The organism is Pseudoalteromonas sp. NCCP-2140, from assembly GCF_023708065.1.
In the GTDB taxonomy this organism is placed as follows: domain Bacteria; phylum Pseudomonadota; class Gammaproteobacteria; order Enterobacterales; family Alteromonadaceae; genus Pseudoalteromonas.
The window spans coordinates 346,030-403,700 of the sequence record NZ_BRCZ01000003.1 but is presented as its reverse complement, the minus strand read 5'-3'; the positions used below and the strand labels follow the sequence as shown (position 1 = coordinate 403,700).

The following is a 57,671-nucleotide window of genomic DNA, read 5'->3' as shown; positions in this document are numbered from 1 at the left end:
GATGTTGAGGCCAATAGTTTAGTGGTCAATCAACTACGTCTTGATAGCCGAGATGTAAAAGCTGGCGATGTGTTTGTCGCCATAAAAGGTCATCAGCTTGATGGCGGACAGTTTATTGAAAAAGCCATTGAAAATGGTGCGGTGGCAGTTATTGCTGACCGTTTATGTGAGTTCGAAAGTGAGTTTGAACCACTTTATTTAGTTACCGATTTAGCGAAAAAGCTGCCTGCACTTGCAGCTGCTTTTTACCAGCAACCATCAAAGCAGTTGGATTTAGTGGGTGTGACAGGCACCAATGGCAAGTCAACGACCACAGCGATGATCGCGCATTTAGCACAGCACTGTCATAAACGTGCGGCTGTGATTGGTACGCTCGGTTATGGGCACCCTGATAACCTGACTGAGCTTGCAAACACCACACCATCGAGCGTTGATTTACAGCGTATTTTATCAGAACTTGTAACAGAACAGCATGATGTTGTGGCTATGGAAGTCTCATCTCATGGCTTAGTTCAGCAACGTGTTGATCAGTGTAAATTTAAAGCCGCTGTGTTTACTAACCTTTCGCGTGACCACTTAGATTATCATGGCACGATGGATGCCTATGGTGATGCGAAGTTGATGTTAATGCGTGACCATATGCCTGAGCTTGTGGTGCTTAATCAAGATGATGCGCAAGTTGAAGCATGGTTAGAAAAATACGACTTCAATAACCTAATTTGTTACGGCCATAAAAACCTAACGCCTAAAAATGCGCGTTTTGTTTATTTCAGCGATGTAACATATGATAATGCCGGTATATCGGCGAAGTTCGATACCAGTTGGGGACAGGCTGAAGTTAATTGCACCCTGTTTGGCGAGTTCAACTTATATAATTTAGCCGCTGCAATGGCTACTTTATTAGGTATGGGTTACCCACTTGATTTACTCGTTGAAGGGTGTAAATCATTGCAGCCTGTTGCTGGGCGCATGCAGGCATTTAGTGCGCCAGGTCAACCGACTTGTATTGTTGACTATGCCCATACTCCTGATGCGTTAGCACTAGCATTACAAGCATTGCAAAAGCATGTTCCAGGTGGCGTCAGCTGTGTGTTTGGCTGTGGTGGTGACCGTGATAAAGGCAAACGTCCGATGATGGCAAAAGCTGCTGAAGCTAATGCAGACCGTATTATTGTCACCAGTGATAACCCAAGAAGTGAAGACCCAGACGCAATTATTGCTGATGTGATTGCAGGGCTTGAGCAGCCTGAACGCGCACATTGTGAAGCAGACCGCGCGCAGGCTATTAGTTATGCCATTGCGCAAGCAGGTGCTGATGATGTCATTCTAATTGCGGGCAAAGGCCACGAAGACTATCAAATTATTGGCGACCAACGAATCGACTTCTGCGATCGTCAATATGTACAACAACAATTAAAAGAAAAATCGCAAGGGGCGCAGTTATGATCCCTATGGATTTTGATTGGCTAGCTAAAGTTCTAGCAACCGATTACCAAGGTGGTAATCAAACGGTAAAAAATATTAACACTGACACCCGTACTTTGTGCGACGGTGAAGTGTTTTTAGCGCTACAAGGGCCTAATTTTGATGGTCATAAATTTGTTGCACAAGCTAAAGAAAAAGGCGCGATAGCTGCCATCGTAGCGCGTCCTGTTAACGTCGATATTGTGCAGTTTGTGGTCAGTGACACACGTATTGCGCTTGGCCAAATTGGCGCAGCTGTGATGGCACAGGTTGCACCAAAAACAATTGCTATCACAGGTAGCGTGGGTAAAACGACCGTTAAAGAAATGTGTGCGGCGATTTTATCTGGTCATGGTGAAGTACTGGCAACAAAAGGCAACTTTAATAATGACATTGGTGTACCACTGACGTTATTACGCCTAGAACCACAACACCAATATGCGGTGATTGAGTTAGGTGCAAACCACATTGGTGAAATTGCATACACAGTAGCAATGACGAAACCTGATGTTGCTGTGGTATGTAATGTTGCAGCTTCTCACTTAGAAGGCTTTGGCTCACTACAAGGTGTAGCAACGGCCAAAGGCGAAATCTATGACGGCTTAAAGCCTAATGGTGTTGCCGTAGTCAATTGCGACAGTGATTATGCCGATTTTTGGCTTGATAAATTAACTGATCGCAACGTAAAACGTTTTTCTACTAACCAACAATTAGATTATTGGGCAGAAGATGTGGTGCTTGATGAGCAAGCCCGTGCTTCTTTTGTGCTTTGTAATAAAGATAAAAAAGTACCTGTCACACTGGCACTACCGGGCAAACATAATATTGCAAATGCATTAATAGCCACCGCGTTAACCACTGAGCTCGGTGTAAGCCTCGAAAGTGTTGCATCGGCGCTGGCAACCATGGGTGAAGTTAAAGGTCGTGTAAACGTCCTTAAAGTGTCAGACACATTGACGGTTATTGATGATACCTACAACGCGAATGTGCAATCCGTTAAAGCGGCAATTGATTTATTAAGTGATATGCCGGGGCGTCGTATTTTTGCGTTAGGTGATATGGGCGAACTTGGTGAAGAAGCGCGTTTTTATCATCAACAAGTCGGTGAATATGCACAGCAAAAAGGCATTGATGAACTTTATAGCTTAGGCGTACTAAGTAAATCAGCCAGCGATGTATTTGAAAAGCCAAACCGCCACTTCTCAAGCCGTGAACAATTATTACAACAATTACAAAGTGAACTTGCTCAATCGACGCAAAAAACCACAGTTGTTGTAAAAGGTTCGCGCAGTTCTCGTATGGAGCTTGTGGTCACAGATTTAGTAAATAGCCAGCAAAATGGCAACAATGGAGTATCGTCATGTTAGTTTGGCTGGCCGAGTATTTAACACAGTATTACAGTGGTTTTAATGTTTTTTCTTACCTAACGCTGCGCGCGATTTTAGGTATTTTAACAGCACTACTTATTTCACTTTATTTTGGCCCTAAGCTAATTCGTGCATTACAAAAAATGCAGATTGGTCAGGTGGTTCGTCACGATGGTCCAGAGTCACACCTATCTAAAAAAGGCACGCCAACTATGGGCGGTATTTTGATTTTAGGAGCGATTTTTACCAGCACATTACTGTGGGCAGACCTTTCAAATAAATATGTTTGGGCAACCTTATTTGTTGTGGGCTCGTTAGGTGTAGTTGGTTTTATTGATGACTACCGTAAAGTGATCCGCAAAGACCCTAAAGGCTTAATTGCGAAGTGGAAATACTTTTGGCAATCAGCAATTGCGTTAGTGGTTGCCAGTGCGCTTTATTTTACCTCGCAGCAAGGCAGCGAAACCTCATTAGTTGTGCCGTTTTTCAAAGACGTGTTACCACAGCTAGGGTTGTTTTATATTGTGATGACTTACTTTGTAATTGTAGGTACCTCGAACGCGGTAAACCTAACAGATGGCCTTGATGGTTTAGCGATTGTGCCAACCATTTTAGTGGCGGCAGCACTTGCTATTATTGCTTATTTAACAGGTAACGTTAATTTCTCAAGCTACCTACATATTCCGCATTTGCCACTCGCCAGTGAGCTTGTGGTTGTGTGTACAGCAATTGTGGGAGCTGGACTTGGTTTCTTATGGTTTAACACCTACCCAGCACAGGTATTTATGGGTGATGTAGGCTCATTAGCACTCGGTGGTGCTTTGGGTATTATTGCGGTGCTGGTTCGCCAAGAACTGGTACTTATCATCATGGGTGGTGTGTTCGTAATGGAAGCATTGTCGGTGATTTTACAAGTGGGCTCTTACAAATTACGTGGTCAACGTATTTTTAGAATGGCGCCTATTCACCATCATTATGAATTAAAGGGTTGGCCTGAGCCGCGCGTAATTGTGCGCTTTTGGATTATTTCAATCGTGCTAGTACTTGCTGGCCTTGCGACATTAAAGATCAGGTAAATGACAGTTATTAACGAGATTAAAAACAAACAAATTTCAGTGCTCGGACTCGGTGTAACCGGTCTGGGCATTGTGCGTTTTTTATTATCTCAGAATATTAAGCCAATTGTTGTTGATAGCCGCACAGCGCCGCCGGGTGCTGATTGGCTAAATGAGCATGCCAGTGAGTTAACGACTCACTTTGGTGATTTAGAGCAGGCAGACTTAGCCAGCAATGACATTATTATCATCAGCCCAGGTCTAAGCCTCGCGACACCTGCAGTAGCAAAAGCGATTGATGCTGGTGTTGAAGTGATTGGTGACGTTGAGCTTTTTGCCCGATTAACCGATAAACCAATTGTTGCGGTGACAGGTTCAAATGGTAAGTCGACAGTAGTTACATTGGCGTTTGAAGTACTTAAAGCGGCTGGTTATAAAGTTGGCCTCGGTGGCAACATTGGTACTGCGGTACTTGATTTACTATCGCAAGACTATGATGTGTATGTACTTGAACTGTCGAGCTTTCAGCTTGATACAACATATAGCTTAAAAGCTAAAAGCGCCTGTGTATTGAATGTGAGTGAAGATCACCTCGATCGTTATCCAAGCTACCAAGCATACATTGACTCTAAGCAAAGTATTTATAACGGCTCTGAGCTTGCGGTAGTTAATGCCATTGATGTGGCAACGCATACTGCAAAGCAGCCCCAAGTGAGCTTTGCGCTCGCTAATGCAGATTTTGCCTTGGTTAAACATCAAGGTGAGCAATACTTTGCAGCACACGGTAAGCCGGTGTTACCAGCAAGCTGCTTAAATGTTGTTGGTTCACACAATCAACAAAACGCCTTAGCGGTGATGGCATTGCTGAGCCCGTTTGATATTGCTAAAGAGCATTACCAGCAAGCGTTTAGTGCTTTTACTGGGCTTGCACACCGTTGTCAGTTTGTTGCTGAAATTAATGAAGTAAAATACTTTAACGATTCAAAAGCGACCAATGTAGGTGCAACTATCGCTGCGATTGAAAGCTTAGCAGGTCAAGCAAAGCAATTAGTTGTGATTGCCGGTGGTGATGCAAAAGGGGCTGATTTAGATGCCTTAAAGCCATACTTAAACAACAAAGTAAAAGCGCTTGTTTGTTTTGGTAAAGATGCTAAAGCGTTAGTGGCTCTGACTGAAAAAGGTCACCTAACCACCAACATGCATGAAGCTGTGCAACTAGCAAAACAGTTAAGCAGCAGTGGCGATATCGTTTTATTAGCACCTGCATGCGCCAGCATTGATATGTATAACAATTATATGCAACGTGGTGATGACTTTGCGCAGTGTGTATTGGCGGAGGCAGTATGATTGCATTTGCTGACATCCGTGAAGCATTAACACCAAAACAATCGCCGCAACTTTATGATGTGCCGTTATTGTATTGCATGTTGATGTTGATTGGCGTTGGCTTTGTGATGGTAACCAGTGCCTCTATGCCAACAGCAGAGCGATTATTTGATAATCCGTATCACATTATCATTCGCCATGGCATGTTCTTAATTATGGGCTTTTTCTTATTTTGGATTGCCACTAACGTGCCTATGGATTGGTGGAAGCGCAGTAACGCCTATTTATTGTTGCTGGGTTTAGGTTTGCTGGTTTTGGTGCTGATTGTTGGCCGTGAAGTGAACGGTGCAAAGCGTTGGATACCTATTGGCCCAGTGGGCTTTCAGGTCGCTGAAGCCGCCAAGCTGTATTTCTTTAGCTACATTGCTGGTTACTTAGTGCGTAAACGTGAAGAAGTACAAGAGAACTTAAAAGGTTTCTTTAAGCCATTAGCTGTATTTGGTGTGTATGCGTTTTTGATTTTGATGCAGCCAGACTTAGGTACAGTGGTTGTATTGTTTGTGACGACAGTTGGTTTGTTATTTTTAGCGGGTGCTAAGTTATGGCAGTTTTTTGGCCTTATCTTAACGGGTATTGCTGCAGTGGTAGTGCTAATTATCGCTGAACCATATCGTATGGCTCGTGTAACAGGCTTTTTAGAACCGTGGGAAGATCCATTCGGTAAAGGTTATCAGTTAGTACAATCGCTAATGGCGTACAGCCAAGGTGGTTGGTTTGGTCAAGGCTTAGGTAATAGTGTACAAAAACTACAATACCTGCCCGAAGCACATAATGACTTTATCTTTGCAGTGATTGGTGAAGAGCTCGGCTTTTTTGGCGTATTTAGTATTTTGATTGTGCTTGCTGTATTTGTATTTAGAGCCCTGTTAATTGGTCAAAAAGCACTGCAATGTGGCAAAGAGTACGAAGGCTATTTTGCCTTTGCTATTGGTATCTGGTTTGCGTTTCAAACCATGGTAAATGTTGGTGCAAGTGCCGGTATTTTGCCAACCAAAGGCTTAACACTACCGTTTATTTCGTACGGTGGCTCTAGCTTATTAATTATGACCATAGCAACAGGTGTACTTTTGCGAATAGATTTTGAAACAAAGATGGCGACTAAGCAGGCAACCTCACGTGGAGGTAAACGATGAGTAAAAAATTACTTGTTGTTGCAGGTGGTACCGGTGGCCATATTTTTCCAGGTATTGCCGTGGCTGACTTTTTAAAACAGCAAGGCTGGCAAGTTAGCTGGATTGGCACGCCTGATAGAATGGAAGCAACGGTAGTACCTAAGCACAACATTGAGATTGATTTTATCAATGTAAAAGGTGTGCGCGGAAATGGAATTAAACGCCTGATTAAAGCACCTTTTATGGTGATGAATGCGATTTTTCAAGCACGTAAAATTTTAAAAGCTCAAAAGCCTGATGTTGTTCTTGCTATGGGTGGCTATGTGACCGGACCTACTGGCATTGCAGCAAAGAGCTTAGGAATTCCTTTGGTTATTCATGAGCAAAATGCTGTTGCAGGCATGAGTAACCGCTGGCTAGCGAAGTTTGCCAACAAAGTGCTGGCAGCTTTTCCATCGGCTTTTGCAAAAGAACAATGTGAAGTAGTCGGTAACCCAGTCAGAGCAAGTGTCGCTAATGTCACTGCTAAGCAAACAACGACACCAATTAATGTGCTGGTGGTAGGCGGTTCACTTGGTGCACAGGTACTAAATGAGACTTTACCTGCTGTATTCAGTGAACTTTCAGCGCTAACAACGCTTAATATATGGCACCAAACGGGTAAAAATAATGAACCGAATGTGACTGCCAGCTATCAACAGTTAGGATTAACTGAAAATAGTAAAGTTGCTGAATTTATTGATGATATGGATAGTGCATATCAATGGGCCGATTTGGTAATTTGCCGTGCTGGTGCATTAACGGTGAGTGAGATTGCGGCAGCAGGAAGAATGGCCTTATTTGTGCCTTTTCCGCATGCTGTCGACGACCATCAAACTGCCAATGCAAAGTATTTAGTGACTGAGCAAGCTGCGTTGATTATGCAGCAAAGTGAGTTTAACCAAGCGGCGGTTGTTGAGTTATTAACGCCTTACGTAAATGCACCAGAAAAAATTTCAACAATGGCAAGTAAAGCAAAACAGCTTGCTATTTTAGATGCCACAGCCAATGTTGCAAAACGCTGTGAGCAACTAGCAGATAGAAGAGATTAGTAGTGAAAGAAAGCACGATAAAAGAAAACAGCACTCGTCCTGCAATGCGTCGTATCGACACTATCCACTTTGTGGGTATTGGTGGCGCAGGCATGGGTGGTATTGCCGAAGTACTTGCTTTTGAAGGCTACCGCATCACAGGTTCAGACATTGCGCACAGTGCGATGACTGAGCGCTTAATTAAAGTGGGTGCAGAAGTATTTATTGGTCATGATGAGAACAATGTAAAAGATGCCAGCGTGGTGGTGGTATCAAGTGCGATTAACGAGCAAAACCCTGAGATTAAAGCAGCAAAAGCGGCGCGTATTCCAATTGTTCGCCGCGCAGAAATGTTGGCTGAATTAATGCGTTTTCGCCACGGTATTGCAGTGGCAGGCACTCATGGTAAAACAACAACCACGAGTTTAATCGCGAGCATTTATGCACAAGCAGGCCTTGATCCAACCTTTATTATTGGTGGCTTGCTAAACAGCGCTGGGAGTAATGCCAAGGTTGGTAAAAGTGACTTTTTAATTGCAGAAGCTGATGAGAGCGATGCGTCATTCTTACATTTACAGCCTATGGTATCTGTGATCACAAATATTGAAGAAGATCACATGGATACTTACGGCGGTAGCTTAGAAAAAATGAAAGACACCTATGTTGATTTCATTCATAACTTACCGTTTTATGGTTTAGCTGTGGTGTGTATTGACTCTGAGGTTGCGGCAGAGCTGATCCCTCGTTTTGGGCGTCCTGTTATTACCTATGGTGAGTCGGCAGAAGCTGATTACCGCATGGTTGATTTTAGCCAAACAGCAAATACTTGTTCATTTAATGTTGTGAATAAGCAAGGTGAAAGCCTAGCAGTTACGCTTAATATGCCGGGTAAGCACAATGCGCTTAACGCGACTGCTGCGATTGCGGTCGCTAAAGATCAAAACATCGCTAATCATGCAATTTTAGAAGCGTTAACAAAATTTGAAGGGGTAGGCCGTCGTTTTCAGCATTACGGAAGCTTTGAAAATGAGCGCGGCAATGTCATGTTAGTTGATGATTATGGTCATCACCCATCAGAAGTTGCGGCGACGATTGCGGCGGTTCGTGAAGGGTGGCCAGATAAACGTTTAGTGATGATTTATCAGCCGCATCGTTATAGTCGAACCCGTGATTTATACGAAGACTTTGTCAAAGTACTGGCTGATGTTGATCAGTTATTACTGCTAGATGTGTATTCAGCGGGCGAAGAGCCAATCGTGGGGGCCGACAGCAAGAGTTTATGTCGTAGTTTACGCCAGCGTGGTAAAGAGCCATTACATGTTGCTAGTAACTCTGAGCTTGCCGGTGTCCTAGCAAATACACTGCAAGATAATGATTTAGTTTTAACACAAGGCGCTGGTAACATAGGCCAGTTAGTGAAAAAGTTAGCAGCAACCGAGTTGTCTATTGAACAACTAAAGCAGGTAAACGTATGAGCCAGTTAAGTGATAAATTTGGCAAAGTAGCGGTACTTTTCGGCGGCACATCTGCCGAAAGAGAAGTATCTCTTAAATCAGGCCAAGCTGTATTGAATGCTTTGCAAAGTGCTGGCGTTGATGCCATTGCTTTTGATCCGAAAGATCAGCCGTTATGGCAATTAAAAGAATTAAACATTGAACGTGTATTCATTGCCCTTCATGGTCGTGGTGGTGAAGATGGCACTATTCAAGGTGCACTTGAGTTTATGGGTATTCCATATACAGGCAGTGATGTTTTAGGTTCTGCGCTTGCGATGGATAAAGTACGTTGTAAGCATTTATTTAAAGCAATGGGGCTGAGCACAGCACCTTACACAGTGGTTGATAGCCGCCATGAGTTTGATAGCCAAGCGATTATTAATGAATTTGGTAAAGTGATGGTAAAACCGTCACATGAAGGTTCAAGCATTGGAATGGCAGAAGCAAACAGCGCAGAGCAACTTGATGCTGCGCTTAATGCTGCATTTAAGTTTGATAGCCAAGTGCTTGTTGAGCAATGGATCACTGGCCGTGAATTTACTGTTGCTGTACTAGGGCAAGATGTTCAGCCTGTCATTGAGATGACGACGCCAAATGGTTTTTATGACTACCAAGCTAAGTATCAATCGAATACAACTCAGTATCATTGCCCTGCAGATATATCTGTGCAAGAAACTGAATTGTTGCAAGATATGGCATTAAAAGCGTTTGATTTAGTGGGTGCAAGTGGTTGGGGTCGTGTTGATGCAATGCGTGATCAACAAGGTAACTTTTACTTATTAGAAGTAAATACGGTACCAGGCATGACAGAAAAGTCTTTAGTACCAATGGCAGCAAAAGCTAATGGTGCAAGCTTTGAGCAATTAGTTGTTCGCATTTTGGAGCAAACCCTTTAATATGCATCCTTTTTTAGAAAAAGCACAACAATTAAAACAGCAGCTAAATTGGTCGTTGATTTTTGGTGTGAGCTTTTTTCTAGTAGTGATTTTTGCATTAGTAAAAATCACTACAGGCGTCTCAGATTGGTTGGTAGAGAACAAAGACGCACAAATAAAGCACTTATCAGTACTTGGGCAACCCCAATATACTGATGAGAAAGCAATTATTGGTGCAATAAAAAAAGCCGACTTATCGAGTTTTTTTGAATTAGACGTAAAACATGTGCAACGCTTAGTACAAGGCTTGCCGTGGGTGGCAACGGCATCGGTCAGAAAGCAATGGCCAGATACCTTGCAAGTATACGTTGTTGAGCATCAAGCTGTAGCGCATTGGAACAGTGACTTACTGTTAAACCAAGCTGGCGAAGTGTTCCAAGCAAGTAGTGATAAATTACCTACAAGCTTGCCACAGCTATATGGCCCAGAAGGCAGTGAAATCGAGGCGTGGACTGCTTTTAGTCAATTTCAAGAAATGCTCAAAGTGAATAACTTAGAGCTGACCAGTTTAGCGCTTTCTGAGCGCTTTTCGTGGCAGTTATGGCTTGATAACGGCATTCGCCTGAACTTAGGCCGCAAAGAAAAAGCAAAGCGTGTACAGCGTTTTATTGACGTGTATCCGCGCATGGAACAACGTGCAGATGCACAAATCGATGTTGTTGATTTACGGTATGATACCGGTCTTGCAGTGAGCTGGAAGCCAGTGCAAGAAGAACAATTAGAAAATAAGAGTAAGGCATGACCAAGTCAGCAGAAAGAAACCTAGTGATTGGATTAGACGTTGGCACATCGAAAGTTGTGGCCACCGTTGGTGAAATCACCGCAGATAACAAACTAAGCATTGTGGGTGTTGGCAGCCAAGTATCGCATGGTATGGATAAAGGCGGCGTTAACGACCTTAACCTTGTTTCTGAATCGATTCGTCGAGCTATAGATGAAGCTGAGTTGATGGCTGATTGTCGTATTAGCTCTGTTTATTTAGGTATTTCTGGAAAACATATCCAGTGCCAAAATGAAAGCGGTGTCGTGGCAATTAACAACACGGAAGTGACTGACGAAGATATTGAAAATGTCATTCACATTGCTCGTTCAGTGCCTATTTCGGCAGAACGAAAAATGCTCCATGCATTGCCACAAGAATACAGCATCGATATGCAAGAAGGGATTAAAAACCCACTTGGCATGAGCGGTGTGCGTATGGAAGCTCGCGCGCACATCATTACTTGCTCAAACGATATGGCAAAGAATATCGAGAAATGTGTTGAGCGTTGTGGCCTTGAAGTGGATCAGTTGATCTTTACTGCACTGGCATCATGTTATTCAGTACTCACAGATGACGAAAAAGAGCTCGGTGTAGCCGTGTTAGATATCGGTGGAGGCACCATGGATATCACCATTTATATTAATGGTGCGCTTCGTCATTCAGCGGTTATTCCAGTGGCGGGTAACCAAGTGACTGGTGATATTGCAAAAATATTTAGAACACCTATATCACATGCTGAGTCACTCAAAGTACAATATGCGTGTGCGAGTAGCCAAATGGCAAGCAACGAAGACACAATTGAAGTACCGAGTGTTGGTGGCCGACCTGCGCGTATTATGTCGCGCCATACTTTAGCTGAGGTTGTTGAGCCACGTTTTAGAGAATTATTCGAGTTGGCGATGGAAGAAATACGCCGCTCAGGTTTTGAAGACCAAATTGCTGCAGGTCTCGTCATTACTGGCGGAACAGCAAAAATGACGGGTGCAATGGAAGTGGCTGAAGACATTTTCCAAATGCCAGTCAGAATTGGCAAACCAATCGGGATTGTTGGTTTGACAGATTATGTAGATGATCCTTCGTACGCGACCGCGGTTGGTTTGTTACAATACGGCCGTACAATGCAATCGATGAATGCACAAAAGTCGAAAGCTGAAGGTGATAATAATTGGTGGAACCGTATTACTAAGTGGTTCCAAGGTGAGTTTTAAGACTCAAGTCGGAGAGTAAACATGTTTGATATGATGGAACAGCACAGCGAAGAAGCTGTCATTAAAGTAATTGGCGTGGGCGGTGGCGGCGGTAACGCTGTTGAGCACATGGTAAAACAACAAATTGAAGGCGTACGTTTCATTGCTGCGAATACGGATGCACAAGCATTACGTAATTCATCAGCAGATGTAACTGTACAGCTAGGTACACAAATCACCTCTGGTCTAGGTGCAGGTGCAAACCCTGAAGTGGGTCGTAACTCTGCTGAAGAAGACGCTGAGACTATCCGTGCCAGCCTTGAAGGCGCTGACATGGTGTTCATCGCAGCTGGTATGGGCGGTGGTACTGGTACAGGTGCTGCGCCAGTGGTTGCTAAAATTGCTAAAGAGTTAGGCATTTTAACGGTTGCTGTTGTAACGCGCCCGTTTGACTTTGAAGGTAAAAAGCGTGCTGCAGCTGCTGAACAAGGCATTAATGAATTGTCAGAAACTGTAGACTCACTTATTACAATTCCGAACAATAAATTGCTTAAAGTTTTAGGCAAAGGCACTACACTATTAGATGCCTTCGCAAAAGCGAATGACGTGTTATTTGGTGCGGTACAAGGTATTGCAGAGCTAATCACACGTTCAGGTCTAATCAACGTGGATTTCGCCGACGTACGTACTGTTATGTCAGCGATGGGTACTGCGATGATGGGTACAGCATCAGCATCTGGTCCTGACCGTGCACAAGAAGCTGCAGAAGCGGCTATCTCAAGCCCACTACTTGAAGATGTCGATTTAACAGGTGCTAAAGGTATCCTAGTTAATATCACTGCTGGTATGGATATTGCGATTGAAGAATTTGAAATTGTTGGTAACCACGTTAAAGCACTTGCGTCAGAAAACGCAACAGTGGTTGTGGGTGCGGTAATTGACCCTGAAATGAGCGACGAGTTACGTGTAACGGTTGTTGCAACAGGTTTAGGTGGCGATCGTCGTCCACAGTTTGGTATTGTTGATAATGGCTTTAAGAAAGCATCAGGCTCTGATGTACAAAGCTCAATGAACCAAACAACTAGCAGCATGTATGTACCAAGCTTTGCAAGTCAAGGTAGCAGCGATGATGTAAGCATGTCATCTGCGTCTGAAAAGCAAGAGCCAGTACAACAAAGTACATCGAGCAGCTCAGTATCATCAAGCAGCACTGAGAGCAGCAAAAAATCTGATAAGTCAGAAGGGGGAGATTATTTCGATATCCCTGCTTTTCTTAGAAAGCAAGCTGACTAAAAAGACTTTTACTGGCTATTTTGTTCGATAAATAAACAAATTGGCAGCTGAATGTATTTATGGTACAATTCTCCGTCTAACTGTAACTATAAGTGAGCGAACCTATGATTAAACAGCGTACGATTGCAGAAGTAGTCAAAGCCATAGGAATTGGACTTCATAAAGGTGAGAAGGTCACTATTACTCTCCGACCTGCGAGCGCAAATACTGGGATAGTATTTCGTCGCGTAGACCTTGATCCGGTTGTTGATTTTGAAACAACACCAGAAGCCGTTGGTGATACGCAACTGTGTACCTGTTTGACGAACAAAGATGGCGTTCGCTTATCAACGACTGAGCACCTTATTGCTGCGGTAGCGGCAATGGGTATTGATAATCTAATTGTTGAATTAGATAGCTCAGAAGTACCAATTATGGATGGTAGTGCATTACCATTTATCTATTTGTTACAAAAAGGCGGCATTAAAGAAGTAAATGCAGCTAAGCGCTTTATTCGTATTAAAGAAAAAGTACGTATTGAAGAAGGCGATAAATGGGCTGAGATCGAACCATATGATGGTTTCCACATCGATTTTGAAATTGCGTTTGATCACCCAGCAATCAATGAAAGCCGCCAACGTATCGGTTTAGATATCACGGCACAAAGCTTCACTGAAGAAATCAGCCGCGCACGTACTTTCGGCTTTATGAAAGATATCGAGTATATGCACGCTAACAACCTAGCATTAGGTGGTAGCATGGATAACGCAGTTGTATTGGATGAGTTTAAAGTACTAAATCCAAACGGCTTACGTTACAGCGATGAGTTTGTTAAACACAAGATCTTAGACTGTGTGGGTGATATGTTTATGACAGGCCACAACATTCTAGGTAAAATCACGGCTTATAAATCAGGCCATGATTTAAACAATAAACTACTTCGTAAAATTATGGCGACTGAGTCAGCATGGGAATGGGCAACATTCGATACCCCAGTGACTATGCCAGCACCAGGCCTAGAAGTAGCGACAGCTTAATCGCAAGCATATTACAGTTATAAAAAATGACGCTTTAAGCGTCATTTTTTTGCCAAACTATTATCAAGAATTATAAGCCTAAAATAGCTTCAAGCTCGACCAACTGATTGATTTGATAAGTTGGTTTAATATCCTCTGGTAGCTCAACTCCCGGGTGTTGTAACCAACACGTGTCGATACCCACATTGTGACCACCTAAAATATCGCTGGCAGCGGTATCACCTACCATTAAAATCTGCTCTTTTGGCGGATTCCCCATCAATTGAAATGTATGTTGAAAAATCTCTGGGGCAGGCTTTGCTTTACCGACTAACTCTGAAATAACTAGCCAATCGAACATATCCTGTAAACCGGTGTGCTCTAGGCGTTTTTGTTGTAACTTAGCAAACCCATTGGTAATAATGCCTAGCTTGGCGTGTGGTTTTAACTTTGTAAGCAAGTCAACTGCACCAGGTAATGGCACACAAATAGATGCCATAGCATCCAAGAAGCCATCGTTAAGCTCTTTTGCTGGCACATCGAGTCTATTAGCCCATTCTGTAAAGCGAGTTATCTGTAGCTCACTGGCGGTAATTTCATGCTTTTGATAAGCAACCCAAAGCGGCTTATTGGTTGCTTGGTAATGATGATAATCTGACTCAGTAAATTCTACGCCGTAATGTGCAAACATCACTTTTAAACCTTCGAATGCATTAAAACTAAATAGCGTTTCATCTGCATCGAATAATACGTGGCTATACTTCATGGTTATCCTAATTACTGGTTGAATAGGGTAGGGTGTGAAAATGGCGCCATGGCCAATGTCAGCGCTTGTACATAAGTACTTTCGCGCGTGGCAAGGTGATTGGTTAATAAGCCAATAGCACCACCTTGTTGTTTGATATTAACGGTATTGAACGCCTCATCCATGACATCACCTAGTTCTTTACCAGCTAGCAAAGCATCGTAAAAAGGTTGCGGTAACGGTAGGTTGCTACTGCGACCAACGCTAAATTGCTGCTTGTTTGCAATCACTACAAAGGCAAAGGTTGCAGCGCCATAACTAAATTGTTCTGCGCCGCCTTCCATTGCTGCATAAAAGTCGGCGTCAAAGTGATCTTGGCAATACTTAACACGATTTTCAGCGCCGATACGGGTTTCATCTTCGCCTAGCGGCTGATCAGGCACACCAGAAGGTGCATCTTCACCTTTGCATTCAATGGTATGATTTGGGAAATAAAGACTAAAGACATGTTTAGCCGCGTTAATTTTAACGGGGTTCTTTGAACCAACAATAACACGTAAAGTTTGTTTCAAGCCGACGACTCCATTGTTTTCACCAGAGTCAGCAGTGTACCCGAGTGAGTTAAATCGGCAAGTCAACCGGGGCTAAATTTTCAAGGGCGCGTTTTTTCAAAATAATATCTTTGATCAACGGCGTTAACACAAGCTCCATAGCTAAGCCCATTTTACCTCCAGGTACCACAAGGGTGTTGATACGAGACATAAAGCTGCCTTCAATCATGCTCAAATAGTACGGAAAGTCGACGTCATCTATGCCACGAAAGCGAATAACAACAAAGCTTTCGTCTAAAGAAGGAATATCTTTTGCGCTGAATGGGTTTGAGGTATCAACCGTTGGCACTCGCTGGAAGTTAATATGAGTACGCGAAAACTGCGGAGTAATATGATTTATGTAATCGTCCATCGAGCGTACAATAGAGCCCATTACCGCTTCACGAGAGTGGCCTCGTTCAGAGGTGTCGCGAATGAGCTTTTGGATCCACTCAAGGTTGATAATAGGCACCATACCAATCAATAAATCGACATGCTTAGCAACATCATGATTCTCATCGACAGCACCACCATGTAGACCTTCATAGAATAAGATATCTGTATTTGATTCTAAGTCTTGCCAAGGGGTAAAGGTGCCAGGTAATTGGTTATAAGGGACCGCTTCGTCGAAAGTATGTAAGTAGCGTCTGATTTTACCTTGCCCGGTTTCGCCATATTGATAAAAAAGCTCCTCAAGGGCGCCAAAATCGTTAGCTTCTCGGCCAAAGTAGCTAATATGCTTGCCTTCTTGTTGTGCTTCACGGACTTTTTTATCCATTTCTGGACGTGTATAACGATGAAAGCTATCGCCTTCGATGAAGGCTGCATCAATGCTTAAGCTTCTAAAAATGTGCTTAATCGCATTGGTGGTTGTAGTAGTCCCCGCCCCAGATGAACCGGTAATAGCGATGATAGGGTGTTTAGCTGACATAATTATTCTCGTTATTGTTGATACCAGTCGGCTTGAATTGTTAACCATTCTAGCGTGTTAAATGGTCAGTTACTTAGCTCGATTGGTATTATCGTGCATAAAATCAATCAGTAGAAACTGATAAAAAACGAACACGTCCTAGTTATAAAGGTCGAGCATGGTAAGGTCAAGTGACTGGCGGATTAATTAACGCTATCATGGGCTGATAAAAATTAAAACGAGAGAACAACATGAAATTGATTTCGTCTTTACTTTTCGTCGCAGCAGGGACGTTTTTTACCAGTCACGTACATGCAGCGATGCCTAAAAGCGAAATATTACTCGCCGACTTAGATACCCCATATGGCATGCAGGTGTCGCGAGTAACAGATGATAAAGCTTATAATAATCAACCATTTTTAGTTGATACAGGGCTTTACTATACCCATGAGGTTGTTGACGAAAATGGCCAGTCACAAACCGATATTGCGTTTTATGACTTTACATCTAAGAGCAGCGTGAATATCACCAACACGCCTGTCAGTGAATACTCGCCTACGCTGATGCCAAATCAGCAAGCCTTGTCGGCAATCGTGGTCGAAGCAGATGGCAAGCAAAAGTTATGGCAGTATCCATTAGCAGAAGAATCTGTTGCTAGCCGAGTTTTTGAATGGATTGAGCCGGTTGGCTACCACGCTTGGGGCGCTGATGAAGACCTGATCATGTTTATCTTAGGTGAGCCGCATACATTGCAATACACTCGTGTTGCAGCTGCTAAACCGCGTGTCATTGCCGGTGATATTGGCCGTACTTTAATTTTTGATAAGCACACAAACAGTTATTTATTTAGTTATAACAAAAACAACCAACATTGGGTTGCACGCTTTGCGCCGCAAACTGAGGAAGTTAGTGATTTATTTAGATTACCTGAGTCGGTGCAAGACTTTGCTTTAATTGACAAAGACACTGTGGCTTATGCGGTTAATAATCGAGTTCATAAGCGCAGCCTTACAGAGCCTGAAGTGGTATCACAGTGGCTTGATTTAAGACGCTTTTGTGATGGTTCAATCTCACGGTTAAATTACAAACAGAGCAAACTGGCATTTGTATGTAATAAATGAGTAACGGTTTTTGCCTGATTGCTGTACTGTGGCTAAACTATCCACGTTATATGTAAGGAACGCCTTTGTCTTTTTCTGCCGAGCAAGTGAGTGTACAGCTGGTTAAAGCGGGCTGCCGCAGTAATTTTAAGATTAAAAATATTAACGAATTTATGCCAGCTAGCTCAAAAGAGGCATTTTATGTTCATGAGCAAAGTGGCCAGGCTAAAATTGTTATTAGACCTATATTTGAAGTATTCAGTGCTGATTTTGAGTCAATAGAGGGCATTACGCGTATCAAAGACTACTTTCACAGTAGTGAAATGACCCGTTTTCCAACTCGCATTCATAAAAGTGCACAACCCATTCATTATGGTATTGCATTTAAAGTCACCTCACCTGAAGCTGCAGAGCAATTTATAACTAAGTTAACTGCTATTTTAGCGCAATAAAAAAGGGCCACATTGTGGCCCTTTTTGCATTTGCTTTAATTAGCGCTTAAGGAAGCTATTCACCGAGCTTAACTCACGGTTTTTCAGTGCAATACAATCATTAATGCTTTCTTCAAGCTTACTAAGAGAACGTGCATAACCTGGTACTTCAGTGATTTTATCGTTGAAGAAGGTTTTGGTTTTCTCTAGGCTTTTCGCATCACAGCTTGCTGTCGTGAAGAACGGTAAGTTTGGTACAAAGAACGGCGGTAAGTTCTTAGTGATGGCATCGTAATTGTTGTAAATCCACTCAATAAACAGTGCTTCACGTTCTTTACCATAGCCTAAACCACCTAATAACGTACGCATATCAGAGGCTGTTACGTTATCTGTTAAGCTGTACTCTAGAACCGCTTTTTGTAACTCAGGTTTACCAAAGTAACCCATCGCTGCCAGCATCTTAGTACGCACTTGTGGATCTTTGGTGGTTTTAAAAGTTTGCTTGTACTTTTCAAGTAACTTTGCATCGCCATGGTAAGCCGCAAGGTTTAAGTAAGTTGAAGCTAAATATGGGTCAACATTTTCAGGGTTGTTTAAGTACAGTGCCGCTTGTGCTTTTGCAGTATCAATGACTTTTTGGTCTTGACCATCAAAACCTAAACGGGCAATAACTTGCGCACGCAATTGCGATACCGCTGCATCTTCACCTGCTTTTGCTGTTAAACCATATTGTTTAGCAGCAGGTGCAATGCTGTTACGGATAAACTTAGGCCATAAGTCACGGTTGCTGTCGTCTTCGAATACACGTTTTTGAGAAGCTAGGTAACCTAATGCTGTGTTTGCTACTAATGGGTGAGCATCACTCACAAAGGCTTCTAAAGTTTGCATTAAGTGAGCCGCAGAGATAACACCCGCGTCAAGTAATGAATCAACCGCAGAAAGTAGCGCTAAGCGCTCACGCACCGTTAGCTTATCTGCTGCATTCTCTAATAGAGCATTGAACTGTGCATCATTTAATACCCAGCGGTAATAACCCATGGCACCTTGATCTGGGTAGATCCACTCAGGTTCAAAGTCGAGAGTCAGTTGCTGTGTTTCTTTATTCAGCAGCACACTTGCGGTTTTAACTTTGTCGCCTGCACCATACTTAATTGCAACCGGAACATTCCAAAGTTGTGCTGGTGCATCAACGCCAGCATTTACAAAGCGGCTTTGGCTGATATTAATTTTCTTACCATCTTGCGTTACTTTAATAAGTGGGAAAGATGACTGTTCGATAAACGATTTAAGAACACTTGCCACATCTTTATTAGACGCTTCGCCTAGTGCTTGCCATAGATCAGCAGCTTCTGCATTTTTATACGAGAATTTCTTCAAGTAAGCACGAATACCTTGCTGGAATGCCTCTTCGCCAATCCAGTTTTCAACCATAGATAAAACCGCACTCCCTTTACTGTAGGCAAGGCCAAGGCCATCCATGATATCAGCTTCAGTTTTGATTGGCTTACGAATAGGTTTAGTACTTAGACGCGCATCTAGTGCCATCACATGGTTTTGTGGTAAGTCTAAGTGCGACTCAAATTCTGGGTTGATTTGTGCAGTGATTTTCGCTGCCATCCAGCTTGCGAATGCTTCGTTTAACCATAAATCATTCCACCACTTCATAGTCACTAGGTTACCGTACCACTGGTGCGCTAACTCATGGGCAATGATTGATACATTACGCTCTTTTTTGCTACGCGTTGCTGTAGCAAGGTCTACTAGTAAAATGTCTTCACGATAAGTCACTAGGCCTGCGTTTTCCATTGCGCCAAATGGAAACTCTGGCACTGCCACTGAGTCTAGCTTTTTGTATACGTAAGGAATGCCAAAATAATCTTCTAGGGCTTTTAACACACGCGGCATATTTTCTTTTGCGTAATCAGCAAGGTGAATTTTACCTTGCGGAGTCAGTACACGGCCAGGGATTGGCATGCCTTTAATTTCAAGCTCTTCAAACGGGCCCACAGCCATAGCGACTAAGTACGAAGGAATAGGTGGCGTTTTGTCGAAAAAGTGCGTTGTCATATCGCCATCAACTTTGGTTTTTAAAACCGGTGTATTGGCATACACTTTTTGTGATGTTGGCGCTGTGATAGTTAGCTGAAATGGAATTTTATAACTTGGCTCGTCAAAAACCGGGAATGCACGACGCGCATCGCTCATTTCAAATTGCGTGAAAAGATAAGGTGTGCCTTGATCTAAAGTTTTATATAAACCAACACTTTGGCGGTTATAAGGTGCGGTAAAATCAACTTTTAAAGTGTATTTACCTGGCTGAATTTTTTCTTCACAAGCGAATTTAACTTTGCCTGTTTTTAGCATTTCAGCACTTAGGTCACAGTTTTCTGCACCTAAAATTTTCGCCATGCTAACTGCATAATCAATACCGTTTAATTCGATATAATTCGTTGCTTTTAGAACCTCTAAAGCAATTTCGGTATGACCAGAAAAATTGTCTTTGGCAGGATCAAGCGTAAGTTCTACTTGTTGTGAGCTAGGCTTGGCAAGCTTTTCGATAACATATTCATTGGCATGGGCTGAGCTAACAGCAAGTGCAACACTCACCGTTAATAGGCTTTTTAAGAACATAAGTATCCCTGATTTTTTGTTGTTAGAAAGGCACCTGCTATGAGGGGCGAATCACCATGCTATCAGGTTTTAATTTGAACAGTAATAAATAGTTAGTAACAAAGTTTGTCAGTTAATTATGGCGGTCAATGAAACGCTGCCAATGCAGTTGCGGGTTTATTTGTCGTATGTTTTGCAGCACGGTATTTAATAACTGCATATCAGCAAAGCGTTGCTCGTTGAAATCTTTAAAACCAAGCAAGTAGTTAAAGGCGTCTTTGCAGTTGGCTTGCAGTGCATGAATTCGCACTTGTTGTTCAAAGTTGAGCCGTAAGCTGCTTATCGCGGTTTTCATACCTTGCTGATCAACAGTAGGAATAGCGCACTTTTGTAAATAACCAGCACGTTCACCTTCACCCGAAAACCAAATACGTACTTTTTCGCTGTAGCGACCAGATTTAGCGGGTAAATCAAACATCAGTCGTTGCTGATTTTGCTCATTTAAATAGCCTAAGTATTGGTCAAGTCCTGCATCGAGTAATGCATTGTGGATAGGCACATAGCGGGGTTTTATCTTGCCATGTGTATGAAAATCAAAGCAGCGAATTCCATCAAGGGTGACAATATTATCAAGGGTTAAATGGCCAATTTCATCGCTGTAGGCACCGGTGTAATAGGCAAATAAAGGCAGCCAAAAGTGCCAATGCTTAGCTTGTTCACGTGCTAAACGCTGATCACCATAAATGTAACCATTATACAGGGTATGTAATTCCATGGCCGAAAAGGGCCTACGACCAAGATGGGACTTCAACCTAATACCTTGATAATAAAGATGTGTCGAAGAGTATAACTGATATACCCAAACCACCTCAAGATGCGAGCTTCAGTTGGAATTAAAAGCGATTTAGGCAAGGCATTGATTGCAAGTAATAGTGGTTCTATTGTTAAAATCAATATAAGTATCAAGTTTCCAGCTTAACGACACTGCCATAAATACGGCCGTGTCGTTATAAGCTTAAGGATTGCGATTAATCGCAAAGAGCTTTAGCTAAACCAACCGGTTCGATTTCAACGCATACTTGATCATCGTTCCAGTTTAAACCAACAAGCGCATCATCTTCGTTAAGGTCTTCAACCCACTCATCAAGAAATTCGTCTAGGCCAATTTCAACAGGGGTATAGTCTTGCCACTCATCTTTACATTGTGCTTTTGCAGCGTCTTCAGTACCCCAAAGTAATAGCACATCTGTGTCGCTAAATTGGTTTGATTCACAGACAACAAAACCACCATCTTCGGCACCCAGTGCCCACATAGATTCGTTCAAACGAACTTTTTCTACAAAGCTAACTAATTCTGATTCAATTTCGATATCGCTCATTTGCGTAACCCTTATCTTTATATTCGTGGATCTGTTTGTTGTACCGCCGCTTTATCGGCGAATTTATGATAAAAACCAACTAAGTTTTCTAGTTGGCTAAAATCAGTTAATTCGCGGAAGCGGATCCAATCTAACAAGCAGTATAAACTGATGTTGAGGTATTCACAGCTTTTAAATACTGGCTCCGATAAATGAGTATTTAAATAGGCTAATGTTTCAACAATTCGTTCATTCTGTAAATTAAAAAATAGTTTGTCGCTGTTGGTATCAAACCCTGAACGCTGACAAAGTAAAATTTCTACCAGTGAATCATTGCAGGCATTGATAATGGTTAAGTAGTTCTCTTGCTGCCAGCTAAGTAACGGCTGATCAGCTTTCTCTAGTAGATAGCGAATAATTGAGTTGGAATCACATAAGGTAAAATCATGGTCGATTAATACAGGAATTTTTCTGGCAGGGTTATGAGCTATCATGGTTTGTCTGTCTTGCTCAGAGAAAATATCCAAATTAACAAAATCAATAGGTAGGTTATTAAGTGTCGCCCAAATCCGAATACGGCGCACAAAAGGTGAGGTAGTAGAGCCTAGTAATTGCATGATGGTATCCTTTGCAAAAAAAAGCCGCTGTGAAGCGGCTTTTTGAAATCAATTTGTTAATTAGTCAGTACGGCTTGTTACTTCTAGAAGATGATAACCAAACTGAGTTTGTACCGGGCCTTGTACTTGGTTAATTGGTGCAGAGAATACGACTTTGTCGAACTCTGGAACCATCATGCCAGGGCCAAACTCACCTAATGCACCACCATCTTGGCCAGATGGGCAATTAGAATGAGCACGAGCAAGCTCTGCAAAGTCAGCTCCTTGCTCAATTTGCTGTTTTAAATCTAAACAGTGAGCTTCACTGTCTACGAGAATGTGTCTTGCACTGGCTACTGCCATAACATCTCCTAATGTGTGTTTTAGTATTAAATTACTAGTTTAGTTCAATATTTACCGAACGAAAAATTAAATTTATTTTGCAGTTAGCTCAGCTTCAATTGCATCGCGTAAAGTTTGCGATTGTGGCTTAGTTTTACTATTAAAGCGCTGCACTGTCTTACGGTCAGCAGACACTAAATATTTGTAAAAGTTCCAGTTAGGTGAGCTAGTTGCTTCGTTTAGGTGTTTGAATATCGGGTTTGCATCGCTACCGCGAACGGCACTGGTAGCCAGCATATTAAAGGTTACGCCATAATTGATGAAACATACTTTTGCAGTGTCTTTTTCATCGTCTTCTTCTTGGAAAAAGTCATCTGATGGAAACCCTAGTACCACTAAGCCTTGGTCTTTATATTCTTTATGAATGGCTTCTAAGCCTTCAAACTGGCCGGTAAAACCACAATTGCTAGCGGTATTTACAATGAGCAGTGGTTTGTCTTTGAATTCGCAGAAGTTAATTGACTCTTTTGAGCGTAACTTTCTCATTGTAACATTGGTAAAGTCATCACATTGGCTGCTTGCTTTAGCAGTTGGCGTAGCCTCAGTAGTTTGTGCTGCAAGGTTGGTTGTTATTAGACCTGCTGCAAGTAACAAAGCATATTTATACATAGTTATTTCCCGCTAGTTATTTGTGATGAATATACGCTAATATGCAGCAAAGTGATCATTTAATTTCAGCTATTTATGACGATTCGCAAAGCAATACAAAACGATTTAACTGACATAGTCGCTATTTATAACGAAACCATCCCCGGGCGTATGGTAACCGCAGATACTGAAGAGGTGTCGGTTGCAGACAAACAAGCTTGGTTTGATAGTCATACAGAGAAAAGACCTATCTTTGTTTTTGAGCAACAAGGTAAAGTGCTTGCTTGGCTGAGTTATAAGTCGTTTTATGGCCGACCTGCCTATGATGGTACCGTTGAAATTAGCATTTACATCACCCAGCAAGCTCAAGGGAAGGGGCTAGGTAAACAATTGCTTACATTTTCAGAACAGCATGCAAAAACACTTAATATCAAGGTGTTATTAGCTTTTATCTTTAGTCATAACCTACCAAGTATAAAACTGTTTAATCGCTTTGATTACAAGGTCTGGGGAGAGCTTCCTGAGATTGCGATCATGGATGATAAAGCCTATAGCCTTACCATTTTAGGAAAGCGTTTAGACAGTTAATTAGCTAAAAAGCTAATAAAAAAATGCGGTACAAATTGTGACCCATTGCGATTTTAGACTACGCTAAAATAAGTATTTATTATTAAGCGAGTCTAGTCTACTGTGCGAAGAATATTGATTGTTGATAGCAATAGTGTTTTAGCAATGCGGGTCAAGGTGCTACTAGAGCTGATTGGCTGTCGAGTTGAGCTATTACATTTTGCAATGGTTGATGATGCTGTTTTAGAGCAAGACTTTGATCTTGTTGCAGCTTCTCATGGTGTACCAACCACTGTTATTAAAACGCTAATGGGAGTGTTCGCACAAGAGCACTTCTTGCTGCTAGCGCCTAAAGCGCAGCGTAGTGATTTACTAGAGCATTTTAGTGAAGTAAATCGCCTATTACCTAATGCTGTGGTGATTTACCCCTTCTTTGCTAATAAAGAAATTAGCTCTTTATTAGAAGGGGTACTTGAGCTCGACAGCGATAATATTCTTCAACTTCCTACCGTGTTACTCGTTGATCACTGCGCAGAACGTTTGGCGCAAATAGCCCTAAACCTAAAAGGGGCACATATTAAAACCTTCACAGCTGATAATACTGCATCTGCTATGGATGTTATTAAAGAGCAGAACATTGATTTACTCATAAGTGATTTTACTTTTACTGATGGCACAGGGCTTGAGCTCTTTAATAAGCTCAAAACATGTCAGCCTAATAGTCGTTGTTTACTTTATACCTCTAAGCCTGATCAAGTCTCGATGGTAGCAGCTATTCGTCAAGGGGTAGAAGATGTGCTCATCAAGCCGGTTGATGATAATAGCCTGCTGCAATCAGTACATAAACTTTGGCAAACAGAACTATTAAGGCGACACAACACTGAGTTAGTAGAGCGTTTGCAAAATACAGTTGATGCACTCATCGAAAAAGACAGTTTACTTCGAGTTATTTTTAAACACACACCCGATGCCATCATTCTATTTGAACGTGGTGGTAAGGTTATAGAAACTAACGACGCCTGCGAGCAGCTTTTCGAAAAACCGCTGAAAGAGTTTGAGAATTGCTCTGTTTTTGAATTTTTTGATGTTGCTTCAACTGAGCGCATCAAAGATAAGATTGCGACTTTAAGTAAAAACCGACAATTTAGTTGTGACTTACGACTACTCAAGAAAAATGGCAGTGAGGTGCCTTTAGTTGGCTCGTTTAACGAAATCGACCACCACGGCGAAATTGCGCTAGCGGTGATCTTTAAAAATGTTACACATCTTAAAGAGAAAGAGGATTTACTCGTTGAAGCTAAAGATTTGCTTGAAGAAGAGGTCAAAGCCCGTACTGCTCAGTTAGAGCATGCTAAAAATGTGGCAGAAGCGGCAAATCATAGTAAATCTGAGTTTTTAGCGAACATGTCTCATGAACTTAGAACACCTATGCATTCTATTTTAAGCTTTGCTCGCTTTGGGCTTGATAAGGTTGCTAATGACGATTTAAGTACAGACAAGTTAAACAAGTATCTATCTAGAATTGAGCAAAGTGGTGAGCGATTATTATCGCTGCTAAATAACTTACTCGATCTATCAAAACTCGATGTCGGGAAATTCCCGTTCAATCCGCAAAAGCATAACTTAAGCAATATTATAAAAACCAGCATTGATGATGTGTCGGGCACAGCCCTTGAAAAAAGTATTGCTATTCGGCCTATAGGTTTTGAACAAGGCATTGTGCTTGAATGCGACGAAGAACAAATTAATCAAATTATGCGTAACTTGATCGGTAATGCATTGAAGTTTAGTGAGCCGAATAGCGAAATTGATATTAGTTTAGCGGTGAATGAGCAGATGGCCGAAATCGCTGTTATTGACCGCGGAATAGGGATCCCTGAACAAGAGCTTGAAAAGATTTTTGCTAAGTTTGAGCAAAGCAGTAAAACCAACAGTGGTGCGGGAGGCACTGGGCTTGGATTAGCTATTTGTCGGGAATTTGTAGCCTTACATCAAGGCACTATTTCGGCAAGTAACAATGAGTACGGGGGCGCCACTATTTTGGTACGGCTGCCCTTAGAAATAGACTTGCCGCAACACTTGGCAAATGAACAACAGTCTATATCGATGAATTAATAAAACGGAAGAGATAATCATGGCCTTGAAACGTATTTTAGCGGTTGATGATGAACCATTTAATTTAGAAATTATTGAAGAGATCCTTGAGGATCTCGATTTTGAGCTGAAAATGGTTAATAGCGGCCCAGAATGCTTAGAAGTCGTTGAAGAGTTCGACCCTCAAGTGATTTTACTCGATGTGAGCATGCCACAAATGAGTGGTTACGATGTCTGTCGTAAACTCAAAGAAAATCCCAATACGCAAAAAATTATTGTGATGTTTGTCTCAGCCAGAGGCACCGTTGAGGAGCGCATGGAAGGTTATTCTGTTGGTGCAGAAGACTACATTGTTAAACCATTTAGCCATAATGAGCTTAAGCTTAAGCTACAACATTTAAATCAAGTGCTAATCGAAAAAGAGTCGCTAGAGCAGCAAGTGGAAGATGCTACGTCAACGGCATTTAATGCCATGGCAAACAGCAGTGAAATGGGACAAATTGTTAATTATATTGAGCATATAGGTTCAATAGATAACGAACATGAACTCGGCAAAGCCTTTTTAAACTGTTTAGGTGCGTTTGATTTACAAAGTAATGTGGAGTTTAGATTAGATAACGAAGTATTACATTTCTCTGTGTCGGGTGTGTGCTCGCCGATTGTGATCGAGCTGTTTGAAATGCTGAAAAGCAAAGGTCGATTGCACGAGTTCTCAAATCGGATTTTAGTAAACTATGAAATGATTAGTTTGCTTATCTTAAATATGCCTGGGCAAGACCCCGATAAGCATGGTCGAATTCGAGACCATATCTGTTTTTTAGTCAGTGTTACAGAGCAACAGCTAAAAGCGATTCTCACGAAGAAAGAGCTTCTTCAGCAACAGCAACAGTTAAATGATGCTGTAGGTAAGGTGCACAGCAAATTTACAGGTTTGATTGAGCTTTTAAATGAAAACCGTATCAATAACGAAGCTGTATTTAAGCGGCTTCAAGAAGACTTAGAAAGTCGCATACCGACCATGGGCTTAGATGAAGACCAAGAGGTGTTTATCTATCAAAAGGTCGACGAAACCATTCAGAACTCAGTGGCTCGAGAGGAGTCTGTAAAAGGGGTTAAAGCGGCCTTTAAAGAAATTGAGAATGACTTATCGCTATTATTAACGCGATAGGGCAAAGCTTGAACTAGTCATCAAGCATCTCTGGGTAGGCCTTTTTCAACAATGCGAATTAAGCGCGCCGTTTTACGAAGCTTTAACTGGCGCTTATTTTTTTGCTGATCAAGTGCCCACTCGATATGCTCAGCGACCAAAGCTGTAGCTGTTGTTAACCTTTGCTCTAAAGCCTCGATTATTTGATCGTTGTAATCAGCATTACCTAAGCCGACAGCAAGATTTCTTAACCAACGTTCGTGACCAATGCGGCGTATAGGGCTGCCTTCGGTATTTTTAAGAAAGGTAGTTTCATCCCATGCAAATAAAGTCAGTAAGTCTTGGTCTTTAAGCTGTGTTCTTGGGTGAAAGTCAGCTTCATCGGTGATCTGACCATAGCGATTCCATGGACACACTAACTGGCAATCATCACAGCCATAAACACGATTGCCTAGCAGCGGACGATATTCTTCTGGGATCGCGCCTTGTAATTCAATCGTTAGGTAAGAAATACACTTACGGGCATCAACGACATAAGGCTCGACAATTGCACCGGTTGGGCACAACGTCATACAGGCAACGCATTTACCACAGCCTTCAAAACTATTTTCTTCATCAATAGGCAGCGGTATATCAACAAATAACTCACCTAAGAAAAACCAAGAGCCCGCTTCTTTATTGATTAATAAACTATGTTTTCCACGCCAACCTAAGCCTGCCTTTTCGGCTAGTTGTCTTTCAAGTACAGGGGCTGAGTCAACAAAGGGGCGAAAACCGAGTTGGCCGATATGCTGTTCTATTTGTTGGCCTAATTTTTTCAAACGGTTGCGAATTAACTTGTGATAATCACGACCTAGTGCATAGCGACTGATGTACGCTTTGTCGGTTTGTTTAAGGTTTTTAGCAAAACTTGCATCAGGCGGCAGGTAGTTCATTTTTACTGAGATGACTCGCTGCGTGCCAGGTACCAGCTCTGCTGGGCGCGCTCGCTTCATACCATGAGCTGCCATGTATTCCATCTCACCGTGATAGCCTAAATCTAACCATCGTTGTAGCTGGGCTTCATGCTTCGTTAGGTCAATATCAGTGATCCCGACTTCTGCAAAGCCAAGGTCTTTTCCCCATTGCTTTATTTGCAGTGCGAGTTGTTCATAATCAATAGCGGGTGTTGTCACGGTCAATAAAAAAGTAGCCAAGAAGCGGCTACTTTAACATAGTTTGACTCAGAGCAGCAGTTAAAAGCCGATCACACAAAGCGTTTTAACTGCTCTTGGGTTTGTTGGCTCAGTTTATGGGACTGTTGGCAATCAGCGAGTGATTCATCAATTTGCTGCTTAGCTTGCTCACCCAAAGCCACAATTTGCTCAACCGTTTGATGGGTCTGGATTTGGGTTTGCTCTAGTAAATGCACCGCGCTGACAATCTGTTGTAGTTGTTGTTGGTTTTGCTCAAATTCGCCAAGCATATTGCTAAAGCCTGTTGAGGTGTTGCTAATCGCTGTTTCAGCTTCACTCGAGTGGCTAATTAACTGCTCAGACTCTTTATTGGTTTCGCTAACGAGGGTGTTCATCTGATTAATAAAATCGCTGATCTGGCGAGTTGCATCGTTTACTTTAACTGAGAGCGATCTGACTTCATCGGCAACCACAGCAAAACCTCGGCCAGCTTCACCGGCACGTGCCGCCTCAATTGCAGCATTGAGGGCAAGTAAATTGGTTTGATCCGAAAATTCTTCGACCATTTTCAAAATGGCGCGAATGTTCTCGCTGTTTTCTTTCAGACCAGACACTGTTGCTGAGAAGTTACCCAAAATTTGGCTTATCATCGCGACCTTTTTAACCAGTGCCGATAACTCAGTAGCTGAGTGCTGCACAAAGCTCAAGTGTTCATTATTTACTTGATGTACGCTGTCCGTATTCGCCGAGATATTCTCAAGGCTTGAAGTAATTTGGTTACTTGAATCAGTAATGGTTTGACTGAATTTTATTTGCTGATGGCTCATTTCTGCGGTTTGCTGCATTGAATGAGTCATCTTTGAACTGCTATCAGCACTGGCTTGTGCACTTTGATAAGTAGTTGCTAATAGGTTTGCTAAATGAACTGTAAAGGTATTGTACTGCTCACTTAAATCACGAAATTCATCGTAGGTAAAATGTGGTAACTTGGCAGATAAATCGGCATCATGGCGGTTGATTTGCTCAAGTGTATCGCGCATTGCTTGCACTGGGCGCACAATTAAAAAGCGCATATAGAAAATAGTAAAAATAAAGCTCGCGATGATAACAAAGGTCATTAACCAAAATAGTCCCATGCCAGCTTGCTGTTCTGACAGGCTGCTATAAAGCCAAATCAAAGTAATGGCTTGAAACGCAAACACAAAACCTAAATTACCGACAATCTTACGTGTGAGGGTGTAAAAGAAAGTTTGTTCGATAAAATTGTAAATGCGCATATAGCTACTCATTAAGGTGTTGTGTTGATTCATTTTGGCGTAATTTTTTATTGTTCAATGTCACATAATTCAACAGTATAGCTTAGTTTTGTTGAGTTACAGTGACTGCAGTGTCATTTGTGTATGACACGGAAAATTAGTAAAAATACCATCTACGCCATACTCTAGCATTAATTCGATATCTTCCACTTTATCGACCGTGTAAGCATAAACTTGAAGGCCGCGTTGTTTTGCGTCAGCAACAAACTCATGGTTTATAAAGTTTTTATCTACATGAATGCTGTAGGCATGGAGTTTTTGTGCAAACTCACTGTAATTAATTGGTATAGAAGCGGTGAGTGCACCTATCTTTACCCACGGCAATTTTTGCTTTAGCCACATCAGTTGGTGGTGATCAAATGAAGAGACTAACAGGTTATCACGAGATATCTTTCCTGCACTGACATTTGATTCTATAAGCTCAACAAATTTATCTAGCGAAAAAGTATGTTTAAGTTCTAAATTGAGCAGTGTTTTATCATCAACCCAATCGATTGCCTGCTGTAAAGTCGGTACAACTTCGCCATTGCCTGCATCGTATTGTTGAATTTGCTCTTTTGAGCAGGCATTTACCTTACCGCGACCTGAGGTTGTACGATCAAGCCAAGTGTCGTGAATAATCATGTAATCATCAAGGCAGCTTTGCACATCAATTTCGATGCCATCTACTGCTAAATCAACAGCTGCGATAATGGCGCTTTGAGTATTTTCTGGGTAGGTACCACTGGCACCTCTGTGAGCGAATACTTTCATCATTGCTTATACCTACGAGTCACTGACCATGTTTCATAAAAAGCGGCACTAATCACCAGTGCGCCACCAATAAGAGTGCTAATTGAAGGTTGCTCATGCAAAATTAAAAAAGCGAAAAACGTACCGTATAAAGGCTGCAAACACGATATCAAACCAGCGGTTGAAGCTGATAAGTTTTTTAGGCTTGCTGCAAACAGTGAATGCGGTGCTGCTGTAAAAATAACCCCTACGGTAATTAATAGCAGCCAATTTATTGTATCAACTTGTAATGGCGGTACTTCGACAAAGACGCACAGCATAATGCAGGCGATCCAGGTTTGATAAAGCATGGTTTGTGGGCCGCCATACTGGCTAAAGTAACGCTTGTGAACGATATTTCGAAACGCAAAAAAGAACGCTGACAAAATACCAATAGCAATACCGAGTGTGACATCATTGCCTAAGCTGGCATCAGGAATAAGTAAATAAATACCAAGCATTACCACCAAGGCGCTAAAAATATCTTTGAGCTGAGGTTTACTGCCATGAAATAAAGGCTCTAAAAATACCGTGATAACAGGGTAAGTAAAAAAGGCAATCATACCGACTGCAATACCTGCTAGTTGCATACCTGCGAAGTAGGTGAGCCAATGTATTCCAACAGTGATACCAAGTAACAAGGCTATAAGGTAGTCGCGACGCGAGTGAAGCTTAATCGCTTTGTGTTGAATTGTAAGTAAGATCAGTAAGGCACAGCCTGCAATTGCTGTTCGGTAAACGGTAATATCTAATGCACTTAAGCTGACTAGCTTTGCGAATAATGCAGTACCACCAAATAGGAGTACTGCAATATGTAAGTATATAAGGCTCTGTTTGTGCGCCTGCATTACAAACCTTGTTATTGTTGTTATTAACTCTCTTTGTAACGGTAATCCTTTACTTTGTAAACTCCCCAAATGGGCTAATCCATTCGTTTAGTTCCAATATTTCCACCCTTGCAAGTAATAGTGCAGCACATTGGGCTCATCAAGGGTCGATACTTTTTCATTGTTAGCGCTAATATCCGGCGTGAAAATAAACAATTGTGCGTCATTTTCTGGGCGGTAAAAGCGGGTTTTAACTGGCAATACTTGTTGGTTACTGCACATCAAGTTGCAAGCCATAACAAAGCCCCATTCGCCAAAAGAGGGTACATTCAAATGATAAGGTAAGGTGTGCGCAAAGCCTGCTGCACTGAGTGTGTTATTGATAGACCAAAATGCTTGCTTTGCAAAAAATGGGCTGGTGGCCTGGGTCACTACAATACCGTTATTTGGTAGTCGTGTTTTTACTAGTTGATAAAACTGCTGACTGTAAAGCCGTGCTAAATTGATTGCTTTTGGATCAGGTAAATCAATAAAAATAATATCGAACAGCTGTTCGTTTTGCTCAATAAACACATAAGCATCTTGATGAATAACCGTCACTTTAGGGTCACTGAGTGAGTGCTTGTTAAGTGTTGTCAGGTTGTGATTAGTTTGCGCAAGCTTAGCTACTGCTGGGTCTAAATCGACTAGGGTAATAGATTCTATTTGCGGGTATTTCAAAAGCTCTCTAGCTGCTAAGCCATCGCCACCGCCTAAAATTAGAATACGTTTGGCATTACCATGGCGCACCATAGCGGGGTGAATAAGCGCTTCGTGATAGCGATACTCATCAATCGATGAAAACTGTAAGCCACCGTTTAAATAAAGCCGAATATCATCTTTATGACGAGTCAGTACGATTTGCTGATAGGGCGTTTGTTCTGAGTGCACAACACGGTCATCGTAGATTTGGCTTTGCCAAAGATGGGTAAGCTGTTTGCTAGCAAATAAGCAAAGCACTAATACTGAGCAGACTAAAACTAATGTGAGTCTAAGCACTTTTCGACGATTTGGGCTGATATGGTCGATAAAGTACCACAGCAATAACAGCGCAATACTGAGATTCATTAAGCCAAAGCTTAAGGCTGTTTTAAAAACCCCAAGCCAAGGTAAAAATAGAAAAGGAAACAGTAAAGTCGCAAGCAGGGCGCCAAAGTAGTCAATAGATAACACATTAGCGAGGTTTGCTTTTAGCGCATAATGTTTTTCCATTAGGCGACTTAATAGCGGAATTTCTAAACCAATCAAAATCCCTATTAGCGTGGTGAGTAAAATACTAATTGCTTGCAGCGGTAAACCAAACGCATAACAGAAATACAGCAATGGCACACTCAAACCACCAAGTAGCGCAAGTGCTAACTCAAAGCCAATAAAATACACCAGCAATGGCTTATCAGGCACAAAACGCGAAAAATAAGAGCCAACTCCCATTGCCGCCATATAGACGCCAATTGTCAGAGAAAATTGGGTGATGCTATCACCCAAAAAGTAGGCACCAGTGGTTGCGATCAGTAGCTCATAGATAATTGAGCAAAGGCCAGCAACAAAAATACTAAACAGTAAAATGTGGCTTTCGCGAATTGATTTATTTACCACCTGGGCCGCCTCGTGAACGGAAACCTGCACTGCCAATACTTTGTTCACGCAATTGTTTATCAACGCTTATCGTGAGGTGGTGATAGGAGTAAACTTGCCAATCTTGCTCTTTGTCACCTTTGCTATATGCCAAGAAGGAAAAGAAGAGCACGGGTGCTAAAAACAGTAACACAATAGGCCAAACAGAGATGCGCGATTCCATTGCTTTTATAGCTTCAGGGTTTAACTTATTGATTGGTTTATAAGTAATATCGGAGTCTTCACGCTCAGCTTCTAAACGATGCAGTATTACAAATAGCGCTACACCGCCGATGAAGCCAGAAATCCATAACAGCGGTAGCATGAAATTACTGTTACCTTTGATTGGGATAATACGAAACGTATAACTAAAATGTTCGGCACGCTTATTTGGGCCAAACGTACTACTGACGTAGGCGCTATATTGCCCCTTCTTAGGGAAGTGGACATCGTGATGAGTATAATCACGGTACTCAGTCCATTTACCATCTGAATCGTGTCCGGTTTCGGCCCAAAGTTCATCAGAGTAACTAAATAAGTAGTTACCATCAGGGTCAAAAATTTCGATATCAATGGCTTTCCAAGAGTTTAAAGGCAGTCTGCCTTTAATTTCTAAGCGCATCATTTGGCCATCTTCTGGGACTGTAAATAGGTAAGGTTTGTCTTGTCCGTCGTAGTCTTTAAAGTTGCCATATTGGCCACTAATAAGTGGCGCTTGTAGATCTGCACGTATCACTAAGCAAACAACAAATGTGATAGCGGCAATAATAAAAAGCTTATAGATGTTCATCCATTACTCCATAAATAAGCTTAAATAGCGATAGTGATGATAACAGCAACACAGATTGCAATGCTGCTTTCAATAACCGCAACGGCGGTGTTTTTGTCGTGCATTGCTTGGTCGAGTGAAATTTTGCTAAAGATAATTTTATCAACGAGGTAACGCACAATTGGTAAAATTAAAAAGCCAAATAATGCGTCAATAAAGAATAAGCTTAAGCTTTGTTGCCAAGTATGAAAGCCACCAATGAGCGCATGACACAAGATAATAGCTAACGCCAACATAGTGCCTGAAAAGCTAAGTGCAACGGCTTTGTTACCTTTTTCGAGCTGTTCATGAAGATTAAAAGCAGTGAGGTGATCATAGCCTTTGGCAAAAATGATCAGCATTAGTTGCCCTAAAAAATAAAACACTATGGCTGATAACCAGCTGCCTTCACCGGTTAATGCGCCACCAATGATCAGTGCTGCGGCCATATAGTTTGCTGCTTGTACTAAGCCAACAGCCTCATTTTGTTGGTTAATTAATTGCTCTTGGTTACAGAACAAACGTAGCAGTAATTTGTCATTTAAAATACGTGAGCAGGTTAGCAGCACCATACCTAATACACTGTACAGTGATACATTCATCAAATCGCTTAGCAAACCTTGGCTAGGCCCAGCTAAAACAAAGCCATAAATAATGGTAATTGCCCCTAAGTAGCCGCCAATAGATAAACCCAAGGCACTGTTGGCATTATCTGTTAATTGGCTGGTGGTGTTATAAGGGGTTGCTAAGTTATACGACAGTTTTGCAACGGCTATGATCGCAATGAACAGACCAATATAGGCGCTGTTGTAGGCCATCGTTGCAAGGTAGTGGGTTAAGTTAATATCCATATAATTATGTTAGCTTGTTGTTATTTTCCGAAAATATTAACACAGAGTGTTTGTTGCAAAGAATATCAAAGCTTCATTTTTGGCAGAATTAATCAATTTCTTAAAAGTTTCATAGCTTTTGCCTGTCTCATTGTTAGGTTATGGGTTAAAATAACAACATAACCAACTAACAAGATAGTGAATGTCAAAACAGGATCCAAATCTCAGTCGAGAACAAGAAAAGTACGAAAACCCCGTCCCTAGCCGTGAGTTTATACTTACTCACTTAGAATCTCGCGCCAAACCAGCAAACTTCACACAACTTTGTGACGAATTACATGTGAATGATACAGAGCGTCAAATTGCGTTCAAACGTCGTTTACGTGCTATGGAACGCGATGGTCAACTGTATTTCAATAAGTTTAAATGCTACGCATTGATTGATGAATCAGGCCTGGTTAAAGGCAAGGTCATTGGTCATCGTGACGGATTCGGCTTTTTAGAAGTTGAAGGTGAGAGTAAAGATTGGTTTATCGCAAAGCACCAAATGAATATGGTGTTGCACGGTGACATTGTGCTTGCTAAAGGCAACCGCAAAGGCTCAAGTGGCAAATGCGATGCACGCATCATCAAGGTTCTGACCAATGAGCGAGCCCCGATTGTTGGCCGCTATTTTGTTGAGCATGGTATTGCAGTTGTTGTGGCTGAAGACCCACGCATAACGCAAGATATTATGATACTACCGGGTAGTGAAAATGGCGCGCGCCACAACCAAATGGTGCAGGTGCAAATTACCCAAAACCCAAGCCGACATATGAATGCGGTAGGTAAAGTCACTGAGGTACTGGGTGAGCATTTAGCACCGGGTATGGAAATTGAAGTTGCACTACGCAATCACGATATTCCCCACGTTTGGCCAGAAGCGGTTGAAAAGCAAGTCGCTCATTTAGGTGAGTTTGTTGATGAACAAGCAAAGCAAGGTCGCGTTGATTTACGTGACTTACCGCTAGTTACAATCGACGGTGAAGATGCCCGTGACTTTGACGATGCCGTTTACTGTGAGCGCAAACCATCAGGTGGTTGGCGTTTATGGGTGGCCATTGCCGATGTGTCGCACTACGTAGGAATGAACACGCCTCTGAATAAAGAAGCGATTGAACGTGGTAACTCAGTATACTTCCCTGAGCAAGTTATTCCGATGCTGCCAAAAGTGCTATCGAATGGCTTGTGCTCATTGAACCCAGAAGTTGACCGTTTATGTATGGTTGCTGAGATGACGGTGTCAGAAGCGGGTAAGTTGTCTGGGTATAAATTTTACGAAGCGGTGATGAATTCACACGCTCGTTTTACCTACACGAAAGTGAATGCGATTTTACAAGGCGATGAAAAGCTGCGTGAAGAGTACGCCAAGATGGTGCCACATTTAACTGACTTACAGCAAATGTACATGGCACTTAAAGCTGCTCGCCAAGAGCGTGGTGCGATTGAGTTTGAAACTTTAGAAACGCGCTTTGTGTTTAATGCACATCGTAAGATCGAATCAATCGTGCCAGTGGTTCGCAATGATGCACACAAACTTATCGAAGAGTGCATGATTTTAGCGAACGTATCGGCAGCCCGATTATTAGAAAAGCACGAGGCGAGTGCGCTTTATCGTGTGCATGATGAGCCTGATGCTGAAAAGCTTGGTTTCTTCAGAAACTTTTTATCAGAGCTTGGTATCGAAACCGCCATTTCTGATGAGCCAACACCAAAAGAAATAACCCAAGTGTTAGCTAAATTAGGCGACCGCCCAGAAGCTGAGCTTATTCAAACCATGTTGCTCCGTTCAATGAAGCAAGCGGTTTATCAGCCAGATAACATTGGCCACTTTGGTTTAGCTTTACCAGCCTATGCCCACTTTACATCGCCAATTCGTCGTTACCCTGATTTAGTGGTGCACCGTGCAATTAAAGCGGTACTTAAAGCGCAAGGTCAGCAAACATCGGGTGAGTATGCCTACACTGATGACGAAGTTGATATTTTAGGTGAGCAGTGTTCAACCACTGAACGCCGTGCTGATGATGCGACTCGCGAAGTGGCAGATTGGCTTAAATGTGAATTTATGCAAGACCATGTTGGTGACGAATTTGGTGGGGTGATCTCATCGGTAACTAACTTTGGTTTATTTGTACGCTTAGATGATTTACAAATCGATGGCATGATCCATGTAACTAACCTGGGCAATGAGTATTTCCATTATGATGGTGCTAAGCATTGCTTGATTGGTGAACAAACTCACTCCGTTTATCGTTTAGGCGATAAACTAACGGTTCAGGTGTCATCTGTCAGTCTTGATGAGCGACGCATAAACTTAGTGTTAGCAGGTGAAGCGCAACAAGACCGTTATGCGCGTCGTCGTGGCCGTAGTGCCCCTGCAAAACCAAGTGTTCGTGCCCAGCTCAAAGCAGGTAAAATTCCTGGTAAAAAAGCGCAGTCAGGCAGCTTTGAGGCAAAATCAGGCGACAAAGAGAATGAAAAACGTGGCAAGTCTTCACCTTCAAAAGGGCGTAAAAAGCCTAATAGTAAACAAGCTGATGCTGTAAAAGCCGGTAAAAAGAAGAGTAAGAAAAAAGCCACCAAAAAGGCAAAAAGACCGGGTAAGAATGCCCGTAAACGTAATGGCCGAGGAGCAAATAATACGTGAGTAATGAATTAATTTTTGGTTTTCACTCAGTTGAAGCAATATTAGCAAAAGAGCCTGAGCGCTTTTTAGAAATATACGCTTTAAAAGGGCGTGAAGATAAACGTTTAAACCCGGTTATTGACCAAGCACGTAAATTCGGTATTTCTGTACAATTTATGCAGCGTAAAGCGCTTGATAATAAAGCAAATGGTGAGCAGCACCAAGGCATTATCGCTAATGTAAAAGCGGCGCGCATGTACAACGAAAAAGATCTAGATGAGATCATAGCCCGTGAAGAAACGCCTTTCTTATTGGTGCTTGATGGCATTACAGATCCGCATAACTTAGGTGCCTGTTTACGTAGTGCAGATGCTGCGGGCGTACACGCGATTATCGTTCCTAAAGATAAATCTGCAAAACTAAACGGCACAGCGCGCAAGGTAGCGTGTGGTGCAGCAGAAACAGTGCCATTGGTACAAGTAACCAATCTTGCGCGTACGCTACGTGAAATTAAAGATGCAGGCGTTTGGGTTGTTGGTACTGCCGGTGAAACAGATACTGAGTTATTTGATGCAAACCTAACAGGGCCAATGGCTGTTGTTATGGGTGCAGAAGGGGATGGTATGCGCCGTCTTACACGTGAGCATTGTGATTTATTAGTTAAAATCCCAATGGCTGGTTCGGTATCTAGTTTAAATGTGTCAGTTGCGACCGGTATTTGTTTATTTGAGGTGTTACGCCAGCGTAATGCAACGCAAATCTAACTACCGCGAAAATTTTAGACACAAAAAAAGCCGATGTAACATCGGCTTTTTTGTATCTAACAGTTCTGATTAGATCTTTGCGAAAGCGTCTTGTAGTGGTGGTACTACTTGCTTCTTACGGCTTAATACGCCATCTAACCAAACGCGACCGTCTTCTGATTTAACATCATAGGCAGCTTCGATTACTGATACGTCATCAGACGCAATTAGCATTTCAGAGCCTTCTTTCATGATATCAGTTAACAGGAGTAATACTGAGTGGCGACCGCCTTCTTCTTTAAGCTTTGCGATGTCAGCTTCAAGGTCTGCTTTGATCTCATCAAATACAGCAAGGTCGATAACTTCTAGCTGGCCAATACCTACTAGCTTACCGTTCATGTTGAAGTCTTTGAAATCACGCATTACTAAATCACGTGCAGGCGTGCCTTCAACTGCTGATTTAACCTTGAACATTTCCATGCCAAGTTCTTTGAAATCTTCGATGCCAGCGATTTCAGCAAGTGCTTCAACACATTTGATATCAGCTGTTGTGCAAGTTGGTGATTTAAAGATTACAGTGTCGCTTAAGATAGCGCATAACATTATGCCTGCGATATCTTTTGGAATCTCTACGTTGTAGAAGTCATACATCATTTTGATGATAGTGTTTGAACAACCCACTGGGCGGATCCAACACTCAAGTGGTGTTGATGATGTTAAGTCGCCTAGTTTGTGGTGATCAACAACACCCACAACACGTGCTTCATCGATGTCATCAGGTGCTTGTGTTTTTTCTGTGTGGTCAACGATATAAACGTCTTCACCTGCGTAGCTAAGTTTTAGCTCAGGTGCTTCGAAACCGAATTTATCTAGGATAAATTGTGTTTCAGGTGATACTTCACCTAAACGCGTCGGGATCGCAGGTTCATTGATCTGGTTTTTTAAGTAAGCAAGCGCAATTGCACCGCAAATTGAATCTGAATCAGGGATCTTATGACCCACTACATACATTGACATTGACGGAACTCCTTTAAATTTGGCGGATATTTTAGCAAAGTATCGACAGATTGATACATAACAGACATGAAATTTTGTTGATCAATTACAACTGCCAATTAATGTCCTTTTTGGTTACACTTTAAGATATTGAAAACTGAGGAAGATACTGATGCGCTTGAGCCGAAAAGCATGGAATAATGTGGTGATTATTTCGATGCTATTGATGATTTTTTTCTTCAATGGCCTACATAAAAAGCTCAATACACAGCCCGTTGAAGAAGGGGTACAAGCATTACTCCCAGAGCAAAGCTTCATTTTAGCAATGGCATTTCCAGAATTAAAAATCGAGCGTATCGGCACCTCTTGGCGTAGCCAATCACTGCAAGAAAGCACATGGCAAGGCGATGAGCAGCAGCTCGAACAACTCGTTGAACTTTGGCAACATCAAAAACTGACTATTGCCAGTCTCCCTGTGAGTAAAATTTCACAGACATCGGCTGATTATGTTGCCTCCGTGTGGCTAGCCGGTGAGCAGTTGCCAGCGGTGTATCAGTTGTACAACATAGATCAGCAATACTATTTATTAGATAAGCGGTTACAACGAGTATTTGAGCTTGAACAAGCTGATGCTGCTAAGTTATTTCCGTTATATCCGTTTTAAGAGAGTCACAGATGCCTGAATTACCAGAAGTTGAAGTTAGCCGTTTGGGAATAACACCGCATGTGCTTAACCAAACAGTGACCAAAGTAAATATTCATAACCCCAGTATGCGTTGGCCTGTGCCTGATGATGTATATCAATTACAAGGACTTAAAGTTACTTCAGTGGAGCGTAGAGCAAAATATTTATTACTCGGTTGTGAGCTGGGTAGCGTTATTTTGCACTTAGGAATGTCGGGCAACTTACGAGTTGTGAGCGCAGATGAGCCATTAAAAAAGCACGACCATATCGAATTTATTTTAGCCTCAGGTAAAGCGCTAAGACTCAACGACGCGCGTCGCTTTGGTGCCTGCTTATGGCAAGCACCAGGCGAATGTCATACCTTGCTAACCAAGCTTGGGCCGGAGCCACTTACCGATGAGTTTGCTGCAAAGCGTGTTTACGAACAGTCTAGAAATAAAAAAGTACCAATTAAACAGTTTATTATGGATAACGCTGTGGTCGTTGGTGTAGGTAATATCTATGCCAATGAGTCGTTATTTAAGGCCGGAATTCACCCGAAACGAGAAGCCGGCAAGGTGTCTTTAAAGCGTTATCAGCAATTAGTGCCTATTATTAAAGAAACACTTGCTGCGGCTATCACGCAAGGCGGCACAACATTAAAAGATTTTGCTCAAAGTGATGGTAAGCCCGGTTATTTTGCCCAGCAATTACTAGTTTATGGTCGCAAAGGTGAGCCATGTGTAACGTGTAAAGAGCCATTAAAAGAAATTAGATTAGGGCAAAGAAGCACTGTGTACTGCTCTAATTGTCAAAAATAACAAAGAATCCCTCATCTATGTAGTATTGCAACAGATAGCAAGATAGAGACAGGCTTAAGGAATGAGAAGGTTGTATGCTATTAAACAAATACGTCATAGGGTGCGTGTGCTTAGCGGCACTGGTGGGTTGTTCTAAAGAGCAACCTCAAGTTATCGTTGAAGAAGTGGTTACCGCTGAGGTTAAGCAGTTTGATGTGCCGCTGTATGGGAATTACGTGGCGCGTACAGACGCATCACTTGATGTTGAAGTACGCGCACGGATCACCGGCTTTGTACAAAGTGTTGAATTTGTTGAAGGTAGTTGGGTAAACGAAGGTGATTTACTCTACACCATTGATGATAGACCCTACCGAGCTAAGCTTAATCGCGTTAAAGCCGCACTACAAAAAGACCAAGCGGCGCTGGCAAAAGCAAAGCGCGACGTTACTCGTTTAAAACCCCTCTATGAGCAAGACGCAGCAAGTCAGCTCGACTACGACAATGCAATTTCTATTCAAGAGCAAGCTCAAGCGTCATTATCAGCAACCCAAGCAGAACTTGAAGAAACCAAGCTTGATTTAGAATATACCCGTATTACGGCGCCAATTAGCGGCATGGTTGGTAGCTCTGAAGCCGATCTCGGTGCTTTGGTCGGCAGTAACGGTATTTCACTCCTTACTACCATTCAGCAAATAGACCCTATTTTCGTTAATTTTAATATGTCGGCTCTTGATTATTTGAATGCCAAGCGGCGTATGACCAGCATGATGGAGCAGTTACAAGCCGAACAACAAGGCAAGGCACTTGAGGGCTTTGTACGTATTTCTTTGCCTGATGGCAGCGAGTATCGATATTGGGGCGATGTGAGTTTTACCGACCCTAAAATTAGCCCGAAAACGGGCACCTTTAAAGTAAGAGCAAAACTGCCTAACCCTAATAGTGAGCTATTACCTGGGCAATATACAAAAGCACGGATTAAATTATCTGAGTTGAAAGATGCCATAGTTGTCCCCGAAGAAGCTACACAAGTGGAGCAGGGCGGTATTTATGTGATGGTGGTACTTGACTCAGGTGAGATAGAGCGGCGCTTTATTGTTGTTGAGCATTACGGTGAACAAGGGATTGTTGCCAGCGCTGGCTTGAGTGCCGGTGAGCAAGTGGTGGTGAAAGGTTTGCACCGCATTCGTCATGGTCAGCAAGTAAAAGCGATTTCGTTAGCCGAGTTTGAAAAACGCCAATTAACGCCAAACACGGGCACCATTCCACTGGCGCCAGATAAACCAAGCAAACAAGATGATGAAAAAAATCAGCAGGGAGCTTAACTATGTTTTCGCACTTTTTTATCAAGCGTCCAGTGTTTGCTATCGTTATTTCGTTAGTTATTTTACTCACAGGCTTGGTCTCGCTCTTTACTCTACCGATTGATCAATACCCTGATATTGCTCCGCCGTCAGTTAAAGTGTCTGCTTCATTCCCTGGCGCAACGGCTGAGACCGCATCGGAGTCGGTAGCCATTCCTCTTGAGCAAGAATTAAATGGCACACCGAATATGTTGTATATGGAGTCAAAGGCAACTAACTCTGGCAGTGTTGGGATCACACTCACCTTTGATGTTGGCACCGACCCAGATCTCGCCCTTGTCGATGTACAGAACACCGCAAGCCAAGCAGGCAGTAATTTACCTGTTGATGTGCAAACTGAAGGGGTGAATGTCTCTAATGAAAGTTCCGTTGAGCTTTTGAAACTGGCACTGACCTCTGATGACCCCCGCTATGACGAAATCTATTTGAGTAACTACGCTAGCATCAATGTTGAGGCGGCTTTAAAGCGTGTTCCCGGGGTTGGTAAAGTGCGTAACACCGGCTCGCGTTCTTATGCTATGCGGGTCTGGTTAAAGCCTGATATTTTAGCGGGCTACGAGTTAACCGTGAATGATGTGACCACAGCAATCAAAGCACAAAATAAAGAGGCCGCTGCTGGGGAGATTGGGGCTCAGCCAATGAGCGATGCAATTAAGCTTAATTTTCCGGTGCGGGCACAAGGACGGCTTAATAAGGTTGATGAATTTAATAACATTATGCTGCGAGTGAATAGTGATGGCTCGATGATCCGCTTGCGAGATGTTGCAAGGGTTGAGCTGGCATCGTCTGCGTACACTTTAAATTCAAAACTAAATGAACAGCCCGCCACTATTTTGCAGGTTTATATGTTACCAGGCTCTAATGCATTAGCGGTTACTGAACGTGTTAAGGCTGAGATGGAACGCCTGAGCGCGGCTTTTCCAAAGGGAGTGAAATGGCAGTTATTTTATGATGCCTCTGAGTTTATCAAGCTGTCGATTAATGAGGTGATCAATACCCTTATTCAGGCGCTGATCTTAGTGATTTTAGTGGTGTATTTATTTTTGCAAAACTGGCGAACGACTTTAATACCCGCTTTAGCTGTGCCGGTGTCGATAGTGGGTACCTTTATCGCCTTGGCTGCATTTGGATTTACCATAAACAATGTCAGTTTATTGGCTATGGTATTGGCAATCGGCATCGTCGTTGATGATGCGATTGTCGTAGTCGAAAGTGTTGAGCGACTGATCAATGAGCAAAATATGGAGGTAGTTGCTGCTACTAAGCAAGCGATGACAGAGCTTTCTGGCGCCATAGTGGCAACCTCTTTAGTACTGGCAGCGGTGTTTGTGCCGGTGTCATTTTTAGCCGGTATTACGGGCATTATGTACCGAGAATTTGCGATTTCAATTACCGTTGCGGTACTCATTTCGACCCTAGTTGCGTTAACCTTGAGCCCTGCTTTATGTGCGATTTTCTTAAAACCTAGCCTCCCATCAAACAATAAGATTTTTGTTAAATTTAATAATTGGCTTGAAGGTGTTGGCAAAAAATACACCTGGCTTGTAAAGGCATGCTCTGAAAAAGCAAAACGTAGTTATATTGGCTTTTTTATAATGCTAGGTGGCTGTTACTTTGTGTTCAGCCAATTACCAAGTAGCTTTATGCCGCAAGAAGATCAAGGACGCTTTTTTGTTGATATTACCTTGCCAGATGCGGCAACGGTCTCACGTACCAACGAGGTGATAAGTAAAGCTAACCAATTTGTTATGAGCCATGCTGGGGTAGCTTATTCATTCACGCTAGCGGGTGAAAACCGCCGTGCTGGTAGTGCGCAATCACATGGTCAAATGGAGGTGATTTTACAACCTTGGCAAGTGCGTGCAGAGCAAGGTTTTACGGTCACAAGTGTGATGAATGATATTCGTAAGCAGCTGTACGCCATTCCCGATGCTGAATTTAATGTGTTTCAGCCATCGGCTGTGGCGGGGCTTGGTTCGGGCTCTGGTGTTGAGTTTGCGCTGCAAGAAAAAACAGGAGGCAACTTAACGGGTCTGGTTGAATCGCTCGAGGTACTGCTGGCAAATTTAAATAACCGCCCTGAAGTTGCTAAAGCAAGTAGCTCACTGCGTGGCTCAGTACCTCAGCTGTTTTTAGAGTTAGATAGAGAAAAAGCCATGGCGCTAGAGGTGCCGATTGCCGATGTTTACAGCACAATGAAAGTGCTTACTGGCTCATCAACAATTAATGACTTTAATTTATTTGGCCGCGTTTATCGGGTTAAAGTTCAGGCTGAAGATGAATTTAGGGCACGCCCTGAAAACCTCAACGAATTTTATGTGCGTTCAAAAAATGGCGCTATGGTGCCATCAAATGTGCTTGCTAAGTTAAATTTAACAACCGGTCCGTCTGCAATAAATCGCTTTAATATGTTTACCAGTGCCATGGTGAATGTATCGCCAGCTGAGGGCTATGCATCGGGAGATGTAATTAACGTAATTAAAGAAGAAATGGCAAAACTACCGCCTAACCTTGGCTATGAATGGACGGGATTAACTTATCAAGAAATTCGCTCATCGGGTCAGCTAAGTATCGCTATCAGCCTTGCTATTGTGTTTGTATTTTTATTTTTAGCGGCGCTCTATGAAAGTTGGAGCTTGCCGTTTGCTGTACTACTAATAAGCCCGATAGCCATGTTGGGAGCCTCTGTATTAACCTTAGTGACGGGGCATGAAAACAATTTATTCTTCCAAGTCGCCTTTATTGCCTTGATTGGCCTTGCGGCAAAGAATTCTATATTGATTGTTGAGGTGGCAAATCAGCTTTATCAGGAGGGGATGGACGCCGCTGATGCAGCAATAGAAGCCGCCCGTTCTCGCTTTCGGCCTATATTAATGACTGCAGCCTCTTTTGTGCTTGGTGTATTGCCGTTGGTACTTGCTTCTGGCCCCGGAGCGGTTGGTCGGCAGTCGGTATCTATGCCTATTTTAGGGGGGATGTTACTGGCAAGCTCTATCGGCATTATATTAGTTCCGCTGTTTTTTATTACCGCTGCACGGTTTGTAAAAAAACAGCAAATACCGGCCTCTAAAGTAGTAGAGGAGCAAGTCGATGCATAAATTGTTACCATTGCTTTGTCTCGCTTGCATTCAAGGTTGTGCTGTAGGGCTTGATTTTGAAGCACCTGAGCATAGTGAAGTTGCTAATTTTATGGGTGCAGCAGCTACGCCACAGTCGCAGGCTTTAGCGGGATGGAAGCAAATATATAGCGACCCTCATTTGCAAAAGCTGATTAGCCAAGCGCTTCTTAATAACCAAGATATGTTAATTGCGCAATCGAAAATTATTGAAGCGCGAGCTCGGTATCGAATTACCGATGCCGCTTTATGGCCTGATGTGAATGTAGGGCTTACTTCAGAGCGAGAAGAAGAACTCAAGAGTAGCCCCGAAAATACCTTTGATTTAAAAGGTTACTTAAGTTGGGAGCTAGATTTATTTGGTAGTAACCGACGTGCAAGCGAAGCCGCACTGGCAAATTATTATAGCCAAGAGCAAGCAAGAAACGCGTTGCAGCTCGCCTTGATTGCTGATGTTGCGCAGCAGTTTTTTGCCCTCAAAGAAGTTGAAGAGCAATTAAAAATTAGCCTGAGTACGATTAAGGTTCGCGAGAAAGAGCTTGAAATTGCGCGTATCCGTAAAAAAGGCGGTATTATTTCAGGGCTAGAACAGCGCCAAGCTGAGGTTGAATTAGAGTCAGCGAAAGTGAAGATCCCGCCTTTACAGCATAGTGAAAGGCGGATTATTAATCAGTTAAAGTTTTTGATTGGTGATGCCAATGCTGATGTGCAAGGGGGGAATGAGTTATCTGTGCAAACCCTTCCTAAGCAATTACCCACAGGACTACCTAGTGAACTGTTAAAGCGTAGACCAGATGTGCAGCAAGCAATGTATCAATGGCAAGCGGCCATGGCTGAGATTGGGGTCGCAAAAGCGGCGTTATTCCCAAAACTTAGTTTATATGCCGAATATGGCAGTGAAAGTACTGATTTTAGTGATTTGCTTGCCAGTAATTCGCAGGTTTGGTTGCTAGGCTCAGAGCTGTTAATGCCAATATTTAATATGGGACGCAATCAGGCAAATTTAACGGTGGCGGAACAACGAGCTTATCAGGCAAGTATTCAATACCAAAAAACAGTGCTGGTGGCACTGCAAGAAGTGAGCAATCAGCTTTCGAACTATCAGTCTGCAGAGCAAAGCTATGATGCGCAAAGAAGCTTGGTGCTCAGTAGCCAAGATTACTACCGCTTAGCACGCCTTAGGTATAGTAATGGTGTTGCCAGCTCCCTTGATTTAATGGATGCACAGCGCCAGTTATTTTCGGCAGAAATAGCGTTATCGCAGGCAAAGAATGATCGTCTGCAAAGCCTAGCAACGCTTTATAAAGCTCTTGGTGGCGGATGGTATGAATTAAGCGAACAGGAACTGGAAAAAGAAAAAGTGGTAGATTAATTAAAAGAGCATGCAAAAACATGCTCTTTTAAAAACTTATAACTCAAATGGTGCTACACCAACGGCTTTCATTTTATAGCCGACTTGAGCAATTTCACCAGACCAGGTTTCGGTGCTGATAACGCCAGTCACGACAATCGCATCGTAGAGGCTTTCGATTGGTACGCCGTCTTTAATCGTGACATGCACAATTTGGTTTGGCGGCGGTGGTGGTACGTGAATACAAGCACCAAAATAAGGCACCAATAAGAACTCGGTGATCACTTCGCTGTCGCCTTCAAGCGGAACAACAAAACCAGGCAAACTTACTGATTGACCATTAAGTTCTTTTACCACGGGAGCATCAAGATCTGGTTGCACCCAGTTTTGTTCAGAGCCTTCATGGTTTGCTTGCGCTTGGGTATCGATTTGCACATGACCTTTTGGAATTAAATCTTCCCAGAAGATTTCTTTAGGTGCGCCAGCATTAGCTCCAGCACACACAACTAATGCGACTAAAGCGACGAATTTTCGATAAAACGGCATAACATTCCTTAAATTTTAATACTCATACCATCAGCAAGAGAGTAGAAATACGCGCGAGTTGCGGGAATTAACCCAACAATAAAGCCTGCAACCATTATCGCAGCTAAAAGCATGAGTTCATAGGATGACAATAAGGCTATATTTAGGCTTATTCCGGCATGGCTTTGCAAGTAATCTGCGCCGAGTAGCATTAAAGCATAGAATAATGCGATACCAACAATGCAGCCAAGCCCTGTAATGAGTAATGATTCGACACTGATCAAGGTGAAAATATGCCAAGGTCTTGCGCCAACAGAGCGCAAAATTGCAAGTTCTCTGCGGCGTTGATTGAGGCTTGAAAGAAGGCTCGTTAACATGCCAAGCAAACTGATCAGCACCACGACGATAGAAAATAATAGCAAGATTTTTTCAACGATAGAGAGCATTTCCCATAGTTCACGCAAAGTAACGCCCGGCATGATGGCAAGCAGTGCCTCATCTTTGTATTGGTTGATATTACGGCGCACTTGTAAAGTATAAAGTGGTGAATCAAAACCAAGTAAAAAAGCCGTTATTTGTTTTGGTGTGCCAACTAAATCAACATCATCATGCTGGTCATGGTCATGGTCATGGTCATGGTCATTTGCATCAGCCTGAGCGGATTCATGCTGATGGGCATGACTGCCATGAATTGCGTCAATTGCTGCAAGTGGAATATGCAGGGTTTTATCAACAGGTGTCCCCGTTGGTTTTAAAATACCAACCACTTTAAATGGGTTATCGTCATGGTTATGAAAGCTGGTATTGCCCATGCCGTGTGCAATCACCACTTCATCACCAAGTTGATAGCCAAGGGTATTGGCAACCTCAGCACCGAGTACAACCTCAAATAAATGATTAAACTCATGACCTTGTAAAAAGCTTAAGGGCTGCTTTTTAGCAAAGCGATAGTGCTCAAAATAGTCTTTATTTGTACCAAGTACAGCCAAGCCTTTATGGCTGTCGCCAAGCGACATAGGAATAGCCCATTTTACACCCCGTTGCCCAGAGATGAATTGATAGCTTTTCCAACTCACGCCATTGTTTGCATGACCAATGCGAAATACCGAAGACAGCAGCAATTGGATATCACCGGTACGCGCACCAACAATTAAATCAGTGCCAGAAATTGTATTGCTAAAGCTACTTTTAGCATCGACCCGAACCCGTTCAATCGACATAAGTAGCATCACGCTTATGGCTATTGTAAACAAAGTGAGTAGGGCACTGGCCTTACGGTTTAATAAACTTTTTGTGGCGAGTTTAATGAGTAGCATCTGTGCCTCCTTGTAACTCAACAAGGCTGATACTGCGGGTAAATAGCGTTTGTAATGTTTCATCATGGCTAACAAAAATTAGCGTGCTATTTGCTGCGCTTGCCTGCTCAAATAACAATTTTACGAATGCTTGGCGATTTTGTGTGTCGAGTGCTGAGGTAGGTTCATCTGCAATAATAATTTCAGGGCTGCCAATAAAGGCTCGCGCAGCGGCAACTCTTTGTTGCTGGCCAATACTCAGCTGTGCAACGGCTTGATGTTGCAAATTATCATTTAGCCCTAAAGCGCTCAGTAAGCGGCTTGCTTCAGTGGCTATTGTTGCACTATTTTTTAATGCGTTTTTTTGCCTATGCTTTGAAAATTGGCAACCTAAAGTCACGTTTTCAATGGGCGATAAATAGGGCAGTAAATTAAAGTTTTGAAAAATATAACCAATATGGTCGGCACGAAAACGGTCCCGTTTACTATTACTCAGTTGGTTAATCGCTTTACCAAGCAGCTCGATATTGCCCTGTGTTGGCACTGTGACGCCAGCAAGCAGGGATAATAGCGTTGATTTACCACAACCGCTCGGACCGTGAAGAAAAACATGTTCGCCTTGATCAATATCTAGCTCAGGAATATTGATCGTCGGCTCAGGTTGTTTTGCGTGCCATTTGAAAAGCACATTTTCAAGCGTGATCATAACGACCTATGAATTGTTACCATCGCCAGTAATTTAATTTTCTGCGCATTTTAAAATTACGAATAAAATTACGTGGTTTCGGCTTAAGTGCAGGATTGCTCAATAGTAATTCATTGCTAGCAGCAAGTACACGTTGACTCGATAAGCCGTCTTGGTATGGATGCAGTTGCTGGCAGAAGTGCTCAATTTTCGCCATTAATTCAGCGGGTCGTGTGAAGGCATAATCAATCGCCTCAGTTAGCTTATCGACATCTGTGACATCAATAAGGTGTTCACCAGGTGCTTGGTTGCAGAACGTCACGACGGGCTTTCTCTGTAAGATAAACATAAGCAAAATAGATGAGGTATCACACAGCATGGTATCAGCAGCTTGTAATAGAGGTAATACGTTATCAGTCTCGACAAAGGTTAGATTGTCGTTTTGTAGAGCCTTGTATTTATCAACAAGCTCGCTTGGCATTTTTGGGTGAAATTGCACCAAAATTCGCCACTTGCCTTGCTCACTGTATGCTTTTATTTGTTCGTATAATTTAGGTGCAAGAGACAGGCGCTTTGAGAAAGTTGAGCAAATCAATAAGGTTTTTCTGTTGTCGTTTGGGTTTTTGTATGGATTGTTTTCAATCTCACTAAAAAAAGGATCGAGTGTTGGCCAGCCGGTTTCTTTTACTTGAAAGTAGCCATGTTTCTGAGCTAGCTCTATAAAAGTGGTCGTTGTTGATGGTCCTTGAGTACAATATAAATCAAAACAGTCACGAATTTTAAAATGGTTATCTAGACCGTTATTAACTCTCTTTCCTGAATTAAAACCGTGAAAAACCTTTACTTTTTTCCCTGGAATAAAATTTGGCACAACATTTCCAGGCAGGTAGACAACATCGGGCTGCCATTCTTTTACATCGCTTAAAGACATCAAACGTTGCTCTTCTTTTTGAAGAAAGTCAGGATTAATTTCGTTCCCCTCTAAAAACCATCTCACTTCGCCTCCGCGGGCTAGAATCTCTCGCTGCAAAGGGCGTAAAATAGCGTAAGAGTAGTTTTGTGAAATATACATCAAGTATTTTTTGTTTGCTGTAGCTGCTAAGTAATCCAAGAAAACCTCCTATTACGAGGGCACTAGTATAGCGAAATAATGTTTATGACAGCAAAATTACTGAAAGTTTAAATTTTTATGGTTTTTATTACATCCGCAGGCTGCTGATGATAGTGCAATGATTGAGCTTTCAAGGCGTCTAGATTATTATAGGCGGCCATAACCCCAATCCCATACATGTGCTCACAAGAGCATGCCAAATACTATCGGAGATAGCATGACTAGCTATAAAGTTTTAGACGTAAACGATGATTTACCGATCCGTACCAAAGGTGCGGTACACAGTGGTAAAGTGCGTTCAGTTTATTGGTTAACTGATGAAGACAGCGCTCGTTTAATTAATGACAAAGGTTATCAAGTCCCAAAAGGAACTGAGCTAGCTATTATGGTTATTTCTGACCGTATTTCTGCGTTTGATTGTATTTGGCAAGGTGAAAACGGTTTAAATGGTGTTCCTGGTAAAGGCATCGCGCTAAACTCTGTGGCATCTCATTGGTTTAAGTTATTTGATAAAGCAGGCCTTGCTGGTAACCATATTGTTGATATTCCACACCCTTATGTATGGATTGTGCGTAAAGCAAGTACTGTAAAAGTTGAAGCCATTGCTCGCCAATATATTACTGGCAGTATGTGGCGTGATTACGCGAAAGGTACGCGTAATTTCTGTGGTATTGATTTACCAGAGGGACTAGCTGCGAACCAAAAGCTAGATGAAGTTTTAATTACGCCATCAACGAAAGGCATTATCACCGGTGTTGCTGATATTCCTGAAGTAGATGATGTGAACATTACCCGTGAAAACATCACCAATAACCTATCTGTTTTCAACTTCAAGTCTGAAGACGATGTAGCTAAATATGAGCAATTACTTGTTGAAGGCTTTAAGCTGATGAGTGATGAACTTGCACAGCTTGACCAAATCTTTGTCGATACTAAATTTGAATTTGGTTATGTTGAAGACATTGATGGTTCAGATAAGCTTATCTACATTGATGAAGTAGGCACGCCTGATTCATCACGTATCTGGGATGGCCCAGCTTACCGTGACGGTAAAATCATTGAAAACTCAAAAGAGGGTTTCCGCCAGTTATTAATTAATAACGTGCCAGACAGCGATGTGTTATTAAATAAAGACCGCATGGACGAGCGTGAGCAGCTTGCTAAAGACTACACCTTGCCAGAATCAGTGATGCTTGAAGTGTCTGATACTTACGTTGGCATTGCGAGTAAAATCATTGGTCAAGAAATTACTATTCCAAGCGACCCACGTAGTGAAGTAATTGCTATTTTAGATAAAGAATACGGCTTAATTAAGCACAATTAATTGCTATTTTTTTAACTTAGATATGCTCTAAGTCAATATTATTAAAGCCAAGTTGGTTTTCTAGTAAAACTGCTTGGCTTTTTTCTTGCTTTTCATACCCTCTCTCATTAACTTAAGCTAAGATTAATCTATACTTATTAGCAAACTAGGCTAAGCAAGGTTCAATTATGACGTTTTTTGCGCACTGTGCTCGCACGGTATGTTCTTTTGTAGTTCTGTGCAGCGTAGCAACTGCATTCGCTGCTGATATTTCATTTACCGTTCATGATCAATTTGGTAAGCCTTTGGCTGATGCTGTCATCGAATTAGAAAATAATGCGAACTCACCGAGCACGCAATTACCCGTTGCTGTGATGGATCAGGTTAATAAGCAGTTTTCACCTAATGTATTGGTGATACAACAAGGGCAGTCTGTTGATTTTCCTAATAGCGATAATATCCGCCATCATGTTTATTCTTTTTCAAGTGCTAAACCATTTAATATTAAGCTTTACGCTGACCGTCCAGAAAAACCAGAGTTGTTTGATAACAGTGGAGTTGTAGTCTTAGGCTGTAATATTCACGACTCTATGGTGGGTTATATCTATGTCGCAAATAGCGCTAATACACTAAAAACAGCAGAGGATGGCAAAGTACAATTAAAAGGTATTACTGTTCCAACTAGTATAACGATTTGGCACCCAAACCAAGCAAGTGAAATCAATAAAAAATTATCAGTCACTGTAACTGAGCAAGTCGCTGATATTACAATTAATACGAATGAACCTGCACCGCGTAATACGTTTGGTGAGATGTTTAAGGCAGATAATGATTCATAGTTTAAGAGGGCGGATCATAGCCTTATGCGTAAGCCTGGTTTTATTAACAAGTTTAGTCAGTTTAGCAAGCTCTTGGTGGTCGACAAACCGCTTTAATGATCAAAAGCTACGTGAAGATATTAATGTTGCTGAAAATGTTTTTAAGCAATATTTAAGCGCTAAAGAGAGCCTGCTATTAACGGCTGCAAAGGTCCTCACCGCAGATTTTGGCTTTAAACAAGCGGTCGCAACTCAAGACGCCGATACCATTAGTAGTGTATTGAATAACCACAGTCGTCGAATAAATGCTGATTTGATGTTGCTTGTGGATTTATCAGGGCAATTGGTTTCAGCAAATACTGAATTTAATCATATGCCAGATGAGTTTTCTGCATTGATGAATGAATTACTCATTGATGCTGAGCAATCAAATTTCATTGTACTTGATCAAACTCTTTACCAAGTTATTTTACTGCCGGTGCGCGCACCTCGAACTGTTGCCTACAGTTTAGTGGGCTTCGAGATTAACGACCTTGTTGCTGCAGAGCTTAAAAACCTCACCACAATGGATGTGAGTTTTATTGGTGAAGATGATGGTGTGGTAGAAACATCGCTGACCAAGCAACCACAAAGCACCTCTGTATTAGCGCATTTTAATAACGAGACAACGCAGCGCATATTTGGTGAGAAGCCGGTCTATAGAAACCGCCTGGTTGAACTTCCATCTTTGCCCGGACACCTAGTTTCTGTGCTATTAAGCGCTGATTTAACACAGAGTTATCGTGAGTTTGAACAGCTGTTTTTTACCATTATTGTGCTTGCTACTATTACGGTTGTGATAGGCGTATTGACCAGTGGTATCTTAGCTAAAAACCTCACGACACCGCTTTCAAAGCTTACTTTACTTGCGCAGCAATTTGCCCGTGGCAATTATAAAGCTGAATTTGTAGGTAAAAAGCAAAGTAGCGAAATCACCACTTTAATTGATGCCTTTAACAACATGGGTAACGACATTAAAGAGCGTGAACAGCAAATAAGTTTTCAAGCTAGCCATGATTCATTAACCGGCTTTTATACCCGTTCTGCTATGTTAGAAAATATGGAAAACTTGTTTGCCGAAGGGGCTGAGTACACACTGATTGCTATAGATATCCGCGGTCTTCGTCATATCAATGATAAATTAGGCCCGCGTATTGGTGATGACTGTTTAAAAGCGGTTGCTGAGCGTATTGGTGAATACTCAGCCTATTATCAAGGGGTGAATGCTCGAATAGGTGGTGATGAGTTTTTAACCTTATTGCCAGCAGATGAAACGAAACAGTTTAAAGATGCGGTAATGAAGTTAGTTGCTCAGTTACAGGCTGGCTACTTAATTCAAGGCTTAAATATTACGTTACGCTTTAGTGTTGGGGTGGTGCATTGCCTTTCGCAAAATGTCAGCCCTGAGGATTTAATGCGTCGCTCGTTAATTGCTGTTGATACTGCATCTTGCGAGCATAAAACTATTCATTATTATCAAGAAGGTGAAGACGAAGAGCATCTTGAGCGCCTTGCAATAATTGATGAACTTAAGCAAGCCCTCGTTGATGATGACGGTCAGCTGTTCATGACCTATCAGCCTAAATTAAATATTAAAACTAATAGCATTGATAAAGTTGAGTCGTTAATCCGCTGGCAGCGCAAAGACGGTCAGTGGGTTTCACCAGAGCTGTTTATTGATTTAGCAGAGCAATCGGGGGTGATTGTTGAGTTAACTTCTTGGGTTGTTAAAACCGTAGTGTCTCAAGTTGCTGCATGGCAACAGCAAGGTATTACTATGCAGGCTGCAATTAATGTCTCTGCGCAAGATATTGCATACCCAAGTTTTTACTCACACCTTGCTAAACAGTTAGAAAAACATGCTGTTAATGGGCGCTTGATCACAATTGAGCTTACAGAACGCGATATGATTGAGAACGAAGAGCAAGGTATTAAGGCGCTAGAAAACCTCAAAACCTTGGGGGTTAAAATCTCGTTGGATGACTATGGTGTAGGGCAAACATCGCTTGGGCGTTTAAAGTCATTACCGATTGATGAGCTAAAACTTGATAAGTGTTTTATTTTGCAATTAGATCAGTCACGTCAAGATCAATACATAGTGCAATCTACGGTTACTCTAGGTCATCAGCTGGGCTTTTCGGTTGTTGCTGAAGGCGTTGAGAACAAAAATTCACTGGATATTTTAGTGCAAAATAAATGCGATTATGCACAAGGGTATTATTTAAGTAGGCCACTAAAATCAGAGCAGTTTTTGCAGTGGTTAGAGGTGTACAATGAAGCGTCTTAATTGGTTGTTTGGGTTAACTTGCCTTGCGTTTGCAAGTTCAGGGTTAGCTGCATCGGGTAAATTACTAGCAACGCCCGGTGTCTCACAGGTTGAAGGTAGTGCGGGTGGTGGTATTGTCCCTTGGGCGCAACTTGCTGGCTATGCAAGTGATGATGAAATAGCAATAAATGGTTTTTGCAGCCGCGCTGATGTGAGTGATTACCGCTTAGATGTTTGTGGCGCGCAGCTAAATATTTATGATCGCGTTGAATTTAGTTACGCAGAGCAACGCTTCGAAGTTCCCGCATTAAATACCGACATTGAGCAATCAATTACAGGTGCGAAAGTGCGCTTATACGGCGATATCGTTTACAGTAAATGGCCGCAGCTGAGCTTGGGTGTGCAACATAAATCACTGGATGACGGCAGTATCGCAAACCTACTTGGTGCCAAAGACACCAGCGGTACCGATGTATATCTTGCTGCGAGTAAATTACATTTAGGGGCGCTTGCTGGGTATAACTGGTTTTGGAATACCACCTTTCGTTATAGCGATGCTAATCAGCTTGGCTTGTTAGGCTTTGGCGGCCCTGATAGCAATAAAGAGTTGTTATTTGAAGCATCGACAGCTGTGTTTTTAACCCATCAAATAGCTGTGGGTATTGAGTATCGTGAAAAGTCCAATAACCTTGGCTTAGGGGAGCAAGATTGGCAGGATGTGTTTGTTGCTTGGTTTCCTAATAAGTATGTTAGCGTGACTGCTGCTTGGTTAGACTTAGGAAGTATTGCTGGGGCTAAGGATCAAACAGGTTGGTATCTTTCTGTAACAGGGTATTGGTAATGATGAAAACACTTTTTACATTTGTATTTACCGTTATGTTAGTTGGTTGTGCAAGTAGCAACAATAGCACCTTGTATCAGCAAATTAATGGCGAACAAGGAGTTGAAAAACTGGTTGATAGTTTTATTAATCAAATAGGCCGTGACGAACAAATTTTAGCTTATTTTAAACAAACGAATGTCGCCCATTTTCGACAAGGCTTTATTACTCATTTGTGTAGCGTCACCGACGGTCCTTGTGAATATAAAGGCGACAATATGGTTGATATCCACACAGGAATGAATATCCCTGAAAAAGACTTTAACCGTGTGGTAGAGCTTTTGATTAATGCTATGGACGAACAACAGATCCCGCAAACAGTACAAAATCAAATCCTTAGCCGCCTAGCCCCCCTTCGCCCTGAGGTAATTAACATTTAGCTAGAACAAACTTTAATTGTGGGCTGAAACAAAAATGTAATTTATGTACAATAGCTCTTGGTTGAAGTTATTAAGTTGTAAATAATGCGGTTATATTTTGATGTTCAGCATCTATATTACATTCCACAGTACTTGCCTGTTTTAAAGGAGTTAAAAGCAAAAGGCTACAAAGTTTCTATGGTTTTCTATGAAGAGCAGGATGAACGAAGCCGTGCTGTATGTCGTGATTTTATAGATAAAAATGCAATAGTTGCAGAGTGGTTAACAAATACAAATGAAACCTTTGACTTTTATCAGAACTCAGATGCAGATTGGGTTGTGTTTGGCAATACATTCGCAGGTGCTGAGGATTTAAATAAAAAGACCGTACTGATGCAGCATGGTATAGGTCCAAAGCAGTGTTATTACGACGTATCGAACAACAAAATGACAGTACGGTTTGTTGAAGGTGAGCACCGGCTTCAACGTCTAAAAACGCTTTACCCCGAAGGTAACTTTATTGATAGTGGCTATGCAAAATTAGACCCTATTTTTAATCAGACTCTAGGTGCTATTAACCTCAAAAACCTAGGCCTAGATCCAACAAAGAAAACCTTGCTGTATGCACCTACTTTTTATCCAAGTTCTTTAGAATGTTTTAGCGATGATTTTCCTGAGCATTTTGATGAATTTAATATTATCGTTAAGCCTCATTTCTTTAGTTTGTTTAAGAAAAAATATAAAAAACAACGCCTAAAGCTTGAGAAGTGGGCTAGCGCTAAGAATGTTTACCTTACTAATGAGTTCGATTTTGACCTTACTCCTTTTTTAGAACTTGCTGATATAATGATTTCTGATGCATCGTCAGCCATATTTGAGTTTGCAGCATTAGAAAAGCCTGTTATCTGGTGTGATTTCTATAAGCTGCGCTGGTCTTACAGAGGTATTTTTTCTTATAGGTTAAAAGCTCGACTTGATGAAGATATCAAATACTTCAATGAGCTATGTACTCGTGCAGGAAGTTATAAAGATTTAAAGCAGTTATTAACTTCAAGTGTTAACGAAACAGCCGAATTTAAAGAAAAAAGAAAAGAAATAGTCTATAAACTGGCAGGTATTACGGATGGTCACTCTGCTAAGAGAATTGTATCTTATTTAGAGGAGCACCAATGAAACGGGTAATTACATTTGGCACGTTCGATATTTTTCATGTGGGACACATCAATATATTAGAACGAGCTAAAGCGTTAGGAGATTATTTAATAGTTGGTGTATCTTCCGATGAACTAAACTTCTCTAAGAAAGGTCGAAAGCCCGTATATAGTGAAGCTGATAGGCTGAAAATTATTAGTTCATTGAAGTGTGTCGACGAAGTATTTGTAGAGCATTCTCTAGAATTAAAAGGTGAGTACATAAAAGATCATCAAGCCCATTTGCTAGTTATGGGGGACGATTGGGCTGGTCGATTTGATCAATTTAGCCAACTTTGTGATGTAACTTATTTAGAGCGTACTCCCTCTATCTCTACAACAGAAATAATAGAAGTTGTGAGGCAACCTTCAAACTGTCATTTATAATTAATAAAATAGCTGTATGCGCTTACGTTCAATCAAAAATAAGATGTGTATATGGCTTTTTTATTTATCTCTCGCAACAATGTGCACGCCCGCTATTACAAAGAACTGACTAGGAAACTGCCTTTAAAGAGTAAAGTGCACTGCATGGGCTTACCTAGATTTACTGCTCTTCAATACTTTAGCAAGGCAATACAAATTGATTTTAGTAAAATAATTTCGGAGCAACTATTACGTAAACAAGCGCGTAATAGTTTATGGAATAACCCGCTAATAATTAAAAGTTACTCTGCTTTGATGCTGCTGGTGGAGCGGTGTCGGTTCGCTAAGTATTATGATTTATTGAAGTCAGAATCGCCACAAGCTTTAGTCATTTGGAATGGTAATAAATTACCGAATGTTACTGTTTGTATGGCTGCTAAGGCATTAGGAGTGACCACCTATTACTATGAAAATGGGTTACTGCCCGGAACAACAAG

General features: G+C 42.0%; 53 protein-coding genes (2 of these 53 only partly in view). 32 read left to right on the top strand and 21 right to left on the bottom strand.

Going from position 1 to position 57,671, the window contains the following annotated elements; translation table 11 throughout:
• From murE to lpxC, 12 genes are all read left to right on the top strand, one after another.
• Positions 1-1,446: the 3' portion of a UDP-N-acetylmuramoyl-L-alanyl-D-glutamate--2,6-diaminopimelate ligase gene (murE, locus tag NFU46_RS08475; protein WP_251601144.1), read on the top strand. Its footprint begins 33 nt before the window's first position; 1,446 of the gene's 1,479 nt are visible here — the last part of the coding sequence; the start codon falls outside the window, past its left edge; the stop codon is at positions 1,444-1,446.
• Complete coding sequence (gene murF, locus NFU46_RS08470) at positions 1,443-2,831, top strand: UDP-N-acetylmuramoyl-tripeptide--D-alanyl-D-alanine ligase (protein ID WP_251601142.1); 1,389 nt, start codon at positions 1,443-1,445, stop codon at positions 2,829-2,831. Before murE ends, murF begins: the two co-directional genes overlap by 4 nt.
• Positions 2,825-3,907, top strand: a complete 1,083-nt coding sequence (gene mraY / locus NFU46_RS08465) for a phospho-N-acetylmuramoyl-pentapeptide-transferase (RefSeq protein WP_251601140.1) — start codon at positions 2,825-2,827, stop codon at positions 3,905-3,907. Before murF ends, mraY begins: the two co-directional genes overlap by 7 nt.
• The gene (gene murD / locus NFU46_RS08460; RefSeq protein ID WP_251601138.1) at positions 3,908-5,233 is read left to right on the top strand and encodes a UDP-N-acetylmuramoyl-L-alanine--D-glutamate ligase; all 1,326 of its coding nucleotides are present in this window, start codon (positions 3,908-3,910) and stop codon (positions 5,231-5,233) included.
• The gene (gene ftsW, locus NFU46_RS08455; protein WP_054561050.1) at positions 5,230-6,405 is read left to right on the top strand and encodes a cell division protein FtsW; all 1,176 of its coding nucleotides are present in this window, start codon (positions 5,230-5,232) and stop codon (positions 6,403-6,405) included. The genes murD and ftsW overlap by 4 nt, the downstream gene beginning before the upstream one ends.
• Positions 6,402-7,475, top strand: coding sequence for an undecaprenyldiphospho-muramoylpentapeptide beta-N-acetylglucosaminyltransferase (gene murG / locus NFU46_RS08450; protein ID WP_062566491.1), 1,074 nt, complete (start codon positions 6,402-6,404; stop codon positions 7,473-7,475). Before ftsW ends, murG begins: the two co-directional genes overlap by 4 nt.
• A 44-nt stretch (positions 7,476-7,519) precedes the next feature.
• Positions 7,520-8,929, top strand: coding sequence for a UDP-N-acetylmuramate--L-alanine ligase (gene murC, locus NFU46_RS08445; RefSeq protein WP_181447754.1), 1,410 nt, complete (start codon positions 7,520-7,522; stop codon positions 8,927-8,929).
• Entirely contained in the window at positions 8,926-9,846 is a 921-nt protein-coding gene (locus NFU46_RS08440; RefSeq protein ID WP_058585895.1) for a D-alanine--D-alanine ligase, read from the top strand. Before murC ends, NFU46_RS08440 begins: the two co-directional genes overlap by 4 nt.
• 1 nt (position 9,847) lies before the next feature.
• Complete coding sequence (locus NFU46_RS08435; RefSeq protein WP_054561046.1) at positions 9,848-10,627, top strand: cell division protein FtsQ/DivIB; 780 nt, start codon at positions 9,848-9,850, stop codon at positions 10,625-10,627.
• Complete coding sequence (gene ftsA, locus NFU46_RS08430; RefSeq protein WP_054552726.1) at positions 10,624-11,856, top strand: cell division protein FtsA; 1,233 nt, start codon at positions 10,624-10,626, stop codon at positions 11,854-11,856. The genes NFU46_RS08435 and ftsA overlap by 4 nt, the downstream gene beginning before the upstream one ends.
• 21 nt (positions 11,857-11,877) lie before the next feature.
• Complete coding sequence (gene ftsZ, locus NFU46_RS08425) at positions 11,878-13,128, top strand: cell division protein FtsZ (protein ID WP_251601136.1); 1,251 nt, start codon at positions 11,878-11,880, stop codon at positions 13,126-13,128.
• A gap of 104 nt (positions 13,129-13,232) precedes the next feature.
• Positions 13,233-14,144 (top strand): UDP-3-O-acyl-N-acetylglucosamine deacetylase, encoded by a 912-nt coding sequence (lpxC, locus tag NFU46_RS08420; RefSeq protein WP_036971181.1) that lies wholly within the window; start codon positions 13,233-13,235, stop codon positions 14,142-14,144.
• Positions 14,145-14,214: 70 nt separating this feature from the next.
• On the opposite strand, the gene yjjG is transcribed toward lpxC, so the two are convergent.
• Genes yjjG through NFU46_RS08405 form a run of 3 tightly spaced genes read right to left on the bottom strand, consistent with a single transcriptional unit; the run spans position 14,215 to position 16,389 of the window.
• Complete coding sequence (gene yjjG / locus NFU46_RS08415; protein ID WP_054561044.1) at positions 14,215-14,889, bottom strand: pyrimidine 5'-nucleotidase; 675 nt, start codon at positions 14,887-14,889, stop codon at positions 14,215-14,217.
• A gap of 11 nt (positions 14,890-14,900) precedes the next feature.
• Positions 14,901-15,440, bottom strand: a complete 540-nt coding sequence (yjjX, locus tag NFU46_RS08410) for an inosine/xanthosine triphosphatase (protein ID WP_054561043.1) — start codon at positions 15,438-15,440, stop codon at positions 14,901-14,903.
• 49 nt (positions 15,441-15,489) lie between these two features.
• Positions 15,490-16,389 carry a phosphoribulokinase gene (locus NFU46_RS08405; protein WP_054561042.1) on the bottom strand — a complete coding sequence of 300 codons (900 nt, stop codon included), beginning with the start codon at positions 16,387-16,389 and terminating at the stop codon, positions 15,490-15,492.
• 230 nt (positions 16,390-16,619) lie between these two features.
• Between NFU46_RS08405 and NFU46_RS08400 the strand changes: the two genes are divergently transcribed.
• Together NFU46_RS08400 and NFU46_RS08395 are read left to right on the top strand one after the other, a co-directional pair.
• Positions 16,620-17,489, top strand: coding sequence for a hypothetical protein (locus tag NFU46_RS08400; RefSeq protein ID WP_251601133.1), 870 nt, complete (start codon positions 16,620-16,622; stop codon positions 17,487-17,489).
• A gap of 65 nt (positions 17,490-17,554) precedes the next feature.
• Positions 17,555-17,920: a hypothetical protein gene (locus NFU46_RS08395; RefSeq protein ID WP_175078692.1), complete on the top strand. Its 366-nt coding sequence runs from the start codon at positions 17,555-17,557 to the stop codon at positions 17,918-17,920.
• A gap of 39 nt (positions 17,921-17,959) precedes the next feature.
• On the opposite strand, the gene NFU46_RS08390 is transcribed toward NFU46_RS08395, so the two are convergent.
• From NFU46_RS08390 to NFU46_RS08365, 6 genes are all read right to left on the bottom strand, one after another.
• A complete protein-coding gene (locus NFU46_RS08390; protein ID WP_251601131.1) occupies positions 17,960-20,530 on the bottom strand; it encodes a M1 family metallopeptidase in 2,571 nt (856 codons plus the stop codon).
• A 112-nt stretch (positions 20,531-20,642) separates the two neighbouring features.
• Entirely contained in the window at positions 20,643-21,320 is a 678-nt protein-coding gene (locus NFU46_RS08385) for a hypothetical protein (RefSeq protein WP_062566485.1), read from the bottom strand.
• A gap of 217 nt (positions 21,321-21,537) precedes the next feature.
• Positions 21,538-21,888: a DUF2750 domain-containing protein gene (locus NFU46_RS08380; protein WP_054552718.1), complete on the bottom strand. Its 351-nt coding sequence runs from the start codon at positions 21,886-21,888 to the stop codon at positions 21,538-21,540.
• Positions 21,889-21,905: 17 nt separating this feature from the next.
• A complete protein-coding gene (locus NFU46_RS08375) occupies positions 21,906-22,484 on the bottom strand; it encodes a glutathione S-transferase family protein (RefSeq protein WP_138598850.1) in 579 nt (192 codons plus the stop codon).
• A gap of 60 nt (positions 22,485-22,544) precedes the next feature.
• Positions 22,545-22,826 (bottom strand): peptidylprolyl isomerase, encoded by a 282-nt coding sequence (locus tag NFU46_RS08370; protein WP_054552716.1) that lies wholly within the window; start codon positions 22,824-22,826, stop codon positions 22,545-22,547.
• A 72-nt stretch (positions 22,827-22,898) separates the two neighbouring features.
• Positions 22,899-23,474 (bottom strand): glutathione peroxidase, encoded by a 576-nt coding sequence (locus tag NFU46_RS08365; RefSeq protein WP_054561036.1) that lies wholly within the window; start codon positions 23,472-23,474, stop codon positions 22,899-22,901.
• 75 nt (positions 23,475-23,549) lie between these two features.
• On the opposite strand from NFU46_RS08365, the gene NFU46_RS08360 reads away from it, so the two are divergent.
• The 3 genes from NFU46_RS08360 to NFU46_RS08350 all read left to right on the top strand — a co-directional run bounded on the left by NFU46_RS08360 (position 23,550) and on the right by NFU46_RS08350 (position 27,282).
• Positions 23,550-24,041 carry a GNAT family N-acetyltransferase gene (locus tag NFU46_RS08360; protein ID WP_251601129.1) on the top strand — a complete coding sequence of 164 codons (492 nt, stop codon included), beginning with the start codon at positions 23,550-23,552 and terminating at the stop codon, positions 24,039-24,041.
• Between the two features lie 144 nt (positions 24,042-24,185).
• Complete coding sequence (locus NFU46_RS08355; RefSeq protein WP_251601305.1) at positions 24,186-26,135, top strand: ATP-binding protein; 1,950 nt, start codon at positions 24,186-24,188, stop codon at positions 26,133-26,135.
• Positions 26,136-26,154: 19 nt separating this feature from the next.
• Positions 26,155-27,282: a PleD family two-component system response regulator gene (locus NFU46_RS08350; protein WP_058585888.1), complete on the top strand. Its 1,128-nt coding sequence runs from the start codon at positions 26,155-26,157 to the stop codon at positions 27,280-27,282.
• Positions 27,283-27,302: 20 nt separating this feature from the next.
• Here NFU46_RS08350 and queG read toward each other — a convergent pair whose 3' ends face one another.
• From queG to NFU46_RS08315, 7 genes are all read right to left on the bottom strand, one after another.
• Positions 27,303-28,436 (bottom strand): tRNA epoxyqueuosine(34) reductase QueG, encoded by a 1,134-nt coding sequence (gene queG, locus NFU46_RS08345; protein WP_251601303.1) that lies wholly within the window; start codon positions 28,434-28,436, stop codon positions 27,303-27,305.
• 71 nt (positions 28,437-28,507) lie between these two features.
• Positions 28,508-29,725 (bottom strand): methyl-accepting chemotaxis protein, encoded by a 1,218-nt coding sequence (locus tag NFU46_RS08340; RefSeq protein WP_251601301.1) that lies wholly within the window; start codon positions 29,723-29,725, stop codon positions 28,508-28,510.
• An 84-nt stretch (positions 29,726-29,809) separates the two neighbouring features.
• Entirely contained in the window at positions 29,810-30,508 is a 699-nt protein-coding gene (locus NFU46_RS08335) for a glycerophosphodiester phosphodiesterase family protein (protein ID WP_251601127.1), read from the bottom strand.
• Complete coding sequence (locus tag NFU46_RS08330; RefSeq protein WP_251601125.1) at positions 30,505-31,371, bottom strand: DMT family transporter; 867 nt, start codon at positions 31,369-31,371, stop codon at positions 30,505-30,507. Before NFU46_RS08330 ends, NFU46_RS08335 begins: the two co-directional genes overlap by 4 nt.
• 87 nt (positions 31,372-31,458) lie before the next feature.
• On the bottom strand, positions 31,459-32,985 hold the full coding sequence (locus tag NFU46_RS08325) for a polyamine aminopropyltransferase (RefSeq protein ID WP_251601123.1): 1,527 nt from the start codon (positions 32,983-32,985) through the stop codon (positions 31,459-31,461).
• Entirely contained in the window at positions 32,975-33,793 is an 819-nt protein-coding gene (locus tag NFU46_RS08320; RefSeq protein WP_251601121.1) for a hypothetical protein, read from the bottom strand. Before NFU46_RS08320 ends, NFU46_RS08325 begins: the two co-directional genes overlap by 11 nt.
• Positions 33,794-33,813: 20 nt before the next feature.
• Positions 33,814-34,662 (bottom strand): DUF350 domain-containing protein, encoded by an 849-nt coding sequence (locus tag NFU46_RS08315; RefSeq protein ID WP_058585883.1) that lies wholly within the window; start codon positions 34,660-34,662, stop codon positions 33,814-33,816.
• Between the two features lie 181 nt (positions 34,663-34,843).
• Between NFU46_RS08315 and rnr the strand changes: the two genes are divergently transcribed.
• Together rnr and rlmB are read left to right on the top strand one after the other, a co-directional pair.
• Positions 34,844-37,327 (top strand): ribonuclease R, encoded by a 2,484-nt coding sequence (gene rnr, locus NFU46_RS08310; RefSeq protein WP_251601119.1) that lies wholly within the window; start codon positions 34,844-34,846, stop codon positions 37,325-37,327.
• Positions 37,324-38,070: a 23S rRNA (guanosine(2251)-2'-O)-methyltransferase RlmB gene (gene rlmB, locus NFU46_RS08305; protein WP_054561023.1), complete on the top strand. Its 747-nt coding sequence runs from the start codon at positions 37,324-37,326 to the stop codon at positions 38,068-38,070. Before rnr ends, rlmB begins: the two co-directional genes overlap by 4 nt.
• Before the next feature lie 69 nt (positions 38,071-38,139).
• Here the strand turns inward: rlmB and NFU46_RS08300 are convergent, their stop codons facing one another.
• Positions 38,140-39,066, bottom strand: a complete 927-nt coding sequence (locus NFU46_RS08300) for a manganese-dependent inorganic pyrophosphatase (RefSeq protein WP_054552703.1) — start codon at positions 39,064-39,066, stop codon at positions 38,140-38,142.
• Positions 39,067-39,217: 151 nt separating this feature from the next.
• On the opposite strand from NFU46_RS08300, the gene NFU46_RS08295 reads away from it, so the two are divergent.
• The 5 genes from NFU46_RS08295 (at position 39,218) to NFU46_RS08275 (ending at position 46,358) form a co-directional block, all read left to right on the top strand.
• Positions 39,218-39,709 carry a hypothetical protein gene (locus NFU46_RS08295; protein ID WP_251601117.1) on the top strand — a complete coding sequence of 164 codons (492 nt, stop codon included), beginning with the start codon at positions 39,218-39,220 and terminating at the stop codon, positions 39,707-39,709.
• 11 nt (positions 39,710-39,720) lie between these two features.
• Entirely contained in the window at positions 39,721-40,530 is an 810-nt protein-coding gene (mutM, locus tag NFU46_RS08290; RefSeq protein WP_251601115.1) for a bifunctional DNA-formamidopyrimidine glycosylase/DNA-(apurinic or apyrimidinic site) lyase, read from the top strand.
• 74 nt (positions 40,531-40,604) lie between these two features.
• Complete coding sequence (locus NFU46_RS08285) at positions 40,605-41,831, top strand: efflux RND transporter periplasmic adaptor subunit (RefSeq protein ID WP_251601113.1); 1,227 nt, start codon at positions 40,605-40,607, stop codon at positions 41,829-41,831.
• Positions 41,832-41,833: 2 nt separating this feature from the next.
• Positions 41,834-44,968 carry an efflux RND transporter permease subunit gene (locus NFU46_RS08280; RefSeq protein WP_251601111.1) on the top strand — a complete coding sequence of 1,045 codons (3,135 nt, stop codon included), beginning with the start codon at positions 41,834-41,836 and terminating at the stop codon, positions 44,966-44,968.
• Complete coding sequence (locus NFU46_RS08275) at positions 44,961-46,358, top strand: efflux transporter outer membrane subunit (RefSeq protein WP_251601109.1); 1,398 nt, start codon at positions 44,961-44,963, stop codon at positions 46,356-46,358. Before NFU46_RS08280 ends, NFU46_RS08275 begins: the two co-directional genes overlap by 8 nt.
• A 36-nt stretch (positions 46,359-46,394) precedes the next feature.
• Here NFU46_RS08275 and NFU46_RS08270 read toward each other — a convergent pair whose 3' ends face one another.
• Genes NFU46_RS08270 through NFU46_RS08255 form a run of 4 tightly spaced genes read right to left on the bottom strand, consistent with a single transcriptional unit; the run spans position 46,395 to position 49,953 of the window.
• On the bottom strand, positions 46,395-46,883 hold the full coding sequence (locus tag NFU46_RS08270) for a DUF3299 domain-containing protein (RefSeq protein WP_251601107.1): 489 nt from the start codon (positions 46,881-46,883) through the stop codon (positions 46,395-46,397).
• Positions 46,884-46,891: 8 nt separating this feature from the next.
• Positions 46,892-48,178: an FtsX-like permease family protein gene (locus NFU46_RS08265; RefSeq protein ID WP_251601105.1), complete on the bottom strand. Its 1,287-nt coding sequence runs from the start codon at positions 48,176-48,178 to the stop codon at positions 46,892-46,894.
• Positions 48,165-48,863, bottom strand: coding sequence for an ABC transporter ATP-binding protein (locus NFU46_RS08260; protein WP_251601103.1), 699 nt, complete (start codon positions 48,861-48,863; stop codon positions 48,165-48,167). Before NFU46_RS08260 ends, NFU46_RS08265 begins: the two co-directional genes overlap by 14 nt.
• Positions 48,864-48,879: 16 nt before the next feature.
• The gene (locus NFU46_RS08255) at positions 48,880-49,953 is read right to left on the bottom strand and encodes a CDP-glycerol glycerophosphotransferase family protein (RefSeq protein WP_251601100.1); all 1,074 of its coding nucleotides are present in this window, start codon (positions 49,951-49,953) and stop codon (positions 48,880-48,882) included.
• 217 nt (positions 49,954-50,170) lie between these two features.
• On the opposite strand from NFU46_RS08255, the gene NFU46_RS08250 reads away from it, so the two are divergent.
• The 8 genes from NFU46_RS08250 to NFU46_RS08215 form a co-directional block, all read left to right on the top strand.
• The gene (locus tag NFU46_RS08250; RefSeq protein ID WP_251601098.1) at positions 50,171-51,277 is read left to right on the top strand and encodes a phosphoribosylaminoimidazolesuccinocarboxamide synthase; all 1,107 of its coding nucleotides are present in this window, start codon (positions 50,171-50,173) and stop codon (positions 51,275-51,277) included.
• 167 nt (positions 51,278-51,444) lie between these two features.
• Positions 51,445-52,095: a methylamine utilization protein gene (locus NFU46_RS08245; protein ID WP_251601096.1), complete on the top strand. Its 651-nt coding sequence runs from the start codon at positions 51,445-51,447 to the stop codon at positions 52,093-52,095.
• Entirely contained in the window at positions 52,085-54,400 is a 2,316-nt protein-coding gene (locus NFU46_RS08240) for an EAL domain-containing protein (protein WP_251601094.1), read from the top strand. Before NFU46_RS08245 ends, NFU46_RS08240 begins: the two co-directional genes overlap by 11 nt.
• A complete protein-coding gene (locus tag NFU46_RS08235) occupies positions 54,387-55,220 on the top strand; it encodes a DUF3034 family protein (protein ID WP_251601092.1) in 834 nt (277 codons plus the stop codon). Before NFU46_RS08240 ends, NFU46_RS08235 begins: the two co-directional genes overlap by 14 nt.
• Positions 55,221-55,222: 2 nt before the next feature.
• Complete coding sequence (locus NFU46_RS08230; RefSeq protein WP_251601299.1) at positions 55,223-55,639, top strand: group 1 truncated hemoglobin; 417 nt, start codon at positions 55,223-55,225, stop codon at positions 55,637-55,639.
• An 84-nt stretch (positions 55,640-55,723) separates the two neighbouring features.
• The gene (locus NFU46_RS08225; RefSeq protein ID WP_251601090.1) at positions 55,724-56,791 is read left to right on the top strand and encodes a CDP-glycerol glycerophosphotransferase family protein; all 1,068 of its coding nucleotides are present in this window, start codon (positions 55,724-55,726) and stop codon (positions 56,789-56,791) included.
• Positions 56,788-57,195, top strand: a complete 408-nt coding sequence (locus tag NFU46_RS08220) for an adenylyltransferase/cytidyltransferase family protein (RefSeq protein ID WP_054561010.1) — start codon at positions 56,788-56,790, stop codon at positions 57,193-57,195. Before NFU46_RS08225 ends, NFU46_RS08220 begins: the two co-directional genes overlap by 4 nt.
• Before the next feature lie 144 nt (positions 57,196-57,339).
• Positions 57,340-57,671 carry the beginning of a capsular biosynthesis protein gene (locus NFU46_RS08215; RefSeq protein ID WP_251601088.1) on the top strand. It continues 739 nt past the right edge of the window, so the window shows 332 of its 1,071 coding nt (coding positions 1-332); its start codon is at positions 57,340-57,342; its stop codon lies beyond the right edge, outside the window.

Coding starts and splice junctions, on each gene's coding strand:
- NFU46_RS08365 (WP_054561036.1), bottom strand. CDS start 23,474: ATGTATAAATATGCTTTGTTACTTGCAGCAGGTCTAATAACAACCAAC.
- murG (WP_062566491.1), top strand. CDS start 6,402: ATGAGTAAAAAATTACTTGTTGTTGCAGGTGGTACCGGTGGCCATATT.
- ftsZ (WP_251601136.1), top strand. CDS start 11,878: ATGTTTGATATGATGGAACAGCACAGCGAAGAAGCTGTCATTAAAGTA.
- NFU46_RS08220 (WP_054561010.1), top strand. CDS start 56,788: ATGAAACGGGTAATTACATTTGGCACGTTCGATATTTTTCATGTGGGA.
- NFU46_RS08370 (WP_054552716.1), bottom strand. CDS start 22,826: ATGGCAGTAGCCAGTGCAAGACACATTCTCGTAGACAGTGAAGCTCAC.
- NFU46_RS08280 (WP_251601111.1), top strand. CDS start 41,834: ATGTTTTCGCACTTTTTTATCAAGCGTCCAGTGTTTGCTATCGTTATT.
- NFU46_RS08335 (WP_251601127.1), bottom strand. CDS start 30,508: ATGATGAAAGTATTCGCTCACAGAGGTGCCAGTGGTACCTACCCAGAA.
- NFU46_RS08315 (WP_058585883.1), bottom strand. CDS start 34,662: ATGGATATTAACTTAACCCACTACCTTGCAACGATGGCCTACAACAGC.
- ftsW (WP_054561050.1), top strand. CDS start 5,230: ATGATTGCATTTGCTGACATCCGTGAAGCATTAACACCAAAACAATCG.
- yjjG (WP_054561044.1), bottom strand. CDS start 14,889: ATGAAGTATAGCCACGTATTATTCGATGCAGATGAAACGCTATTTAGT.
- NFU46_RS08275 (WP_251601109.1), top strand. CDS start 44,961: ATGCATAAATTGTTACCATTGCTTTGTCTCGCTTGCATTCAAGGTTGT.
- NFU46_RS08435 (WP_054561046.1), top strand. CDS start 9,848: ATGCATCCTTTTTTAGAAAAAGCACAACAATTAAAACAGCAGCTAAAT.
- murC (WP_181447754.1), top strand. CDS start 7,520: ATGCGTCGTATCGACACTATCCACTTTGTGGGTATTGGTGGCGCAGGC.
- NFU46_RS08380 (WP_054552718.1), bottom strand. CDS start 21,888: ATGAGCGATATCGAAATTGAATCAGAATTAGTTAGCTTTGTAGAAAAA.
- NFU46_RS08360 (WP_251601129.1), top strand. CDS start 23,550: ATGACGATTCGCAAAGCAATACAAAACGATTTAACTGACATAGTCGCT.
- NFU46_RS08235 (WP_251601092.1), top strand. CDS start 54,387: ATGAAGCGTCTTAATTGGTTGTTTGGGTTAACTTGCCTTGCGTTTGCA.
- NFU46_RS08260 (WP_251601103.1), bottom strand. CDS start 48,863: ATGATCACGCTTGAAAATGTGCTTTTCAAATGGCACGCAAAACAACCT.
- NFU46_RS08390 (WP_251601131.1), bottom strand. CDS start 20,530: ATGTTCTTAAAAAGCCTATTAACGGTGAGTGTTGCACTTGCTGTTAGC.
- ftsA (WP_054552726.1), top strand. CDS start 10,624: ATGACCAAGTCAGCAGAAAGAAACCTAGTGATTGGATTAGACGTTGGC.
- NFU46_RS08340 (WP_251601301.1), bottom strand. CDS start 29,725: ATGAGTAGCTATATGCGCATTTACAATTTTATCGAACAAACTTTCTTT.
- lpxC (WP_036971181.1), top strand. CDS start 13,233: ATGATTAAACAGCGTACGATTGCAGAAGTAGTCAAAGCCATAGGAATT.
- NFU46_RS08265 (WP_251601105.1), bottom strand. CDS start 48,178: ATGCTACTCATTAAACTCGCCACAAAAAGTTTATTAAACCGTAAGGCC.
- NFU46_RS08320 (WP_251601121.1), bottom strand. CDS start 33,793: ATGAACATCTATAAGCTTTTTATTATTGCCGCTATCACATTTGTTGTT.
- NFU46_RS08240 (WP_251601094.1), top strand. CDS start 52,085: ATGATTCATAGTTTAAGAGGGCGGATCATAGCCTTATGCGTAAGCCTG.
- NFU46_RS08440 (WP_058585895.1), top strand. CDS start 8,926: ATGAGCCAGTTAAGTGATAAATTTGGCAAAGTAGCGGTACTTTTCGGC.
- NFU46_RS08400 (WP_251601133.1), top strand. CDS start 16,620: ATGAAATTGATTTCGTCTTTACTTTTCGTCGCAGCAGGGACGTTTTTT.
- rnr (WP_251601119.1), top strand. CDS start 34,844: ATGTCAAAACAGGATCCAAATCTCAGTCGAGAACAAGAAAAGTACGAA.
- NFU46_RS08285 (WP_251601113.1), top strand. CDS start 40,605: ATGCTATTAAACAAATACGTCATAGGGTGCGTGTGCTTAGCGGCACTG.
- NFU46_RS08225 (WP_251601090.1), top strand. CDS start 55,724: ATGCGGTTATATTTTGATGTTCAGCATCTATATTACATTCCACAGTAC.
- NFU46_RS08230 (WP_251601299.1), top strand. CDS start 55,223: ATGAAAACACTTTTTACATTTGTATTTACCGTTATGTTAGTTGGTTGT.
- murD (WP_251601138.1), top strand. CDS start 3,908: ATGACAGTTATTAACGAGATTAAAAACAAACAAATTTCAGTGCTCGGA.
- NFU46_RS08355 (WP_251601305.1), top strand. CDS start 24,186: ATGCGGGTCAAGGTGCTACTAGAGCTGATTGGCTGTCGAGTTGAGCTA.
- NFU46_RS08350 (WP_058585888.1), top strand. CDS start 26,155: ATGGCCTTGAAACGTATTTTAGCGGTTGATGATGAACCATTTAATTTA.
- NFU46_RS08300 (WP_054552703.1), bottom strand. CDS start 39,066: ATGTCAATGTATGTAGTGGGTCATAAGATCCCTGATTCAGATTCAATT.
- mutM (WP_251601115.1), top strand. CDS start 39,721: ATGCCTGAATTACCAGAAGTTGAAGTTAGCCGTTTGGGAATAACACCG.
- mraY (WP_251601140.1), top strand. CDS start 2,825: ATGTTAGTTTGGCTGGCCGAGTATTTAACACAGTATTACAGTGGTTTT.
- NFU46_RS08295 (WP_251601117.1), top strand. CDS start 39,218: ATGCGCTTGAGCCGAAAAGCATGGAATAATGTGGTGATTATTTCGATG.
- NFU46_RS08250 (WP_251601098.1), top strand. CDS start 50,171: ATGACTAGCTATAAAGTTTTAGACGTAAACGATGATTTACCGATCCGT.
- murF (WP_251601142.1), top strand. CDS start 1,443: ATGATCCCTATGGATTTTGATTGGCTAGCTAAAGTTCTAGCAACCGAT.
- NFU46_RS08375 (WP_138598850.1), bottom strand. CDS start 22,484: ATGCAATTACTAGGCTCTACTACCTCACCTTTTGTGCGCCGTATTCGG.
- NFU46_RS08405 (WP_054561042.1), bottom strand. CDS start 16,389: ATGTCAGCTAAACACCCTATCATCGCTATTACCGGTTCATCTGGGGCG.
- NFU46_RS08330 (WP_251601125.1), bottom strand. CDS start 31,371: ATGCAGGCGCACAAACAGAGCCTTATATACTTACATATTGCAGTACTC.
- NFU46_RS08245 (WP_251601096.1), top strand. CDS start 51,445: ATGACGTTTTTTGCGCACTGTGCTCGCACGGTATGTTCTTTTGTAGTT.
- NFU46_RS08270 (WP_251601107.1), bottom strand. CDS start 46,883: ATGCCGTTTTATCGAAAATTCGTCGCTTTAGTCGCATTAGTTGTGTGT.